This is a genomic window from Paenibacillus doosanensis (genome assembly GCF_025060755.1).
Taxonomy (GTDB): Bacteria; Bacillota; Bacilli; order Paenibacillales; family NBRC-103111; genus Paenibacillus_S; species Paenibacillus_S doosanensis.
Genome location: NZ_JANYUY010000020.1, coordinates 56,838 through 114,508, shown reverse-complemented (window position 1 = coordinate 114,508; position 57,671 = coordinate 56,838). Strand labels below are relative to the sequence as shown.

Here is a 57,671-nt window from a genome sequence, read left to right as displayed (position 1 = left end):
AGCGGGGCTGAAGAACGGGGTCGTGCAGGATAAGCTGTTCCTCCCGGGTCTGCTTAAGCTGAAGCGTCTGGTCGATTCAGGCTTCTTCGGCCAAATTTTATCCGTCCGCATGGAATTCGGTTACTGGGTGTTCGAAGGCGACTGGCAGCAGGCGCAGCGTCCGTCCTGGAACTATCGCAAAGAAGACGGCGGCGGCATTATCGTCGATATGTTCGCTCATTGGAGATATGTGCTCGACAACCTGTTCGGCGAAGTCCGGTCGGTTTCTTGCCTTGGCGTTACGCATATTCCTGAACGTGTGGACGAGCAGGGCAACGCGTATGAATGCACCGCCGACGATGCGGCATACGCCACCTTCGAATTGGAGGGCGGCATTATCGTCCAAGCGAACTCTTCCTGGGCGGTCAGAGTGAACCGGGACGATTTGCTTACGATTCAGGTGGACGGCACGGAAGGCAGCGCGGTAGCGGGCCTGCGCGATTGTAAAGCTCAGCATCGCATCAATACGCCGAAGCCGGTATGGAATCCGGATATACCGAATCCGTTCCGGTTCATGGAGCAGTGGCAGGAAGTGCCGGATAACCAGCTGTTCGACAACGGCTTTAAAATACAGTGGGAATTGTTCCTGAAGCATATCGTCACCGATTCGCCGTTTCCTTGGGACCTGCTTGAAGGGGCGAAGGGTACGCAGCTTGCGGAGCTTGGCTTGCGTTCGTGGGATGAGCGCCGCTGGCTGGACGTTCCGGAGCTGAAGCTGCCTGAAGTATCCGGGCAACCTATCGCTTCGGCCAAAGGATAAGGAGGGAGCGCGATGAGCCAGGAATTGAAGCTGCCCCGCGCCGGAGGCGCTTTGTACTCCTACACCCCGGGGCAATCCGCGGTGATCGAGCTGCCGGATAAGCCTCTGCAAAGCCGGATCGCCTTCTCGGCGGCCCATGTCGTATGCGACCCGTTTGCCGACGCGGACCCGCTGAATCACGCGCAGATCGATTGGGACGGTACGCTTGCTTACCGCCGTCATTTATGGTCGCTCGGGCTGGGCGTCGCCGAAGCGATGGATACCGCCCAGCGCGGAATGGGGCTTGATTGGGCGAGAGCCAAGGAGCTGATCAGCCGCTCGATTACCGAAGCCAAATCGGTCGGCGGGCGGATTGCCAGCGGGGCGGGAACGGATCACTTGGCTCCGGGTCCGCAGGTGACGCTGGAACAGGTGGAGCAGGCTTATGAAGAACAGGTCGGCTTTGTGGAAGGCCAAGGCGGCCAGGTTATTCTTATGGCCAGCCGGGCATTGGCTGCATGCGCCCAAAGTCCGGAAGACTACGAGCGCGTATACGGTCGCATCTTGAGCCAGGTGAAGCAGCCGGTCATTCTGCATTGGCTCGGGGATATGTTCGACCCTGCGCTCGCCGGTTATTGGGGCGAACGGGATGTCGATGCGGCGATGGACGTATGCCTGCGGGTCATTCGAGCCCATGCCGACAAAGTGGACGGGATCAAAATATCGCTGCTGGACGACGAGAAAGAAATTCGGATGCGCCGTCTTCTGCCGGAAAGCGTAAAGATGTATACCGGAGACGATTTCAATTATCCGGCGCTGATTCGCGGGGACGAGCAGGGCTTCAGCCATGCGCTGCTCGGCATATTCGATGCGATCGCTCCAGCGGCGGCCGCGGCGATCCATGCTCTCGACAACGGCGACGAGACGCGCTATAGCGCGCTTCTGGAGCCGACGGTCGCGCTGTCGCGGCATATATTCCAGAAGCCGACCTATGCGTATAAAACCGGGATCGTCTTTATGGCATATTTGAACGGCCATCAGAACCATTTCCGGATGATCGGCGGAGCGGAGGGAGCCCGATCGATCGTTCATTTGGCCGAATTGTTCGTATTGGCGGACAAAGCGGGGCTGCTGACCGATCCGGACCGCGCTGCGGAACGGATGCGTCATGTATTGAAGCTTGCCGGGCTGTAAGTATTCCATTATCTGGTAGGAGGGGCCGACCCCAAAAGCCAATGTTTCTATATAATATGTTCACGGGAGGGAATGACGGATGGCAGAGCATGCACAGCCATTGCAATCGATAGAACGATTAAGCTTAAACCAAATTACGACCGACCGCTGGAGCCTGCGCGAAGCGGTAGAAGGCTGCGCGCGGGCGGAGGTGCCCTGGATTGCCTTATGGCGTCACAAGGTAGCCGAAGCGGGGCTGGCGGAGAGCAAGCGGCTCGTGCAGGATGCCGGGCTGCGCGTGTCCAGCCTGTGCCGCGGCGGAATGTTTCCGGCGGCTACGGCGGCCGAACGCCAGGCGCGCATCGATGATAACCGCCGGGCTGTCGACGAAGCGGCCGAGCTGGGCGCCGACGTGCTTGTGCTCGTATGCGGGCCTGCGCCCGACAAGGATATCGCCGCCGCGCGGCGGATGGTCGAGGACGGCATCGAGCAGCTGATGCCTTATGCGGAGTCTTGCGGCGTCAAGCTGGGCATCGAGCCGCTGCACCCGATGTATGCGGCTGAGCGTTCCGTTATCAATACGTTGGCGCAGGCCAATACCATTGCGGAGCGGTATAAGCCCGATCAAGTCGGCGTAGTCGTAGACGTGTTCCATGTATGGTGGGACCCCGATTTATACGCGCAAATCGCCAGAGCAAGCGGCCGGATTCTCGGCTTCCACGTCTCCGACTGGCTCGTGCCGGTACCCGATTTGCTGATGGGACGGGGAATGATGGGCGATGGCGTAATCGACTTCCGGCGCATCCGCCAAGCCGTAGAGACGGCCGGTTATCTCGGCCCGATCGAGGTGGAGATTTTTAATCAGACCATATGGGATATGCCGGGCGACGAATCGTTGGCGCTTATGAAGCAGCGTTATTTGGAGCATGTCTGATTATAGGCAACCGGCTCGGCCGTCTGCCTGTCCCGCTTAAAGCAACAGTCCTCATGAAGAAGACGGCGAGTTCTCGAACAGTTATGATCTCTTCATTTTGAAGAAGGCGGTGTCGGCTTATGGATGCGGATTTCGTATGTCATTATTATTGGCCCGATGATAGCGCACAGGACGAGATGCGGGACGGCGGCATTGCGGAAAGCCGGAAGAAGGCTTCCGCATCAGTGAAACGCAAAATTTTCGGCTGGTGGGGGAGAAAGTCCGGCCCCCGCTTAAGAAGAGTGAAATAGGCTGCGGCATAGCGGATGGATCGGCCCCCGGATCTTCGGATTCGGGGGTTTGTCGTCTGCCGGGTTGTTGCGATAAGGGAAACAAGGTAAAATAGGGAAACAAACGGCAGCCGGGCGCGTGCCCGATTCAAGACCGTTTGAATACGCTCTCAAGGCGGTCCGGATTATGAATGGGATTCATCTCTACGAAAGCAAACATACGGAAAGCTACGAAGTGAAAATTCATCATCACGACAGCGTGCAAATTTTATATGCGATCGAAGGGCAGGGCAGCATATGGCTGGACGGACAGCAGCATGATTTTGCGCAGGACAACGCCGCTTTTATCGTACCTTATTCGGAGCATGCCGTCTCTTCCGATTCCCACTTGACGCTGCTGGTGCTGGCGTTCGACGATCCGGCGGGGCAGGACGGCTTATACGAGCGTTGGAAGCCGTATTTGTATTCGCGTTCGGAGCATCTGAAGCTGAATTCGTTCCAAGCCAGCGAGATGCGGCTGCTGCTGCGCAAGCTGCTGTTCGAGCAAAAGCAGGCCGACCCGCTCAGCGGTTGGGCTATGCATAACCTGCTTCAGGATATTTATCTGCTGCTGGTGCGGGCCAAGCAGTCCAGGCAGGTTCAGGACGCGAACGGCCTAAGGGCCGAGCGGATACGCAATTATATCGATTTGCATTATTATGATTCGATCACTTCCGAAGAGCTTTCCGGGAAGCTCGGAATCAGCATTCGCCAGATGAACAAAATTTTCAAAAAAGAATATCAAATGACCCCGATGCAGTACTTGACGGAAGTCAGGATGGCGCTGGCCAAAAAACTGCTTGCGGAATCGGACAAGGATATCGTGTCGATCTGTTTCGAGGTGGGCTATGAGTCGCTGCCGACGTTTTACCGGGCATTTAAGATGGCGATGAGCATGTCGCCGAATAAATACCGCCAGCAGCATCAGACGACGGCCGAATAACAGAATAATGTCGTTGTGAAACCGCTTTCCAAAAAAGTGGGGCATTCACGCCGGCTTCGCATAAAAGCGTCTGATAGGAGAACAATAACGATGCATAAAAGACAAAGGATGAGATCGTATTGAACCTTATCAGAATCCCGGTTATTGTCATCATGGCTCTGCTTCTCAGCTTGCCTCGGCCGAATCCGGCGTCCGCCGCTCCTTCCTCAATGCCGCTTGAGGCTTTGCAAGAGGAAGGGGTTTATATCGAAATCAACAAGCGCAGCAATTCGCTGATCGTATTCGTTAACGGGCGGGCGCAGTATTATTTTCCGGTAGCGACGGGCAGAAGAAAGGAGCTTACACCGGTCGGCGAATTTCATATTGTGACCAAAATTGTAAAGCCGTACTACGTGCGCAAACAGATTGCAGGCGGTCATCCGAACAATCCGCTCGGCACGCGCTGGCTCGGGTTAAGCGTTCCGGGAACCGGAGGATACATGTACGGAATCCATGGAACGAATCGGCCTTACTCGATCGGCAGCCATGCTTCCTCGGGATGCGTCAGAATGCATAACCGCGATATTGAATGGCTTTATCGCCATATTCCTCTTGGAACCAAAGTCATTGTCAAAGAAAAATAACGAACGGAACCCGCGTATAGAAGAACGGCAATCGGACATACTATTATCAGCGGTGAAAAGAGAGGTGTGGTTCCGTTGAACGTTTCAACGAAACAAACCGGGAATATTGTGATAGACTCCAGATAGAAGCGGAGGGATGTGCCAAAGACACGTTAGTGTAGTACACGTACTGCAATAAAGTGAATGAGGTAATCGCTAGCTTTTGGAAGGTATCGAGGCAAGATTCAAAATCAATTCACCGCGAAAAGAACCCTGCGAAGGGTTCTTTTTCTTTACCACGATTATTTCTCTGGCTCATCTTGCTCCGCAATAACGAGATCATGCGTCTCGACACGCGTTATGCCGTTTGCCCCGTCCACGAAAACAACCCGCGGCTGCAACCCGCTAATCTCCCGCTCGTCGAACAAGCCCAAACTCAAAATAATGACGATATCTCCCGGCTGAAACAGATGGGCCGGAGGGCCGTTCAAGCAAATTTTGCCCGACCCTTCGGGAGCGGCGATGGCATATGTTTTCCATCTCGTCGCGTTCCGCAGACTCGTGATTTGAACCATCTCATACGGATGGATATTCGCTTCCTTCATCAGCTTGGCATCGATGGTAATGCTGCCGACGTAATCGAGCCGAGCCTCGGTGACGGTCGCGCGGTGAATTTTTCCCTTGCACATCATTCTAAGCAACTGCGGTCAACTCCTGCCCCAAAAAGTCTATGCTCCCATTGTATGAAGCAGCCCGCGCCGATGTTCGCATTTTCCGCCTATCCGTTAGGTACCAGCCGTTCCCAAATGGAGATCCTTGTGTATCGTAATAGAGGGTCCATAGCAATTGCATCCCTTCAAGATAATACCGGTACGAATTTGAAAAAAAGCGGTGATGCATTCATGCAAAAAAGGCTGCTGGTCTGCTCACGCTGCGGGCGGGTGGAGCCGCTACAGCTGAAGGCGGTTTGCGATTGCGGAGGCACAATGCTCGTCAAGTACGATTTGGAGAGCATTGCCGCAACGGTAAAAAAGGCTGACTTGTTAACGAGAGGCAATTCGATGTGGCGGTATGCGGAATGGCTGCCGGTTTCCGATCCGGCGTCCGTCGTCAGCTTGGGCGAAGGCGGAACGCCGCTTTTGCGGATGGACGCTATGCAGCGGCGGTACGGCGTGCAAGGCGTCTATGTCAAACGGGAGGAGCAGAACCCTACCGGCAGCTTCAAAGCGAGAGGCTTTGCCGCCGCCGTGTCGCTGCTCAAGGAGAAGGGCGTTGCAAAAGCGGCCGTTCCGTCGAACGGCAATGCCGCTTCCGCGCTAGCGGCTTATGCTGCCAGAGCGGGAATGGAAGCGGTCGTCATCGTACCGGGCGACTGTCCGGGCATGATCGTCGAGGAATGTATACGCTATGGAGCCCATACGTATCAAGTTGACGGACTCATTCACGATGCGGGGCGCATCATTGAGGACGGCAAGCAAGAGCAAGGATGGTTTAACGCAGGAACGCTGCGGGAGCCGGGCCGCGTCGAAGGGAAGAAGACGATGGGCCTTGAGATCGCCGAGCAATTGGGCTGGAAGCTCCCCGACGTGATCATTTATCCGACCGGTGGGGGCTCAGGAATTATCGGGCTGTGGAAGGCGTTCCAGGAGCTTAGGGAAATGAACTGGATCGAAGGCGAGCTGCCGCGGCTGGTCAGCGTGCAAGAAGCCGGCTGCCAGCCGATCGTCGATGCCCTGCAGGCCGGATCGGCGGGCGAAGGGGCGGTCGCCAGCGAGAACGCCACATCCAGCCCGACGGGCCTTAGAGTGCCGAAGCCGCCGGACGGCAATCTGGTTGTGTCGATTATTAGGGAGACGGGCGGCACAGCCGTTGCCGTGAGCAAGGAAGATATCCGCAGAGCGCAGACGGAGCTGGGGCTCCAGGGGATTTCTTCATCCCCCGAAGGGGCAGCGGCCTGGGCCGGGTTTGCCCGGCTGAGGGAAGCGGGATGGATCAAACCGGCGGAAACCGCCGTCGTGTTCAATACTTCCCATGCGGATAAATATATCGATTGGATTCCGCGGGTCGCTCCTGCGGTGGTCAGGACTTACAACGATTTGAAGCCTTTGTATGAGAGCAGGCGGCGCGGGTAACGGGCGTCCTGCTCTTTTTTTTGATATTGAAGACGAAGGCTGACGGCAGTGAAACAAGCCAAGTTCGGATTTGTGGGGGTAGGATGGGGCGAATCGTGTCAAAATTCCGATTTATTTACACATTTTTCACATTTTTATCATAGTTTTATCATGAATGTAGGCTATGTTGATGTTATGTTGGTGCGCTGTAACATAAGCACCCCGATTCGATGGACCTTGAGCAACAAGGCATTTCTTCTTTGGGAGCGTTTCCCGCAGGAAGGAATACGGACAAGAATACATGGAGGTATGTAAATGATCAGGTGGATCCAGAACGTATCCAAGAAGTGGGTGTTCACTACCATCGCGGTGATTGCGATCATTGCCGTCGTAGGTGGAACGCTGACGAATTGGGGAGGTCCGAAGCAAGGACAATCTGCGGCGCCGGGCGGCGGGCAGAGAGGAGCAGCCAGACAATTTCCCGTAGAAACGCAAATCGTGAAAAAATCGGATGTCGGCGGAGGCCAAGTGTTTACCGGCTCGATCACTCCCCTTTATACTACGAACGTTTCTTCCCGTATTTCCGGCCGAGTGACGGAATTGATGGTTAAGCCGGGGGACCGTGTCAAAGAGGGAGATCCGCTTGCCAAAATCGATACGACGCAATTGGAGCAGCAGATCGCCCAATCCCAAAGCGCTTTAGCGGTGAGCGCAGCACAGCTGCAGCGTTCCACCAACGATCAGGCGAACAGCGCGGCGACGGCGGAGAAGCAGTTGGCGGTTCAGAAGGCCAATCTGGAGAAGGCGATTGCCGACCAGCAAAATGCGGTGGCGTCTGCCAAGCAGCAGGTCGCCATCTCTCAGGCCAACTATAATAAAGCGCTTAACGACCAGCAAAACTCGATCGCCACGGCGAAGCAGCAGGTCGCCATATCGCAGCAGAACTTGAACAATGCGATCACTACATACAATACGAACGTAGCGAATGCGCAGAACACGCTGAATGCGCAGCAGGACAGTCTCCAGACGTCTCAAGTCAACTCCAGCAATTCCGTCGAATCATTGCAGCTGAAGCTGCAGCAGGCGATTATCAATTACCAGAACGTGAAGGAATCGTCGGCGAACAAGCAGAGCGATCTGGATAACGCTCTGCAGAAACTGCAGCAGGCTCAACTGGATCTTGATCAGGCGCAGCAGACGACGCCGAGCGCTTTGACCAACGCCACCGCATCGCTGTTGAAAGCTCAAGGCGATCTGGCAGCGGCCGAAAACTCACAGACGGTTCAAGTCGCTCAGGAGCAGTTGAACCGGGACAGCATCTCTTTGGCGAACGCTCAAAATACGCTGGCCGTCATTTTGGAATCGAACCAGCAAACGCTGCAAAAGGATCAGCTCGCGCTGTCTAACGCCGAAACTTCGCAGGAGCTCAGCTTGAACGTCTCCAAAGCGCAGGTCGCACAGTCGGAGCAAGCGCTGCAAACGGCGCAATCGACGGATGCGATCACCGTCAGCAGCGCGCAGTACAGCCAGGCGGAAACAAATCTGCGCCTGCTCACCGAGCAGCTGCAGGACGGCGTGCTGCTGTCCCCCGTCGACGGAGTGGTCACGGCGATTAACACGCCCGTCGGCCAAAACGCCGGCAACAACGGCAATATCGTGTCCATTGCGGCGACGAACCCGACGCAGGCTTCCGTCAACGTTCCCGAATCCAGCATCGGCAAGCTTAAGGTCGGTATGGAAATGAAGGTGAACGTGCCGACGCTGAACAAATCGTTCGAAGGGGTTATCTCTGCGATTCGGCCGACGCTCGATTCGGTAACCAAGGCCTATGGCGTCGATATTCAAGTTAACGACCCGAAGGGCGAGCTGCTTCCCGGAATGTTCGCTTCCTCCAGCATGAAGAGCGAGGGACGCCAAGCGATTATGGTACCGGCCGACGCCGTGCTCAGCCAGCCTAACGGAAACGCCGTCTTCGTAGTCCAGGATGGGAAAGCGAAGAAAGTCACGGTCAAGATCGGTACGATGACCAGTGCCCAGTTCGAGGTGACAAGCGGTCTGAACGAAGGCGATCAAATCGTCGTGAAGGGGCAGGAGCTGTTGTCGGATAAAGCGTCCGTTCAAGTGGTGCAGCCCGGGCAGGAAGGTCAGCAAGGCGGCCAGAAGCAGGGCCAGGGCCAACAACAAGGAGGGCAAAAGGGCCAAGGACAGCAGGAGAAAACCCAGGGAGAGAAAGCCCAAGGCGAGAAACCGCAATCCGGCGGAGAGCAAGGGGAAAAGGCGAAAGCGCAGGGCGAGAGGGCTCAAGGTGAGCGGCCGCAGGGCAATCGTCAACCGAACTCGAACTCCGGATCGACCGGCCAAGCGGGAGCAGGTGGAGGACAGTGAATTTAGCGAATTTTTCCGTCAATCGTCCAGTCACGATTTTAATGATTATGATTGCGTTAACGATTTTGGGATCGATCGCTGCGCCGCTGCTGCCGGTTGATTTGTATCCTAACATGGAGATACCGACGGCGACCGTCTCGACCAGTTGGTCCGGAGCTTCTCCCGGCCAAGTGGAGAATCAGGTGACGAAGCGGATCGAGGCCTCCATGGCGACGATAGCCAACGTGTCGTCGGTTACGTCCGTGTCGCGGACGGGCAGCAGTAACGTCACCGTCCAGTTTAATTTCGGGACGGACATCAGCGAAGCGACGCTGACGATGCGCGACCGTCTCGACCGTGTACGCCGCCAGCTTCCGGCCGATGCGGAGGCGCCGGTCGTCTCCAAGGCGGACCCGAACAGCCAGCCGATCTTGAGTTTGTCGCTCTACGGCAAGGACGTGGACCTCATCACGCTGCGCGATCTTGCCGACAACGTAGTCAGCCCGGCGGTACAGCGCGTCGAGGGCGTCGCTTCGGTAGGCGTAAGCGGCGGGCGCGTGCGGCAAATTCAGCTGCTGCTGGATCAAGACAAGCTGACTCATTACGGAATTACGTTTAGCCAGGTTACCCAGGCGCTAGGCAACGACAATCAGTCGACGGATGCCGGACTTGTCTATAAAGGCGAGCAGCTCGTTCCTCTCCGGATCAGCGGGGAGTTCCAGTCCACCGCCGAGATTTCCAAGGTCAGGGTGTCGCTGGCCAGAGGTCAATCCATCGAGATCGGCGAGCTGGGACAAATTGTCGATTCGTTCCAGGACGTTACATACGATTCCCGTCGGAACGGAGAGCAGAGCGTAGGCATCTCCGTGCTGAAGCAATCCGACGGCAATACGGTCAAGGTAGCGGATAATATCCGCGAGGCGATGGACGAGATTCAAAGCAAGCTGCCGGACGGCGTGAAGCTTGCCGTGCTCAACGATTCGTCGAAATTCATTAAAAGCTCCATTAATACGGTGATCGAGCATACGCTGCTCGGAGCGATCTTTTCCGTCATCATTCTGATGCTGTTCTTAAACAGCATTCGCGCGACACTGATTATCGGCGTCGTCATCCCGATTTCGGTCATCAGTACGTTCAGCATGATGTACTTCTCCCATCAGACGATCAACACGATTACGCTGGGCGGTCTGGCTCTCGGTTTAGGTTCCCTCGTCGACTTCGCCGTCGTGGTGCTGGAGAGTATATACCGGAAAAAAGACGAGGGGTTGTCGCCCGCGGAAGCGGCCAAGCAGGGGACGGCCGAGGTTGGAACCGCCGTATTGGCGTCGGCTTTGGCGCAAATCGCCGTATTCGCGCCGACGCTATTCATTAACGGCATGATCAAAAATTTCTTCGTCCCGATGGCGCTGACGGTCAGCTTCTCGCACATTGCCGCACTGTTCGCGGCGATTACGCTCGTTCCGATGCTGGCGGCCAAAATTTTGACGAAGCATCATGACGAGTCGCTGCCGGAAGGGCGTTCCTATAATCCGGCCGTTTGGTTCGGACGCGGGATGAATCGTTTCACCCGCGCATATATCGGCTTGCTGCGCTGGTCGCTCGGCCACCGCTGGATCATTATTTTGGTTACGGTGGGCATGCTCGGGGGCAGCGTCTATCTGGCGAAATTCGTCGGCACCGAGATGATGCCGAGATCGGACGAAGGCCAGTTAAATATTAACATCAGCTTGGCGCAAGGGACCAAGTTTGAAATTACGAATGCGCTCACCTCCAAAATCGAGGAGCAGCTCAAAAGCATCCCGGATATCGACACGATCTTTACGACCGTCGGCAGCTCGGGAGGAGGAGCCTTCCAGAGCTCCGCGACCAACTCCGCCAACATCAGCGTAACGCTCAAGCCGCTGGATGAACGGAAGCTTAATACGGATCAGGTTGTGGAGCAAATCCGCAATATGACGCAGGGCAACCCGGGAGCGCAAATTAATGTCAACAGCCGTTCATCCGTCCGTCTGCCCGGACTCGGAGGAGGGGGAGGCGGCGCCGACATTACCGTCAATTTGAACGGTCCGGATACGGCCGTCCTGAGCAAGCTCGGGGACATGGTGGCCGACGAATTGCGCGATATTCCCACTTTGCGCAGCGTGCAGAATACGCTGGAACGCAGCATACCGGCCTACGATATGACGATCGACCGCGATGCGGCAGCGTATTATGGCATCTCCGTCCGCGAAGTAATGACGGCGGTGCGTACCGCCTATCAAGGTTCGGTCGCAACGAATTTCAAAACCGGCGATTCGCAAATTTCCGTATTGGTGAAGTATCCGACGGAATTTACGAACAATCTGGAAAACCTGAATCAAGTGGTGCTTACTACCTCCTCCGGAGCGCAAATTCCGCTCAGCGCGATCGCCAAAGTCGTACCCGGTTCAAGTCCGGCGCAAATTCGCCATACGAATCAACAGCGGCTTACTACGGTGCAGGCATCGGTATCGGGAGCGGCGATCGGAGATGTGGAGAAGGCGGTGCAGGAGAAGCTGGACACGATTCAGCCGCCGGACGGGTACACGATTTCGTTGACGTCCAAGAGCGAATCGAACAGCACGTTCAGCAGCTTGTACATGATGCTCGGCCTATCCGTCGTACTCGTTTATATGGTTATGGCGAGCCAGTTCGAGTCGCTCTACGGCCCGTTCATTATTATGTTCTCGCTGCCTCCGACGTTTATCGGAGCGATTCTCGGTCTATTCCTGACCCACCGTACGATTAATATGAACTCGGTGATGGGGATGATCATGCTGATGGGGATCGTCGTTAACAATGCGATCGTACTCGTCGACTATACGAATCAGCTTCGCAAGAGGGGCTATACGCTTTTCGACGCTCTTATGGAAGCGGGCCGGATTCGTCTGCGGCCGATTCTGATGACGACGGCAACGACCGTGCTGGCCATGCTGCCGCTGGTCATCGGCTTCGGGGAAGGCGCGGAAGCGCAGGCGTCGATGGCTACTGTCGTCGCGTTCGGGTTGACGCTGTCGACGATGGTTACCCTGCTTCTGGTGCCTGTTGTGTATACGCTCATGGACGGCATGATGGATTTCTTCCGCAGCAAATTGAAGCGCCAAGCCCCTCCAACCCTGCCTGCCGATCGTCCGAATGTCTGATCCGCATAGGGGATACGAGATATTCTATACATGGAGGAGAGAATGAAAAATGGTTAGGAACCATCGGAAAAATATACGCAGCCGAGCGCCCTTCTATATGCTGATCGCGGCCTTGCTGATGCAATTGTGGTTGGGTACGGGCATGGCCTTGGCGGAGGACACCTCCGCCGGCGAACCGGCTTCTCCGGCTGCAGAATCGTCCGCAGCGCAGGCGCAGACGGCGCTTCCGTCGCTCGGTATCGTTCAGGTTGCCGGGGGCTTAAGCCACTCGGTCGCTTTAAAAAGCGACGGCAGCGTGTGGACGTGGGGGGATAGCCTTCACGGCAAATTAGGTACGGGACCCAATGTATTTCGTTACGCGCCGAGCCAGGTAAAGGAATTGTTCGATATCAAGTCCATCTCCGCAGGGATGAACCATACGCTGGCATTGCGCAAGGACGGCACCGTATGGGCCTGGGGTCAAAACGATAAAGGGCAGCTCGGCGACGGAACGACGACCGATCGTCCTGAGCCTTTCGAAATTCCCTATTTGCGCGATGTCGTGGCGATATCCGCCGGAGGCAATTATTCGATGGCGCTTAAGAAGGACGGTACCCTCGTTACGTGGGGCGACAATTCCAAAGGTCAGCTCGGCCTCGGCGACAGCAGCTACACCGACAAGCTCGCGCCGAATCAGCTGGCTTATCCGACGAATGTGCTGGCTATCGCCGCAGGGAGCAGCCACGCGCTCGCGCTGCTCGACGATAACAGCGTGATCGCTTGGGGAGACAATACGTATGGCCAGCTCGGCAATGCGGTGACAGAGACGAAAACCGACCGCCCGACTCGGGTCAACTACACTTACGATACGAAAGCGATTGCCGCCGGCAGCAATTTCTCGATGCTTCTGAAGGAAAACGGCAAAGTATGGACATGGGGCTATAACAGCTCCGGTCAGCTCGGCAACGGCAATACGACGGACCGCAATTTCGCCGCCGACGTGCTGGGGATATCCGACGCCGTAGCCATCAGCGCAGGAAATTCGCATGCTCTCGTGCTTCATAAAGACGGCAAAGTCAGCGCTTGGGGGCTGAACAATTACGGTCAGCTCGGCACCGGCGATTACAAAGAGAGTACCATCAATCTGAATATCGACAGTCTGAAGGATGTCGTCTTGATTAGCGCAGGCGCATTTCATTCTTTCGCAGTCAAAGCCGACGGCACCGTATGGGCGTGGGGGAACAGCTCGCTCGGGCAGCTCGGCGACGGAGCGGCGACAAGCCGGATTTTACCGACGTTAATGCCCAGATTCTCCCTTCTGGTAAAACCGCCCGACCCTTCCATGGAAGGGAAATACCATTACGAGAACGAAGTGCGGCAGCGTGCGCTGGCCGCCGGTGACAGTTTTACGGCCGTCGTAAAGAACGACAAGCTGTGGACTTGGGGCGAGAACATATATGGGCAGCTCGCACAGAGCGGCAGCTCCGGTCACAATAAGCCGGGCGAAGCCGCGGACTTATCCGCAATCGCGGCGCTGGCCGCCGGCAGCGGGCATGCCGCCGCGTTGAAGAGCGACGGCACCGTATCGGGCTGGGGGCTTAATTTAAGCGGCCAGCTCGGCGAAGAAGCTTCGCTCGGCCGAGGTACGCCCGCGGCGCTGGCGCAGTGGCGCGATGTCACGGATGTCGCGGCCGGGAACGCGTTCACTTTGGCGCTCAAAAAGGACGGCAGCGTATGGGCCGTTGGCGACAATACGTTCGGTCAGCTGGGGGACGGCACGTCCGTGAGCCGCAGCGCCCCGGTGCAAATTCCCGGATTGATGCGGATTAAAGCGGTCGCCGCCGGGTTTAACTTCGGTCTGGCGCTGGCCGATGACGGCACGGTGTGGGCGTGGGGAGACAACAGCAATGGCCAGCTCGGCGACGGGACGACGATGATGCGGCGCAGCGTGCAGCAAATCATCGGTCTGGACGGAATAACCGCCATTGCCGCCGGCAAGAGCCACGCGATTGCGCTCAAGAGCGACGGCACGGTATGGTCGTGGGGCTATAATGCCTTCGGCCAGCTCGGCGACGATACGAATACGAACCGGATGCATCCGGTGCAGACGTCGGGCATGAACAAGGTCACCGCTATCGCCGGAGGCGCGTTCCATACGCTGGCCATCCGTGCGGACGGCATGGTATGGTCGTGGGGCTATAACGCCTTCGGCCAGCTGGGCGATAATACGACGACGAACCGCAATCATGCGGTTCAGGTTCAAGGCCTCGGCGGCGCTGTGGAAGTCGCCGCCGGCAGCGCACATTCCGCCGCGATTACGGCGGACGGCACGGTGTGGACATGGGGCGGCAACATGTCCGGGCAGCTCGGCGACGGTACGTACAAGAACCGTACCGTGCCCGCGGCGGTGACCGGCTTCGTGCGCGCGCTAAGCGATACGGCCGGTCACTGGGCGGAGGCGGCGATTGCCTCCGCGCTGGAGAAAGGCTATGCCGACGGGTATCCCGACGGCACGTTCCGGCCCGACGGCGCGATGACGCGCGCCGAGTTCGCCAAGATGGCCGCCGCCGCCGCGGCCGTGAAGACGGCTCCGGCAGCGGACGGGGAGCCATGGTACAAGCCGTATGCCGCCGCTTTGACTGGGGCTGGCTACTATACCGAAGATGAGGCGGCTCAAGCCGCTTGGAACGAGCCGATCACGCGCGGAGAGATTGCGGCGATTGCGGTCCGGGCGACGAACGCCGATTTGCGCAAGGACCACACGGTCGTGACCGAGGATTTCGCCATGCAGGAGGCGGTGCATCAAGGTTTGCTCCAAGGCTTGGATAACGGCCGTCTGGCCCCGGAAGAAACGACCACTCGGGCCCAGGCGGTGACGATCATCGAGCGCATCCTGGCCGCGAACGCCGGAGTCAAGCGGTAGAGGAACGTGTCCTTCCCAAGTTCGGAAAGGCTTGGATTATACCGCTATGTGTGCGGCAGTTCAATATATAATGACGAAGAAGCAGAGAGCCGAGGTCGGTCTCTGCTTTCTTTGTGTTTACGGGATGCTGCAGTTTGAAAAATAATCGTTGACAGAACGGAAACTGCGCCATAAAATAAACAAAAAACCACAAAAATTATCAAGAAACAACATTTTGATAAGGAGTAGATTCCGATGAAGCATCCGTTATCGTTTCGCCCGGACGGCACGTTTACTATTGTTCAATTTACCGATGTACATATGAAAGCGGGCGGTGAAGCCGATCTCGCGACGGCCGCATTGATGGAGTCGATTTTGGAGGCCGAGAAGCCGGATCTTGTCGTGTTTACCGGCGACGTGGTCGAAGCTAACGCTTGCGACGATCCCGTAGCCCGTTTTACCGGAGCGGTATCGGTCGTGGAACGGGCGTCGACGCCGTGGGCGATCGTATTTGGCAACCATGACACGGAATCCCGCACTACCCGCCGGCAGCTTATGGATAAGGCGGTTTCTTTCCATTGGTCGGTGGCGGAGCATGGTCCTGACTCGGCGAGCGGGGAAGGCAATTACGCGCTGACGGTTACGGGAGCGGACGATCGCCCGGCCGCCGTTTTGTATTTCCTTGATTCGGGCAGCGTATCCCCGAATCCCCGGGTGAAAGGCTACGGATGGGTTCACCGCGATCAGATCGACTGGTACGAACATGACTCCCGCCGCAAAACCGCGGATAACGGAGGAACGCCGCTGCCGGCGCTGGGCTTCTTTCATATTCCGCTGCCGGAATATGATGAAGTATGGGACAGCGAGGTATGTTACGGGCATAAATATGAACGGGTATGCTGTCCGAAAGTAAATACCGGGTTGTTCGCCGCCATGGTGGAGATGGGGGATGTGATAGGCACGTTCGCCGGTCACGATCATACGAACGACTACTGGGGCAATTTGCACGGAATCCGTCTCTGCTACGGACGGGCGACCGGATATAACACTTACGGGCGAGAGGGGTTCCCGAGAGGAGCGCGGGTAATCCGCTTGCGCGAAGGCGAGCGAAGCTTCGAATCCTGGCTGCGTCTGGACGACGGGACCGTAATAGCGAATCAGCCCGAGCACCGGCCGGATGAGCCGGCAGAGCGGAGATAGCATACGAGCGGCTCTCAAGCCGTCGATACCCTATTTGGGCGCGCTGAGCGGCGTAGGTCCGACCGGCGCCGCCGTTCAGCACTGGGGGCGCGCACTTGGGATTCGCGCGACGGCCGTTTCTTATCCAGCGGCCATGTCGTACCGTCTGTTGCACATGATTGACCTCCTGTTTGTGAACCTTGTCACAAGCCGCTTTAACGAGGCGCTTCGCTATATGGGCGATTTGCGGACGGCTCCCCTTGAAATATGGCCCGGAAGTCCCTGTGCCGCGGTCTGGAAACAAGAACGAGCATTGACAATCTCTGCAAAATATTATAGGTTTATTATCAATGATGAGCTATTTCGTTCAACAATATTGCGAAGAGGTTATTACTATGAGCAAGCCGTCGGATACTACCTATACGTTTATAAAAACGAGAATTTTGGACGGAACCTATCGTCCCTCCCAGAAGCTGACGGAGGTTCAGCTGTCTGAAGAAATCGGGGTCAGCCGCAATACGGTAATTAAAGCGCTGCTCAAGCTGGAGCAGGAAAATTTGATCACGATCGAAAAAAACAAAGGGGCTACGATCAAATCGTTCTCTTTGCAGGAAGTCGTGAACTATTTGGAAATCCGCGAGGCGCTTGAAGGGCTTGCGATCCGTTCGGCGGTCAGCCGCATTACGGAGCGCGATTTGGGCTTGCTGGAGCAAATCCTGCGCGATATGAAAGACATGCTGGAGAACGGCAGATTTGACGAGTATTCCAAGCTGAATAAAAGCTTTCACGAAATGATTTATGCGGCGTCGGTAAACCGGCAGGCCGTAGAGATGATCGATACGATTAAGACGCAGCTGAACCGCTTCCACTTCAAAACGATTCTGGTGCCGGGAAGAAATCATGAATCGTATATGGAGCATACGCGGATTTTTGACGCGCTGCGCTCGCGCGACGAAGACGGGGCGGAGAAACGGGTCAAGGAGCATGTCGCCAATGTAAGACGGACGATTAAGGATAACTACCGGTATTTGCTGTAAAACCGTCCAATCCATGAAACGAAAAAGCTGTCCCAGCCGTTACGGGCATAAAGGGGACGATATGAGGAAGGGCAAAAAACCGCCGCAAGGGGCGGTTTTTTGCCTTTTTGTCGTTAAACGGCGTTTAAAACACGGAATTTTATGGATTGACAATCAAGTTCAGGGATAAGTATAATCAAATACGTAATACAAGATTGTTCAACAATATTGTATAATTTTAATAAAGGAGACTGGACACAATGGATGCGATCGAGCTGCTGCAAGGGGCATACGATCTTCACGTTCATTCGGGACCCGATATTTTGGACCGTAAAGTGGACGATTTGGAGATGGCCGAACGTCTGGCCACACTAGGCATGAAAGGTTATGGCATCAAATCGCATTATTTTTGCACGGCGGAGCGGGCAAAAATCATCAACAAGCTGCATCCCGGATTTCATGCCGTCGGGGCGGTCGCATTGAATCATTCGATTGGCGGCTTAAACCCGCTGGCCGTAGAAATGGCGGCCCGCGGTGGAGCGAAAATCGTCTGGATGCCGACTTTTGACGCAGCCAACGAGCAGGAGCATTTTCACAAAAACAAGCCGGAAAAGCTGCCGCATTGGGCTAAGCTGCAAATGGAGCTGATCGCGCAGGGGAAAACGCAATCAAGCATATCGGTACTGGAGAACGGCAAGCTGAAGGCGGTTGTGCACGATATTTTGGATGCGATTGCACAGCATGACCTGGTGCTGGCAACGGGGCATTTGGGCATCGGGGAGATTTATGCCGTAGTCAAGGCGGCCAAACAGCATAAGGTCCGGAAAATCGTCATCACACACCCGAATTTCCCTTCCATCCGTTTGTCCAAGGAGCAGCAGAAGGAATTGACGGGGCTGGGCGCTAGGATGGAGTTTTGCTTTACGACGCCGCATTCGGGGAAAACGACCTGGGACGAAGTGTACGAGCAAATCCGTTATGTAGATCCGGCAAATTGCATCATTTCCACCGATCTCGGACAACCGAACGGACCGTATCCCGATGAAGGGCTGCGCATCTTTGTCGCCAATTTGCTTGCCAACGGTTTTACTGTGCCGGAAATTAAACAAATGACCGCCGTCAATACCGCTTTTTTGGTTGAAAGCTAGGCTAAATTTGATTAATACTGCTGGAGGGAATTATGGATATGATCGATTCCAATGTGAATGTGCTTGTTGTCAGCGCTCATGCCGCCGATTTTGTCTGGAGAGCCGGGGGTGCGATCGCCAAATATGTAAAGCACGGAGCCAACGTGTCTTTGGTCGTTTTGAGTTACGGAGTAAGAGGGGAATCCAACGATTTATGGAACGTTCCGGGGCAGACCGCAGACAATGTAAAAGCGGTCCGCCGCAGCGAGTTGGAACAAGCGGCCCGGCATTTGGGCGTAAAAGATATCGAGCTATGGGATTTTGAAGATTACCATATGCAAATTACGGAAGAACGCATGGAACGGCTTACCAAAAAAATCCGGGAAGTAAGGCCGCATCATATTATTAGCCACGGACCGAAAGACGCCTTTAATCCGGATCACGAGACGGTTTCCGACTACGTGTTCAGAGCCAGCGTGCTTTCTACGTCCAACGGCGTGCAGCTGGAAGGCTATCCGACAGCGAAGCAGGCGCGGTTGTTCGGTTTCGAGCCGCATCAATCGGAAATCAGCGATTTCAAACCGGACGTTATTCTGGACATTACGGAAGTGTACGCTCAGAAGGAAGCGGCGATGAACTGCTTTAAAGCCCAGCAGCATCTGATCGACTATTACGGGGCCAAAGCGAAGCTGCGCGGAAATCATGCACGCCGCTGCTCGGGCAATAACGAATACAAATACGCCGAGGCGTTCAGCCGGTTTTTCCCGTATGTCGGAGGTGAGCTGGTCTGATGCAAAAATATGTCGTTCGCAACATCGACCGGCCGGCGCAAGACATTGTGGACCAATACGCCGAGCTTGACACTTCGACTCTGTACGAAGCTCAGGGCAAGATCGGCTTGATGAGCTCGTCGCTGAAGCCGATTCAGCAAAACCGCAAAATATGCGGCCCGGCGGTAACCGTCATTTGCCCTGCCGGGGATAATCTGATGATCCACGCGGCCATCGAGGTATGCAAGCCTGGCGATGTGCTTGTGATTACAACATTGGGCGACAGCGAACACGGCATGATCGGCGAGCTGATCGTCAGAGCGCTGATGAAGCGGGGAGTTCAAGGCGTCGTCATGGCTGCCGGCATCCGCGACGCGGCGCAGCTGCGAGAACTGTGCTTCCCGGTATGGACCCAAGCGGTTCATTCGCAAGGAACGACGAAAAACCGGGGAGGCTGGGTCAACGCTCCCGCCGTTTGCGGAGGCGCTCTGGTAGCGCCTGGCGACCTGATCATGGCCGATGACGACGGCGTCGTTGTGGTCAAGAAAGGGGATTTACTGTCCTCTCTGGAGGCATCCAGGCTGCGTCTGCAAAAAGAAGAAGGCACGAAGGAGAAAATTGCCCGGGGCGAGCTGAGCCTCGATTTCTACGGCTTAAGAGAAACGCTCGCGCGCGAGCACGTCGTCTACTACGAGAACGAATCCGAGCTGCCCGGATAGCGGCTTCGAGCTTGTTCATCCTAAGCTGCCGGCTGCGAAATGCATGGCGGTTAGCCCTAATCGGGCTTCATAACCAAAGCGCTTATCGGCGCAGCCGTTGACCCTGCCTGCGTCCACTTTACAATAGTCCAACTTGAGCGGAACTTTCTCCATTCACAACAAAATGCTTTCCCTAGTATAGTTAGGTTAAACGTCGTAGCGTATTCAATACGTATACGAGGCCGGATTTGCCGGCGCAATAACTAGGAGGGGGATTTACCGATGTTGTTTAAGAAAGGGCTTACAGCAGGAGTCAGCGCATTGCTTGCCGTTAGCTTGGCTGCTTGCGGAGGAAGCGACGGCGGGCATAAAGAAGCCGCAAAAGGAGATGCGGTTAATAACGCATCCAAAGAAAAAGTTACACTGCGTTTCGCTTATTGGGGCGGGGAGCTGCGCAACAAGAAGTATACGCAGACGATCGCCGACTTCGAGAAAAAGTATCCGAACATCAAAATCGAGCAGGAGTTTGCCGACAGCAATCCGTATTACGACAAGCTGGCTGTGCAGGCGGCCGGGGGCAATATGCCGGACGTCATGAGCTTGCAGGTGACAAGGTATATGGATTACGCCAATCGCAACCAGCTGCTGCCGCTCGACGATTACATTCAGTCGAAGACGATCGACGTGTCTGATTTTACCCAGAAAATGATCGACGCCGGTAAAGCGGACGGCAAAATTGTGATGGTTGCCAACGGCAACACCTCAAAAAGCTTGTTTTACAATGCCGATTTGCTAAAAAAATATAACGTGCAGCCGCCGAAATTCGATATTTCATGGGAAGAATTTGCGGCCAAAGGAGCCGAATACAAAAAAGCGGTGAACAACCCGGATCTTTATTTTGTCGAAGACCCTTCCGGGATTGATGCGGGCAAAGAAATTTTCGGTTACTTCCTGCGGCAAAAAGGCAAGGACGTGTATTCCAAGGACGGTAAGCTGGGCTTTGAAAAGCAGGATATGATCGAATGGTTCCAATATTGGGACAAGCTGCGCAAGGAAGGCATCATTCCTCCGGCAGCTTTGACGGCCGAATATAAGGGCAAATCGCATCAGGAATCGATGATTGTCAAGGGCATGGTAGCGGCGACGTTGTCCGCGGGAGGCAGCAGCAATCTGCCGATCTACCAGACGTATATGAAGGATCAGCTGGAATTCGGCAGGGTGCCCACGAATCCGGGCGGCAAAAACGGGGAAGACATCGGCGGCTTGTTCCTGGCGATCGGCGCCAAATCGAAATATCCGAAGGAAGCGGCGTTGTTTGTCAACTATTTGATCAATGATGTGGACGGCGCCAAGCTGTTTAAAATCGATGTCGGCCCAAGCCCTTCCAAAAAAATCAACGAAGCGGTCAAACAGGTGCTTGAGCCGGCCGGCGTCAAAATGATCGAATTCCAGCAAAAAGCGAACGAATATTTCAGCGTTCCGAATACTCCGCCGGCAGGCAACAATGAGATTTTCAAGCAGGTAACGGTCACAAGCGAAGCGATTGCGTTCGGCAAAAAAACAATTGAGAAAGCCGTCGATGATTTCTTCAACGAGGCGAACAAAATATTAAAGTAACGGACCGATCAGACAGAATGGGCGGCTGCGCGTTCTGTCAGTTTTAAAACAGGAGTGGACGAGATGCGCATAAGCAGCTTTTTGAAAAAAGACGGGATCGGGTACTTGTTTTTGAGCCCTTGGATCATCGGCATGTTGGCTTTTACTTTTATTCCCATCGTATTTTCGCTTTATTTTTCCTTCACGGATTACGAAATGTTCAATTCGCCGAAGTGGGTCGGCCTGGACAATTACAAGAACATATTTACTAACGACGAGCAGTTTCTGGAAGCGTTAAGCGTCACATTCCGCTACGTGCTGATCGCGGTTCCGCTGGAGCTTGCCTTTGCGTTATCCATCGCGCTGATGCTGAATAAAGGGCTGGCAGGCTTACGGATTTACCGTGCGGTTTATTACATCCCTTCGCTGTTTGGAGGAAGTGTGGCGATTGCGCTGCTCTGGCGGCAGGTGTTTGGGGCGAAGGGCTTGTTTAACGTGGTGCTCGGATATTTTGGCCTTGACGGGGTCAGCTGGATCGCAACGCCGGAGTACGCCTTGTATACATTAATCGCGCTGAAAATATGGCAGTTCGGTTCGCCGATGATCATTTTCCTCGCAGGCCTGCAGCAAATTCCGACCGAGCTGTACGAAGCGGCGGCGATCGACGGCGCCGGCAAGCGGTCGCAGTTTTTCCGGGTGACGATTCCGATGCTGACGCCGATCATATTTTTTAATTTGGTCATGCAGATCATTCACGCTTTCCAGGCGTTTACACCGGCATACGTCGTCAGTGGCGGCACTGGCGGACCGCTGAACTCCACGTTGTTTTATACGCTGTATTTGTATCAAAAAGGGTTTGTCAGCTTCCAGATGGGATATGCGTCGGCATTGGCCTGGATATTGCTGGTCATCATCGCCATTTTCACCTGCTTGACGTTCCTGTCGTCGAAAAAGTGGGTGCATTATGAATAATATGCCGAATCAGCTCGTACGCCATGTCGTCAACATCGCGGTTTCCGCGATCATGCTGTATCCGCTCATCTGGATGCTGAGCAGCTCGTTTAAGCTGCCGGAGCATATTTTTACCGATAAAGGGCTATGGCCGGAGCATTTTACGCTGAACAATTACATCGCGGGCTGGAAAGGTCTCGGCTCGCAAACGTTCGGTCTGTTTTTCAGCAATTCGCTGATCGTAAGCGGCTTGTCGATTGCCGGGAACGTGGTATCGTGCTCGCTTGCTGCTTATGCCTTTGCCCGGCTGGAATTCCGCTTCAAGACTCCTTTGTTCGCTTTGATGCTGATGACGATGATGCTGCCGCACCATGTGACGATTATTCCGCAATATGTCATCTTCAACAAGCTCGATTGGATCAATACGTTTTTGCCGCTTGTCGTGCCGAAATTTACGGCTGCGGAAGGATTTTTCGTCTTCCTGATGGTGCAGTTCATCCGTAACATTCCCCGCGAGCTCGATAAAGCGGCGATCGTCGACGGCTGCGGCCCGATTCAAATCTATTGGCGGCTCATCCTGCCGCTTGCGCTTCCGGCGCTCGTTACGACGGCGATCTTCACGTTTATATGGACGTGGAACGACTTTTTCAGCCAAATCATTTATTTGAGCAAAACACAAAAGTTTACCGTTTCGCTCGGGCTTCGCGTCTTCCTGGATTCAAGCGGCGAATCGAGCTTCGGCTCGCTGTTTGCAATGTCGGTGCTGTCACTTGTGCCGGTGTTTACGATCTTTGTGTTTTTCCAGCGTTTTCTGATCGAAGGACTTACTTCGGGCGGAGTTAAGGGATAGGGTTATCCGATGAAGTGCGAGAATACTTGTTCCATGACAAAATGAACATGATCAACGAAAACAATAGGGGTGACCTTGCAATGCAACTTGGATTTATCGGTTTTGGAGAGGCGGCTTTTTCGATCTCGTGCGGGCTGAAGGAGCAGGGCATCGGCGATCTCGTAGCTTACGATCCGGTGTGGGACCACCCGACGTACGGCGCGCAGGTGCAGGGCCGGGCGGAAACCGCGCAGGTGGAGCTGGCGAAGACGCCGGAGGAGGTGCTGCGGCGCGCGAACGTGCTGATCGTGGCCGTTCCGGCGGATAAGGCGCTCGGCGTAAGCGAGACGGTGAAGCCGCATTTGAAAGCCGGCGATTTGTATATCGACGTGTCGGCGGCCAGCCCAAAAGTAAAAAAGGCGATCTGGGAGACGATCGGGGAAACGGGAGCGGCTTTGGTCGATGCGGCGATGGTCGGCGCTTTGCTTGTCGATAAGCACAAGGTGCCGATCTTGGCCAGCGGCAGCGGAACGGACCGGTTCATGGAGCTGATGACGCCGCTTGGCATGAATATTACGAAGGTCAGCGAAACTCCCGGCGACGCCAGCGCGATTAAGCTGATCCGCAGTATTTTTATGAAAGGCTTTGCCGCGCTTGGCATCGAGCTGCTGGAAGCCGCACATCATTTTAATGTGGAGCAGCTTGTCATCAGCGGCATCAGCGATTCGCTGGACGGCAAAAGCTTCGAATGGTCGCTCAACCGGATGGTTACGGGCACAGCCATTCATGCGCAAAGAAGAATCGTCGAGCTGGAAGGCTCGATCGAGATGCTGCGGGAATCGGACATCGACTCGGTTATGTCCGAAGCGGTCAAGGCGAAGCTGAAGCGGGTTGCGTCTCACCAATTAAAGGAGAAATTCCAAGGCGTCATACCCGGCAGCTGGCTTGAGGTCATCGAAGCCATACGGCATTAAATCGGTCTGTCCATGCGCCATGTGACCACTGCGGCTGCAGCGCTGCTGCCTGTTCGGCAGGCAAATCGGCAATTTTCATTGTGCTTTTACGGCAACTTTTAGTATGATAGGATTAACGAGGCGGTGCTTGGTGCAAACGGGTACGCCTCTTGTCTTTTTTGTGAAAAAATGAAAGCGGCAACAATCCTGAAAAAAGGCGGTTGCATACGTACATGAGGCAGTGGAGATTAAAGCCGTTTTTATTTTGCTCGCTGGTGCTGTCGAATATATTATTTCTGATCGTCATTACGGTGGCGATTTATTTCAGTGTCAGCTATTATTTTACGAAGCAAATCAGCGAAGCCCGTCTGCAAGGGCTGCACAGCAATCAATTGCAGCTGATCGAAAGGCTGAAGGACATTGAAGGAACTGCCTTGACGATATCCACCCATCAGACGATGAAAGCGGTGCTGGAGGAAAACGGCGGCATCGATTTATACGAATACATAGTAATACAGCGCAATGTCAACGAGTGGCTGAGCACTTTCACTTTTATCAAACCGTTTATCAGCAGCGTACAGATTTTTACCGATCAATATGTGCAGTATCAGAGAATCGGCCCCGCCGGCAAAAATACGATCCTGCCTTTGGCCAAGCTGCCTGTGACCTTGTCTTTATTCGATAAAGTCGATGCGATCTGGATTCCCGCTCACCGGGACGGCATGCTGGAAAACAACGAAAATCCGGTCCTGACATACATTCTGAAAATATATAACAGGAAAGGCGGGACGGCCGGATTTGTGGCGATCAATCTCGATGAAAGTTCGCTCACCCGCTTGCTGTTCAGCGAAAATACGCTATCTTCCCCGACCAACCGCTCGCTGCTGCTGCTGGATGCCGGCAATCAAGTCATGTCCCGCATGTCTGCGCAGGTCAATTCGCAGCGGATGGATTCGTTCCAAGCTTATACGGCGGCCTTGGCGAGCGATGCCGGATTTAAGCCCGTCGAGCTGGACGGGAACAAATATTTGATGATCTTCACGAGCCAAAGCCAGGAGAAGTGGCGGATCGCGGAATTTCTGGAAAGCGACGAGCTGTACCGGGACGTCAATACGATCCGCAATATCGTGCTGCTGATCGGGGGAATCGTGCTGCTCTGCGTGCTTCCGGTAGCCTCCTATTTGGCCAGCCGCATGATTCGGCCTGTCCCGCTGCTGCTGAAAGGGTTCCAAAAAATCGAAAATGGCAATTTTGACGCGAATGTGGAGCAGTATTTTATCGTCGAATTTAATAAGCTCATTACCGGCTTCAACTATATGACCGGCCGGCTAAAAACGATGCTTGAAGAGCTGGAGCAGAAAAACCGGCTGAAGCACGATTTGGAGCTGATGGTGCTGCAAAGCCAGATCAATCCGCATTTTCTTTACAATACGCTGGATATGATCAATTGGGCGGCAGCGGTGAAAGGCAATACCGAAGTCAGCTTTATGGCCGCCCGGCTTGCCAAACTGTTCCGCATCAGCTTGAGCGGCGGCAGCACGTTTATCCCGCTCAAGGACGAGCTTGAGCATGCCCGGCTGTATGCGCAAATTCAGCAAACCCGGCTGGCGGATCGCTTTGTTTACAACGAACATATAGATTCTTCTTTTAAACAATATTATGTCCCGAAAATTATTTTGCAGCCGTTTATCGAAAATGCGATCATCCACGGTTTTTCCGGATTGCAGGAGGGACAAAAGGCCGAGGTCTCCGTATCCGCGGAGCGCATCGATGAGAATCGCTTCCAAATCGTCATTGCCGACAATGGGGTCGGGCTGAAGCAGTCCAGAGACGAAAGCGAAAGGCGCAAGACGAGCTCGCTTTATGTATCCGGCTCGGGGGGATACGGAATTAAAAACGTAAGAGAACGTCTCGAATTGTATTTGGGGGCGCAATACGGGCTCAGAATCGAAAACCGCGACGGCGGAGGGGTCAATATTGTGATGACGCTGCCTTATTTGGACTCATTCGAAAAGGCGAACCAGTTCAATAAATCGATATGAGATGTCAGAGCGATAATGCGAGAGGTGAAGCGCAATGAAGGTATTGCTGGTCGATGACGACGCATTTGTTGTGAACGGTCTAAAAAGCATGATCGGCTGGGAACGGTACGGTATCGACGAAATCGCGACGGCGTACGACGGAGAGGACGCCTGGCAGCAGTTTCAGCAGGGCAAGCCCGATCTGCTTATCACCGATGTGTATATGCCGAGAATGAACGGGCTTGAGCTGATCAAGCAAATAAGAACGGTGGATGCGGAGCTGCCGGTCGTCATTTTGAGCGGATACGGGGAATTCGACTACGCCAAGGAAGCGATCCATCTCGACGTGGCGCAGTACATTCTGAAGCCGGCGGTTTTTACGGAAATCGAGAACATCTTAAACGACGTGTTAAGCGAGAAAGCGCTCGCCGACAGGAAAAAGCAATATTTCAACGGCTTGCTTCAACAGCTTGAGCAAAGCGTTCCGATTTTGCGTGAACAGTTTTTATTCGATATGATCACCATCGGGATGAAGCGCAAAGATGCGGCGGACAGCAAAATTCAGTTTCTGCAGCTGGAGGAGAGCGTATTTCACGGCGGGCTCGTCATGAGCTTGCTGCTTCACCGCGAACGGAAGCGGAAAACCGAGCTGGAAAAAGATTGGCAGCTGTATAAGTTCGCCGTATACAATGTAGCGCAGGAGATCGTGGCAAAGGCGGGGCAAGGTTATGTGCTGCGTTATATGGAAGACCGGCTCTCCATCGTCATGTTCGGGGAGCGGGAAGAGACGCTGTCGAGAGCTCAACGGGTCGCGGAAGAGCTGATCGGGAGCATCGGCACTTATTTGGAGTTGAACGCAAATGTAGGCATCGGGCACTGGTACGGGGAGATGAGCTCGTATCCGTTGTCCTGCAAGGAATCGCGGGAGCTGCTGACGATGTCGGAATACGAGGGCTACCAGCAAATATTCGACGCCCGCCATGCCGGAGAATATCCCGGAGAAGCTTGGCCGGCGTACCCGCTTGAGCAGATTCGCCAGCTGTCCGAAGCGCTGCTGCGCAGCGATTTGCCTTACGTCATGCAGCGGTGGGCGAAAATCGAAGCGGCGCTGCTTCACGAACAGCGGTATTCGCTGAAATACGTCAAAACCGTATGCATCACGATGATCAACGCGCTTGTGTTGTCCTTCATGGAGGAGGGCACGGCCAAGCCGGAGTTGGGGCAGCTCGCCGGTTTTCTGCAAACGCTGCAATCGGCCCAGGACGAGCAATCGCTGATGAACCATATTTCGGACATGCTGAAGCAGCTGCACGGGCTGCTGGATCAAAAAAACGATGCCGGCAAGCAGCACACTTATGTGCAGTATGTAAAAAAGGCTGTCTCCGAGCAATATATGCACAATATTTCGTTCAGCCAACTGGCCGACGAGCTGCATTTGACAAGGAATTATTTGAGCGGCATCTTTAAAGCCGTGACCGGCGACAGCTTTTCCAATTATTTGTCGTTGTATAGAATTGAGCGGGCCAAAGAATTGATGAAAACGCAGCGGTACATGATCTACGAGATCAGCGAGATGGTCGGTTATTCCGACCCGGCTTACTTCAGCAGAATGTTTAAAAACGTGACGGGCATCAGCCCGACCGATTATACGCTTGGAAAATGAGGGGGAGGATCGCAATAGGGCGACCCTCTTTTTTTATTAGAAGTTGCTGCGGCGTTAACTTAACGAAACGTATCGTAACGAAACACCGGCGAAGAAGCACCGATCTTAGCGATTCAAAGCCGGGTCGGGCTTGCCAAGGAATTTCCAGAATGTTCCACCTAGCAGATCCTCGACATCGCGACGAATCTCTTCCTCTTCCAGGCGCCAGCCGGCAGCTAGCAGATCGCTGTATTTGTCGCAAAGCACTTTGGCGATAATTTCGCGCGAATGATCCCATTTATACAGCAGCTGATCGAGAATGCGGCAATCCGAATGCTGCGGAATAATGCTGCCGCCGAGCAGTTCAAGGCGCATACGGGTAATTTCTTCAATCAGACTCGGATTGTTCAGGAACCACCAGCAGCCGAAAATAAGCAGATTGCGGTTTTTGCGTGCGGTTACGGCGAGCTCGTGCTGGTTTTCGCGGGAAAGCATCGTCACGAGGAATTTGACGTCCTGATATTTGCTGACAATCCGCTCGACGGCTCCGATATCGCTCTTGCCGAGGCTGTCTCCGGCATCTTTCAACGAAGGGTTTACTTTGCGCTTAACCCCGATCATCATAGCGAACGGAATACTGGCTTCCCGAGCCACCGGAATGATGCACTCGTCGATGATGCGCACGCGCACGGAATTCTCGGGATAAGCAAAGTCGTTCGGCAGCGAAACGGCCATATACAGCGGGTTCATACGGGCGATCCAATCGCTGAGAAAGCGGCGGATTTCGGCCATCGTATCGCCGGACAAATCCGATGAAACGGCGTAGCCCTGCTCGGCCAGCTTGCTCCAGCTCGAATCCCACAGGTTCAGCAGCGGATCGATCCGGAGGGCCGCCAGAAAGCGCGGGTCGGTATTGCCGTTCTCCGCCCATTTGGAACGCTCGTAAGCATCGAACGGGTCGTTGGTCATGACGACGGTTTTCACTTTGGCCAGCTCCAAAATCCGGTCGATGTAGTCGGAAGCGCTGACCGATTCGAAATATTCGCGGTAGGCGTTCAAGTCGCGCGTCTTCAGGTCGAAGCCAAGACGATTCAGTACGGTCACGACGCCGCGGCATGCTTCGCTGTAAGGCGAATGCTCGATAAACAGCGTTTGCCAGATCAGATCGGCCTGCTCCCGCTTGCTCATGCTCCAGAAGGAGTCGTAGGACAACTCCGGACGGAAGCGGAACGTCTCCGCGATCAAATAATGATAGGTCAAGAGCTCGTCGACGCCCCAGAGCAGCAGATCGCCGAACGATTCGGCAAACAAATGCGTATGTATGTCCGTTACTTGCGTGCTGCGTACGGTTTCCTTGATGAAGGAAACGAGCTGATCTTCGGTATGAATCGTCATAATAAAGTGAACCTCCCGCAAAATAAGTTTATGTTAACGTGAACAATGAACTTATTATAACATTATTTTGCGATTAGGCATATACACATTCCATGTCAATCGGCCGGAATATCCTAGTTATGTATGAATCCAACAGGATAGGAGCCGATCCGATGGATAAGCCGACATCCATAGTCGTCATTCTCGTGCTCTTCGTATTGCTGGCGATGCTGCTGACGTTATTTTTGTAGCCGGTTTGCCGGATTCCCCGGCCAGCCTAAGGAAACCGCCCTCGCGCCGTTTCCTTCCCAGCAATGAAAACAGCCCTGCGCACCCGGCAGGGCGACAGGGCTGTTTTGGTTTAGACGGTCGCATTAGAAGCCTTTATATTGTGGTTCTTCGTTTTCCAGCTGTTGGATACGTCCGCTTACTTGATCTACGACGGATTGAGTCGTTTTGGCTGCTTGTTCGAACATCTTTTTAGCCTCTTGGTTTTGCGTGCTCAGAGCGAAAGTTTCCAGGCTCGCTTGAGCGCTTTTTAGAGAAGCCAGTGTCGTTTTTACGTTGGATGCTACGGTCATCTGTTTCACCTCCTCATGAATAAGTCAGATACTAATGTGCGCATTCCGCTGTCATCTAATAGCTGGGAGTAGCTGGTAAATTGTTTGGTAAAAATGGAAGCTGTCTCCTTTTATAACAATCGTCGTTTTAACAAATAATTTAATCGACAAGTAATCCGTTTTGGAAAAAAGGAGACATTAGGATGGATTGGTTACACATTGCACTCAGATCGCTTGGCGCCATCGCCGTGCTGTTTCTTATTACGCGCTTGCTGGGGAAGAAACAAATATCGCAGCTCACCTTTTTCGAATATATAACGGGAATTACTTTGGGAGAGCTTGCGGGGTTCATTTCAACGGATATCGAAAGCCACTACACCCTTGGCCTGACGGCCCTGCTGGTCTGGTTTATCGTCCCGTTTACCATCGAGCTTGTCACTTTAAAAAGCGTGACGCTGCGCAAATGGCTTGAAGGCAACGGAACGGTCATGATCAAGGACGGCAAAGTGATGGGGAAAAATCTGAAGAAGGAACGTTATTCGGCGGACGAGCTGCTGGAGCAGCTCCGCAAGAAAAGCGTATTTAACGTGGCGGACGTCGAATTTGCCGTTCTCGAATCGAGCGGAGAGCTGAACGTGCTGCTCAAAAAAGAAAACCAGCCGCTTACCCCCAAACATTTGGGAATCAAAGTCGGTCCCGAGAAGGAGCCTCAGACGGTGATTATCGACGGCAACATTATGGACGAGCCGCTCGCTACCGCGGGATTCAGCCGTGCATGGTTAAACGCCGAGTTGGAGAAAATAGGCGTTACCAAAGATAATGTGTTTCTCGGACAAGTGGATTCCTACGGCGCTTTGTTCGTCGATTTGTACGACGATATGCTGCAGGTTCCGGCCAATAACGAAAAGCTGCTGCTGCTGGCCAATCTCAAGAAGTGCGAGGCCGATCTGACGCTGTACGCTCTTGCAACCCAAAGCAAGGACGCCAAGGCGACGTACGAACAGTGCGTCAAGCAGCTGCGCGAACAAATTACCGTGCTGGTTCCTTTATTAAAACGTTGAGAAAGGAAGAAGAGCTATGGCTACGAAAGCGAAGCAAAAATTAACGTGGACGCAGCAAGAATATCAGGCGCTGGCCAAACGGAAGGAACCGGCAAGACCCGTCGTCAAAAACTGCTTGAGAGCTTTTTTGGTCGGGGGATTGATTTGCCTGATCGGACAAGGCTTCATGGAATTGTTCATGCGCGTCTTTGGCTTTACGGAGAAAACCGCCGGCAATCCGACCGTGGCGGTTCTTATTTTCATATCGGTGGTGCTGACCTGCTTTGGGGTGTACGACAAAATAGCCCAATGGGCCGGAGCCGGCTCGGCCGTTCCCGTTACCGGCTTCGCCAACTCGATGTGCTCGGCCGCGCTGGAACATAAGAGCGAGGGTATCGTGCTCGGCGTCGGCGCGAATATGTTCAAGCTGGCCGGCTCGGTCATCGTCTTCGGCACCGTAGCCGCGTTCGTTATCGGCATCATCCATCTGCTGTTTGGAATGGGGAGGTAACGAGTATGCTGCAGGGACATCAAAGCTGGATATTTCGCAACAAGCCGGTCATTCAGGCGACGGCAACGGTAGTGGGACCGGATGAAAGCGAAGGTCCGCTCGTCAACGATTTCGACATCGTGCACGGCGATCTGACGCTCGGACAAGATAGCTGGGAGAAAGCGGAGCGGCGGCTGATGGAGGAGGCCGGCAAGCTGGCGGTGGAAAATGCCGGGCTTACGAAGGAGCAGGTTCAGTTCTATGTCGGCGGCGACCTGATGAACCAAATTATTAGCAATACGTTCGCGGCGAGAACGATGAGCATCCCTTATATCGGCATCTTCGGCGCCTGCTCGACATCGATGGAAGGGCTGGCGGTCGCCTCGATGATCGTCGATTCGGGCTCCGCCAAATATGCGATGACCGGAACCTGCAGCCACAATTGCACGTCGGAGAAGCAGTTCCGTTACCCGACGGAATACGGCTCGCAGAAGCCGCCGACGGCCCAGTATACGGTGACCGGAGCCGGGGCGGCGGTGCTTGCCAGACATGGCGACGGACCGGTTGTCACTGGAGCGACCATCGGCAAGGTGGTGGATATGGGGATCAAGGACCCGTTCAATATGGGCGCCGCGATGGCTCCCGCCGCCGTCGACACGCTGCAGGCGCATTTTCGCGATTTTCACCGCGAGCCGGGCTATTACGATCTCATTGTCACGGGCGACTTGGCCAAGGTCGGATACGACATAGCCAACGAGCTGCTGGACAAGCATAAAGTGCCGATGAACCAAACGACATACAAAGACTGCGGGCTGATGGTTTACGATGTCGACAAGCAGGCGGTCATGGCCGGAGGCAGCGGCTGCGGCTGCTCGGCCGTCGTTACGTACGGACATATTATGAAGAAGCTGCGCAAAGGCGAGCTGAAGAAGGTGCTGGTCGTAGCGACGGGGGCCCTGCTATCCCCGCTGTCGTTCCAGCAAGGGGAGAGCATCCCATGTATCGCCCACGCCGTAGCTATAGAAAGCGGGGAGTGACCATGGATACGTTTATGCATTTTGTGTGGGCTTTTGTCATCGGCGGCGCGATCTGCGTCATCGGCCAGCTGCTGATGGATGTGGGCAAGCTGACGCCGGCCCATACGATGAGTACGCTGGTCGTAGCCGGAGCGGTGCTCGACGGCGTAGGCCTGTACGAACCGTTCATCAAGTTCGCGGGAGCCGGGGCGACCGTGCCGATTACGAGCTTCGGCAATTCGCTCGTTCACGGGGCGATGCAGGAGCTTAAAACCCACGGGCCCATCGGGATCATTACGGGAATTTTCGAGGTAACCAGCGCGGGAATTTCGGCGGCGATCATCTTCTCGTTTCTTGCAGCCTTGGTGTGCAGGCCGAAGGGCTGAGCCTTGGCCTTCCCGGGAAGCTGCCGCTGCAACCTTCTGAAGAATGTCGCGTATAAAATAATAAGTTTGTCTATCCAAGCCTCAAGGAGACGATCCTTGGGGCTTTTTGCTATGGCAGCGAGAATATGACAGATAATATGCCAAAATGTGTAATTTTACAAATAAATTTAGCATTTTTGCATGTATACGCCCAAATTTGAATCTTGTAAAATAGAATAAGGGCTTTCCAACTGCTGCTATAGAAAAGTTAAAACTACCCCGAGGAGGATCAGGATCATGGAGCCTACCGTAAGAGAAGATATACAGATTATTAAACGCATTCAAGCGAATTTGGAATCTTGCATCCTTGGCAAAACGGATGAAATCAAGCTTCTGTTAACGGCCATGCTGGCCGGAGGCCATGTTCTTCTTGAGGACGTTCCCGGAACGGGAAAAACGGTTCTGATCAAATCGCTTGCCAAATCGATCCGCGGGCAGTTCCGCCGTATCCAGTGCAATCCTGATTTACTCCCGACCGATATTACGGGGGTTTCCATATATCATCCGAGAGACGAGGTATTTATTTTCCGGCCGGGCCCGATTATGACGAATATTTTGCTTGCCGACGAGATCAACCGGGCGACGACCAAGACGCAATCCGCGCTGCTGGAAGCTATGGAAGAAGGCCATATTACGGTAGACGGCAATACTTATGAGCTGCCTCAGCCGTTTCTCATGCTGGCGACCCAGAATCCGATCGACTTTGAAGGCACTTACATGCTGCCGGAGGCGCAGCTCGACCGCTTCATGATGAAATTCAGCCTCGGCTATCCGGACGAAGCTACGGAAACGAAGATGATTATGTCGCAGAGCGTCGTTCACCCGATCGAGCAGCTCCAGCCTGTTGCGGGCGTCGAAGAAATAGGAGCTATCCAGCAGCGGGCCAGACTGGTTCATATGGATGATGCCGTAGCCTCCTATCTCGTGTCGATCATAAGGCAGACGAGAGAGCATCCGGCGATATTCCTGGGCGCCAGTCCGCGGGCTACGCTGGCGCTGGTACAGGCGTCCAAGGCGTACGCGCTGCTTCAGGAGCGGGATTATGTCATCCCCGACGATATTAAATATTTGGCGCCTTTTGTACTGGGACACCGGATTTTGCTGCATGCCGAGGCGCGTATGGACGGGGCGTCGGTGCATTCCGTCCTGCAATCGGTGTTTCAACAGGTGCGAGTGCCGATCCGATTGGAGAAATGAGCATGATGAGAGAATCATTCGTGCAAAAATGGACGGAACGCCCGCGGTTCAGCAAGCAGTTTTGGGCCGTGCTGATCAGCTTCTTCGGCAGTCTCGGGTTCTTGCTGTTTCAAGGCGGCAAGCTGGCCCTGATGCTCTTTGTGATCATGAGCGTGCTGAGTCTGTATTTGCTGCTCGGCCAATGGAGCGGCATCAAGCGCACGCAAGGGGCGCGGACGCTCGGCAGCATCGACCACGGAGGCGCGCTGGAAGCGGGCAGCACGCTCGGCGTAACGATTCACTTGCAAATTCCCGGCTTTTGGCCGATGCCGTATATTTTCGTCAAAGATCGGCTGTATCACCGCAACGGCAGCGAGCTTGAATTCGAAGCCACGATCGTGCCCGACTGGCGCCGCCGCGGCGAATGGGAATACCGGACGCCCGCTCTTCGGAGGGGCTCCTATACGTTCGGGGTGACGGAATGCGTGACGGAGGACGTATTCGGTTTGTTCGAGCATAGCGGCACTTTGAACTTGCCGTATAACATCGTCGTACTGCCGAAGACGGTAGCGATCCGCGAATGGCAGCAATTTCATCAGATGATGAAAGGCACCAATCATCATTCCACGACGACGCGCGCCGTCCGCGAGACGACGCAGATCAACGGCGTCCGCGAATACATTTACGGCGACAGGCTGTCCAGGATTCACTGGAATGCGACGGCCAAGACCGGCACGTGGAAATCGAAGGAGTTCGAGCGGGAATCGCTGCCCAAAACTTTTCTCGTGCTCGACCGGGAGCGCAAGGCGTACGGCGATCCCGAAACGTTCGAGCTGGCGGTATCGGTGGCGGCGTCGCTTTTTCAATACGGCGCAGCCCGCAGTCTGGCTCTCGGCCTTCTGTCGACCGGAGCGGATGACATTTACTTTGAGCCCAAGTCGGGCGGCAACCAGCAGAAGGCGGTGCAGCAGCATTTTATTCATGTCGAAGCGGACGGCGTCCACGCGTTGAAGCAGGTGCTCCGGGAGAAAGCGCAGAACCTCGTTCCGGGCAGCTTTGTCGCTCTTATCACGCCGGCGTACGGCGAATCGATGCTGCAAATCTGCAACTGGCTTAAGCAGCTTCAGCTCAATCCATGCCATCTTTGGCTCTGTTCGGAGCCGGATAAGAAGGAGCGGTGGCTTAAGCAGCTGCAATCCCGGGGAATCGCCGGTTACGCGATTCAATCGCTGCATGAGCTGTCCTCTTTGTTAGGAGGTCGAAGCGGATGAACGAATCGATGTCTTGGTGGCGGCGCGCGCTGTGGAGCAATTGGCCTCATCGGTTAACCGTATTGTTAGTCGGGTTGTTTATGCTGCAGTTTGTGTTCTGGTTTGCCAAAGAAGATCATTTATGGCTTCCGGAAACCGTTGTCGTCGTTGAACTGGTACTATTGATCATTTGTGTTGTCGAGCATGTGACCCGTCTTCATTGGGCGATTCGCGGCCTGATTCAGCTTATCGCGGTTATTGCGGTTCACGTTCAGGTGCTGCATGAATACGGCGTTATCGAGAAAATGAAACTGTCGAGCTTCTTCTCATCGAAATTATTTCTTAATTTATACAATTTGACTCCGTATTTATGGTTCGGCTTGGCGGCGTGGGCGGCTTACTTAACGCTAATCTGGTGGGTTGCGGCTAAATGGCGGGTCTATGTGCTGCTGGTCGCCAGCGTCGTCGCCATGTGTATCCGGGATTCGTTCTCCAGCGTCTACTTATGGCCGCAGGTGGCGATGACGGTCGGATGCGGCTTGTTTCTGCTGATCTTATGCCATTTCCAGTCGATGCGCCAAAAAGATCCGACCGCTTGGAGCTACTTGGCCGATTATCCGGCATCGATTGCCGTTCCGGTCATCCTGCTCATTAGTATGACGGTAGTCGTCGGCGCCATTATGCCCGAGGTAGGCCCGATGGTTACGGACCCGTATACGGCATGGCGCGCATACCGGGGCGAAGCGGTCAATTTCACGACGGGGAAGGGCGTGGAGGTAGCCGTCTCCGCGAGCGATACGTCTTCGGGCTACAGCCGCAGCGATGCAGCGCTCGGAAGCGGCTTCCAGTTCGATTACACCCCTGTTATGACGGTCGATACGACGCATCGCAGTTATTGGCGGGGGGAGACTCGCTCCTTGTATACCGGCAAGGGCTGGGAGCCCGGTGATTCCGATAGACGGTCGCTGACGACTTCCGTGCGGGCGGACAACACGCTGAGTCCCGATCCGCGCAAAGCCGGAAGCAAGCTAAAGACGATTGAAGTGAAGCAGGTCGTCAGTATTTTATCCGAGGATAAATATCCCGTGCTGTTCGGGGCGTTCGACATTCAGAAGGTCGAGGAAATGAACGGCGGCAAGACGGGTTTCGAATCTCTCTTATGGGCTCCTTCCCAGTCGGAGATTAGAATCAATCAACAGATGAGCCAGGCTTATCCCAAAACCTATACCGTCGTCTCTCAGATGCCGGTTATTGATGAGGAAGGCTTACGGCAGGCTCCCGAGGCCGCGAACCGGACGGATTTGGCGGAATATTTGCAGCTTCCCGATCATTTGCCGGCCCGCGTTCGCCAGTTGGCGGCGGATATTACGAAGGATGCGGCCGATCCGTACGATAAGGCGAAGGCGATCGAGCAGTATTTGCGCACTACTTATCCTTATACGAACAAGCCGGACTTGACCAAAGGAAAAAGCCGCGATTTCGTCGATCGCTTTTTGTTCGAGATTAAAGAAGGGTACTGCGATTATTACTCTTCGGCGATGGCCGTTCTCTCCCGTTCCGTCGGTCTGCCGACCCGTTGGGTGAAAGGCTACGCGTCAGGGCAATCGGCCTCCTATGACGAAATGTTCGGCATGTTCGGGGAACCGGAGATGACGGACCCCGACGCGGCCGGTGTGTACACCGTGCGCAATGCCGATGCGCATTCGTGGGTCGAGGTCTACTTTAGCGGCTGGGGCTGGATTCCGTTCGAGCCGACAAGCGGTTTCCTGCTTCCGCGCGCCGTGCCTCAAGAAGAGATTACCTTCGATACCTCTGCGGTTCCCGAGGCTGCGCCTGCCGCTCCCGAACCGACGGTGCTGGAGCGGCACGGTCTGAAAGCCGTGATCTCCGGTATTGTGCTGCTGGCCGCGGCGGCCGCCGCCTTCGTGCTGAAAAAGCTGCAAGTCGCCGAGCTGCTGCATGAGAAGCTGGAGCGACGCCGGGCGTCATTGCTGAAGCAAAAAGTAATTATAGAATGCGAAAGGCTGATTCGAATATGCAAGCGCAACGGCTACGTCCGTCATGAGCATGAAACGCTGCGCGAAGCGATCGGACGCTGGTCGCAGCAAAGCAAATGGATGAAGGCGGACCTTGAGCAGGTGTTAGGCACATTCGAGAAAGCCAAGTACAGCAACGCGGAAATAACCGAGCAAGATTGGCAGAGCACGGCAGCTATCGTCGAGAAGCTGCGCTCGCAATTTTAATATCCTTTTCAATCAAAAGAGACTTATGCCTTTTGCGGCATAGGTCTCTTTCTCTTATGCCGAAGAAAGAGAAAAGGAAGACTTCAAACCCGCTCCGCAGGATGAGGATGGATGGCATAGGTACAATCCTGGGGCGCATACATTTCCTGTAGAAGAAATGAGCAGCGGACATTACGGCGGGAGAAGGGATGCTGGTGAAAATCAATGCGGTGTTCGAAGGCGGCGGGGTGAAGGGCATTGCTTTGGCCGGGGCCGTTCAATCTGCGGAGCAAAGGGGGTTGACCTTCCATCAGGTGGCGGGGACGTCGTCGGGTGCCATCGTAGCTTCTCTGGTCGCTGCGGGCTATACGGCCGAGGAAATGAAGAAGGTTATTATCGCCACTCCGTTCAGCGCTTTTATGCAGCGTGCGCCCATATTCAATACGAAAGTGATCGGGCCGCTGGCCCGATTGTTTCTCAAGAAAGGGCTCTACTCCGGAGAAGCGCTTGAGCATTGGATTCATCAGCTGCTTCTTGCCAAAGGAATCAGGACGTTCGGGGATCTTAAGTGGAACCAGCTGCGTATTATCGCTTCCGATATATCCGACCGAAGGCTGCTGGTGCTGCCTGACGACATCGCTCAATACGGCATCGACCCTAAGCAGCTTCTCGTCTCCAAAGCGGTCAGAATGAGCACGAGCATCCCGTATTTCTTCGATCCGGTCATTATCCGCAAAGCTCCCGACAAGCGCAGGAAGAAAGAGGCTTTCGCCGACCAATTCGCTTATATCGTCGACGGCGGGCTGCTCAGCAATTTTCCGCTTTGGATATTCGATCAAGAGAACAGCTCGGCCATCGAGCAGCTTGTTCCGACGATCGGATTTCAACTGGTCGGCAGAGGGAGCGGGCAGCCGAACACGATCGTCGGACCGCTGACGATGTTCAAGGCACTGTTCTCCACGATGATGGAGGCGCACGACGAACGATATATCGAAGACGCGAATCGGTTCAGAACGATTAAAATACCGACGCTTGGCGTCAGTGTGACCGATTTCGATATCAGCAACGAAAAAAGTCTGGAGCTCTATGAAGCCGGCAAGCGGGCGGGCGATCATTTCTTCAATAAGTGGAAATTGAACGATTACAAGCAAGGCTACATGGAGCATGTGCTGCGCAAGCCGCAGAGCTGATCCGGCGCGCAAGAAAAAACCGGCGATCTGTCGCCGGTTTTTTGCCGTCTAATGATATTTGGGCGGTTCGTCCGAACTCCCTTTGTTGCCGTCGATGACGCGGAAGGTAGCATTGCGGGTGCGCCGGTCCTTGCTGCGTCCGCCCGCTCCTCCTTTGCCGGTGAATGCGGGTTTGCGCCAACGGCTTGGCGGATATTTATACAACAGGAAGATAACGCCGAATACCAGAATCGGTATGATGAGCGTCAACGCTTTAGAGGCGACCCCGATCAAGGCTAACCCTAAGATAACATAGGTGGCAATGGAATATCGCTGTTTCATCGCTGCTCCTCCTTTTGATCCATATTATGCTCTTGCTTGTTCGTCTAATTCCCTCATCCGGTTAAAAGAAGCGATCGATACTTCCACCATCGAGTTATCCGGCTGCTTGGTCGTCAGCATCTGAAGCCACAGCCCCGGGTATCCAAGATAACGGAGCACGGGCACTTCGCGCAGGCTGTTCGTGAAACGCAGCAGCTCGTAGGAAACTCCGATGACGACAGGGAGCAGAATGATGCGCTGTACGATCCGCTCCAGAAAGGAGTCGTAGGTGAACAAGGAATAGATGATGACGCCGACCAGCACCGTAAAGACGATAAAGCTGCTGCCGCAGCGGTAATGCAGCGTGCTGAACTTCTGCACGTTTTCCACCGTAAGCTCCACGCCCGCTTCGTAGGCGCTGATGACTTTATGCTCCGCTCCGTGATATTGAAACAATCGTTTGATCATCGGCGTGAGCGAAATGAAGTAAATGTAGCCGACCAGCAAAATAATTTTGATAAGGCCTTCCAGCAGGTTGTGTCCGATCTGATTTTGGAACGCTTTGGCGAACAACAGCTGCTCGATAGCCGGGGGAACGAGCGTAAACACGAATTTGCCGAACAAGAAGGACAAAATCCCGACGACGGCGACGCCGAGAATCATGGAAATGCGGCCTGCTACGGATTCCTTCTTCTCTTCCTTGGGCGCCGCGCCTTCGCCTTCCTCCTCGGCAAAAGCTTCCGCCGAAAAGTTCAGATGCTGCGCTCCTTTGGCGCTCGCTTCGACAATGCCGACGATGCCGCGGACAAACGGAATTTTTTTAAGCGTTCTTACCCAGCCGATCTCGGTTTTGGGCACTTCAAAAAAGTCAATCGAATTATCTTTTCGGCGGACGGCCGTAACGTTCACGCTTTGGCCACCAAACATGACCCCTTCGATCACGGCTTGACCGCCGTAAATTGCGCATGGCTGTTCTTTTGGTTGCGACAACGAGTACACCTTCTTCTGCTAAGGATAAAATGGATTCTTACATTATTGTATCGGATTCAAGGAGAGAATGCCACCGTTTAGGGGACAAATATTTGCATATACTAACGGTATGCGGCCGATAAGATGCGGAAAATTGTCGGCTTAACGCTTCTCAGGGCATCTAGGCGCTTATTCGCAAACTGATTTTAGGAGGAACCAGTATGGACAATAATGGTGAACGCCGTACGAACCGATGGTCGTTTGCAGTATATATCGGATTGTTTGCGGGTCTTATTTGGGGAGCGGTGAAAATGCTCGAACATTATTTGCATTTTACAAGCCTGCCTCCGGGATTTTTAGTGGAGCCTTTTTTCAAACGGTCGTTTTTGCTCAGTTTTCAGGGCTATCTGCTGGGCTGGCTCATTTTCATTTTGTTCTCGATCTTCGCCTCGCTGGTGTATACGCTGCTTTTGGCCAAAGCGAACGGCCCGTGGGCCGGAGTCGCGTACGGAGCGATATGGTGGATGCTTATTTTTCTGCTGATCGGCCCCGTTACGGGGATGATGAACTGGATCGCCTATCTGGATTGGAACACGATTATTACCGATTTCTGCCTGTTTATCGTATGGGGGTTGTTCATCGGCTACAGCATCTCTTTGGAATTTACAAGCGAGCATAAGAGAGAGCCTGTCGCCGGCGGGAACGCCGATCCTGCGCCGGAGTAACCGATTCCTGCAAAAAACAGTTCTCAAACAGAAGAAAGTTATGGTAAAATAATCGGGTGCGTTCTTTGGCACAGCATGTAAACTGGTGATGGAGGGACCGTCTTGAAACAAATATTGGTATTGAACGGTCCGAATTTGAACATGCTCGGCATCCGCGAACCCGGGGTTTACGGCTCCGTATCGCTGCACTCGATTGAACAACGATTGTTCAAGCTGGCCGGTGAGCTGGGTGTGGAGCTGGAATGCTACCAATCGAATCATGAAGGCGCTCTGATCGACAAGATCCATGAAGCCTATTCGGTCAAAGACGGCATTGTGATGAATCCGGGCGCGTTTACGCATTACAGCTACGCGATTCGCGATGCGATCAGCACCGTTCAGATTCCGACTATTGAAGTACATATATCGAACATTCACAAGAGAGAAGCGTTTCGCCATGTTTCGGTGATCGCTCCCGTAGCTGTAGGGCAAATCGCCGGCCTGGGCGTTGAGAGCTATGAACTGGGCCTGCGCGCCATAGTAAGCCATCTGAATGCTTTGGAGGGATGATCATGCAGCAAGCACGGATTGAACGGCTGCGCGCGCTGTTGCAGCAGCAAGGACTGCAGGCGCTGCTCATTACGAATGCGACGAACCGTATGTATATGACGGGCTTCACAGGCTCTTCCGGCGTCGTGCTGATCTCGGAGGCCAAAGCGTATTTGCTCACCGATTTCCGCTATATGACGCAGGCTCCGGCGCAGGCAGCGGGCTATGAAGTCGTAGAGCATGCCCCGAATCCGATGGATACCGTCAAGGAGCTGCTAACCAAGCAAGGAATCGGCAAAGTCGGCTTTGAGCAAAACGATATGACCTATGGGGCTTATCTCGGCACCGCCAAGGCGCTCGCCGGCATCGAGCTGGCGGCGACGGAAGGTTTGGTCGAGCAGCTGAGAATGATCAAGGACGAAGCGGAAATTGCCGTTATGCAGGAGGCGGCTGATCTGGCCGACCGCACGTTTACGCATATTTTGGGCTATTTGAAGCCGGGAGCCAAGGAAGCCGATATTGCGCTCGAAATCGAAATGTTCGTCCGCAGGAACGGGGCCGCTTCGACTTCGTTTGAGACGATCGTAGCTTCGGGAGAACGGTCCGCGCTGCCGCATGGCAAAGCAAGCGACCGCATCCTTCAGACGAATGAATTTGTCAAATTGGACTACGGCGCTTATTATAATAGGTATTGCTCCGATATTACGAGAACCGTCGTATTGGGAAAACCGACAGATAAACATAAGGAAATTTACAACATCGTGCTGGAAGCCCAACTGGAAACTCTGGATAAAATCAAGCCGGGGATGACAGGAAAGGAAGCCGATGCGATCGCCAGAGACATCATCGCCCGCTATGGATACGGCGACCACTTCGGACATGGCACCGGCCATGGGCTCGGGATGGAGATCCATGAAGCGCCGCGGCTGTCCAAGCAAGGGAATACGGTTTTAACGCCCGGCATGACTGTAACGGTAGAGCCCGGTATTTACTTGCCAGGCTTTGGCGGGGTTCGGATCGAGGACGACATCGTCATTACAGACACCGGAATTAAAATATTAACGAAATCAAGCAAAGACTTCATTGTCCTTGATTAACAACAACTGCTCACATTTTTAGGGAGGTTTTTTTACGTGGTATCAGTAAACGATTTTAAGACAGGCTTAACTATCGAAGTGGACGGCGACTTGTTCACTGTAATCGATTTCCAACACGTCAAACCGGGTAAAGGCGCCGCTTTCGTACGCTCCAAGCTGAAAAACTTGCGTAACGGCAACACTGTTGAACGTACGTTCCGCGCAGGCGAAAACGTAGGCCGCGCACATATCGAAAACCGTGAAATGCAATATTTGTATGCCAGCGGTCAAGACCATACGTTCATGGATACCGAAACTTACGATCAATTCAGCTTGCCTGCCAAACAATTGGAATGGGAGCTGAACTTCCTCAAAGAAAACATGATGATCCACATCATGAGCTACCAAGGCGAAATTCTCGGCATCAACCTGCCTAACAGCATCGAGCTGAAGGTCGTGGAAACCGAGCCAGGCATCAAAGGCAACACGGCTACCGGCGCAACGAAGAACGCGAAGCTGGAAACCGGCTTGAACGTTCAAGTTCCTTTGTTCATCAACGAAGGCGATATGCTCCTGATCGATTCGCGCGAGGGTAAATATATCTCCCGCGCCTAAGCCAATGCGGTACAAGCTCCTGCTAAGCCATAAAGACAGACGATCCGTTTTGTCCGGCGGCCCCGTGCAGGGGCTTTTTTTGTTGTTTAGGAAATGATGCGCAGCCATATCCTGTGGATATCCGTGGGCTCCCCCGAAAGTTAATGTCTACCCATAGAACGATCCCAGAGGAATGGTTAGACGCCGATCCAGCTGAGGCTGGCTGCGGACGGAATAAGCTTCAGAGCATCACGTCACTTTTGGGGGATTTGTTCGTTCTTCATTTAAACGTTTACAAGGCAACTTGCAAAATGTTATATTTGGAAAATATAGGTTTTTAAGAGAGGGTAATCCCTATAATGGAAAAGAAGACGACGATGTACTTAACGAGACATGGGGAGACGGAGTGGAACGTAGAGAAGCGAATGCAAGGGCACAGCGATTCTCCGTTAACGCCCCTCGGCGTGTTTCAAGCGGCCTGTCTCGGCGATGCGCTGCGGACGGTTCCTTTTGATGCCATCTATTCCAGCTCCAGTAAAAGGACAGTTGCGACGGCGGAAGTCATCCGCGGCAGCAGGCAGACTGCCATTATTGCGCAGGATGCGCTGAGAGAGATTCGCCTGGGAGAATGGGAAGGGAAGACCGGAAGCTATATCCGCGAGAAAGACCCCGAAGCGTACCGGATGTTTTGGAACGAACCGCATTTATATCAGCCTGCGAATCAAGGGGAATCGTTCTATGAGCTTTATGATAGAGTGATTCCGTGGATCAAGGAGGCGGCCGCTTCTCATCTGGGCGAGCAAATTCTAATCGTTACCCACGCGATTACCTTGAAGCTGCTGATGGCCTACTTCGAAGGAAGGCCGCTAGCCGAGCTATGGAGCCCTCCGATATTGGAGCCGACCGCATTATGCAAAGTCGTGATTCAAGACGGCAAAGAATGCATCGAGCTTCACGGGGATACGTCGCATTACCGGGAGCTTAAGCTATGATCGGACTGGCGGCAGGCGAGAAGACGGCGCATCGGTCCTGCGGCGATAAGATCGTCGGCATCCGCTTCTTTCCTGCGGAGGAGGGAGCTTCGTGAATACATATCGGCCAAGGCAGCTTGTCCGGGCGGCGGCTTGGGTTATTTTCTCAAGCTATACGCTGTTTATCATTTATCTGTTGTTCTTCGGATTTTCCCGCTCGGGCCGAACGGAACGCTCGTACAATATCGTTCCGTTCAAAACCGTATGGAGCTATTTCGTCTATTTCCGGCATTATGATTTGGATATTTGGATCATCAATGTGTTCGGCAACGTGGCGGCTTTCGTGCCGTTCGGATTTTTCATCCCCTGGCTGTTCCCTTCGTTTAACCGCTGGCTGGCTGTCGCCAAGCTGCTGTTCTGGCTGCTTCTTGCGGTCGAAACGCTGCAGTTCGTCTTTAAAGTCGGCAGCTTCGATGTCGACGATATTTTGCTCAATGTGCTCGGGGGCTTGCTTGGATTTGCATTGTTTGTCGCGGCGATGGGATGTAAGACGGGCCGCAGAAGCATACAATGATATACAACAACAAGATGCGAGGTGGCGGAAGATGGACATTGTGTTCGTTCGTCATGGTCAGGGGGAGCATACGCAGAACATCCCGCAAAGCTATCAGGTGAATGATCCGGGATTGACGGAATCGGGCCGGAGGCAGGCTGCGGAACTGAGGGAGCGGCTGCCGCTTACTATTGACGACGCGGTCATTGCAAGCCCGACAAGGAGGACGCTGCAAACCGCCGCAATTTGGTGCGGGGATTCGTCGGCAAGCCGCTTTGCGCATCCGTCCGTAGGGCCGAGACAATTTCCTCTCAAATACGATTTTCAGACGCTCGTCTGCGACAGGACGATGGATCGCGAACGGATCGCTGCGGAATTTGCGGATTTCCTGCTGCCTCCCGATGTTCCCGATTATATTTGGCTGCAGGGCGTCAATACGCTGCCGATCGTCTTGTTCGAGACTTGGGCTCAGCAGTTTTTGATATGGTGCAAGCGTCTCGGCAAAGAAAAGGTGTACGTCGTCTCCCACGACGGGACGATAGCTTCTTATATGCAGTATATTACCGGTCGTACCCTTACTCGAATCGATATGCTGAGCGAGGCGGAGTGGTTTCCCGTATCGGTATGATTCGACATTTTTCTACTTCAATGATAGACATTCTTATGGTATAATGATACATTGTTATGCAAAAGTTTCGGTAGGGAGTGAACAGCTTTGTCTCTTATTGTGATGAAATTCGGCGGCAGTTCCGTTGGTGACGCGGAACGGATGAAGCGCGTAGCCAATCGGGTAGTAGAGAGACAGCGGGAAGGCAATAAGTGTGTCGTTGTCGTTTCTGCCATGGGAGATACTACGGATGATTTGATAGACTTGTCTAAGCAAATTTGTACGATTACACCGCCAGCGCGCGAGATGGATATGCTGCTTTCCACCGGCGAACAAGTATCCGTAGCTTTATTGTCGATGGCGATCCAAAGCCTGGGACAACCTGCGGTATCCTTTACCGGCTGGCAGGCCGGGATGTATACGGAGGCGGTTCACGGCAAAGCGAGAATTTCCGATATTCAGCCTGACCGCATACTCAAGGCGCTGGAGCAAGGAAATGTCGTTATCGTTGCCGGGTTCCAAGGGATGACGGAGGAAGGCGAGATTACGACGCTCGGCCGCGGAGGCTCCGATACGACTGCCGTTGCTTTGGCTGCAGCCGTTCAAGCGGACGTATGCGAAATTTTTACCGACGTCGACGGTATTTATTCGACCGATCCGCGCATTGTCAAATGTGCGCGTAAGCTCCCTGAGATCACTTATGACGAAATGCTGGAATTGGCTAATCTGGGCGCCGCCGTGCTCCACCCGAGAGCCGTCGAATACGCCAAAAATTATAATGTGCCGCTGGTCGTAAGATCCAGCTTTAACCATAATGAAGGTACGAATGTGAAGGAGGAAGCGGCGATGGAGCAAGGAATCGTAGTTCGCGGCATTGCAAGCGATAAAAATGTGGCAAGAATCAGTATCCTCGGAGTCGAGGAAAAAGTGGGCCAACTGGCCAAAGTATTTACGGCTCTGGCCAAAGAGCAAATTGATGTGGATATTATCGTCCAAAGCGGCGTCATGAACGGGCTGGCCGATTTCTCCTTCACCGTTTCATTGAGCGATAAAGAAAGAGCGCTTGAAGTTATTCAAGGCATCCGCGACGAAGTCGGCTTCCGCGAAGTATCGTCGCAGGAAAATCTGGTCAAAGTATCCATCGTCGGTGCAGGGATGGTCAGCACTCCGGGAGTAGCCGCCAAAATGTTCGAAGCCATCTCCGACCTCGGATTGAGCATCAACATGGTGAGCACGTCCGAAATTAAAACGTCCTGCGTCATCGATAACAGCCGTTTGAACGAAGTGATTCAAGCGCTGCATACGGCTTACGGCTTGGACACCGATTCGCAGGCATTCGTCGGCGGCCCTGCGGAAAGACGCTAATCGTCGTTCCCTGCTTCCGAGCGTCATATAAACCGTTCTTATTTCAGCTTATCGAACACAAGCGTAAACAGCTTAAACAAAAAGGCTGTAATTCCCGCGGCCATCAGAGGGCCGACAGGAATTCCTTTCAGGAAGATAATCCCAAAGATAGAACCGATGACAAGACCCACAATTAATTGTGGGTCTATTTTTAATAGCTCGAGGCCTTTACCGTTCATGTAGGTTGCAATAGCTCCGCCCAGCAGCGCAAGAATGCCGGGCCAGGTCGTAAACATGCTGGTGACGTCCTTGAACGTGATCCGTTCGCTGGCGAAAGGGACAAGTACGCCCATCGTCAAAAACAAAAGCCCCAGCTCCAAGCCTCTGCGCTCGATCGTAGGCAAATAGCGGTCAAGATGGATCAGCTTCACAATAAGCAGGACGCAGGCGGCGGTCGTAATAATATGCGAGCGTCCGAGCAAGCCGATAATGATGAGGACTACCAGAAGGATGTCACCGTTCATCGTAGGACTCCTTGTCTCATAGATTTCTTTTTTTAGTGTATGAGTAGGAGCCGAATTTAGAACCCGGCTTTGCCGCCTTCGCCTTGCATTAGGAGAGCCGGGAGAGAGAAGTCGCGAGCAATTTGCCTTCGCGTACGACCGGCACGAGCGAAATCGTGTTGGCCTGCGAGCAGTAGACGACATCTTCCCGGAAGCCGAGCTTGCTCAGCCTTCTGCCGTTGGAGCAATGAAGCAAAGCCTGCGTCAGGTCGGATTGCACTTGTTTATAAGCATATTGCATGCTAAGCCCGAAATCGCATATATCGCATTCGATGCCGGAAGAGCCGGCCATTCGGGCGAGCTCCTCTACGATCAGGCCGGCGCAGACGCCGTCCTCCAAAGCGAATACATCCTGCGTGCCCGAGCAAAGGATGACAATGTCCTTGTTGAGCGCGGCGGCTTCCGCGGCGCAGGCTTTGCCGTTCAGCAGCGAGCCGGCGAGGATCGCCGACGCCTTATGCGCTTTCTGGATGGCGCGGGTGCCGTTGGTCGTCGTCATGACGATCGTCTGGCCCGCAATCCGCGCATCCGTATATTCGAGAGGCGAGTTGCCGAGATCGAATCCGGGGATTTTCCGGCAAGCGCGTTCTCCGCCCAGCAGCCAGCCGGACTGATGCAGATGCTTAGCTTGGAGGACCGTCTCTACCGGGTAAATGGCTGCGCAGCCATGGGTCAACGCCGTCAGCATCGTGCTTGTCGCCCGAAGGACGTCGATGACGATGACGGTTTTGTTCACCAGGTCATCGGCTCTTGCCTCGTTGACGCTGGGTATGACTAATATTTCCACTTGGATGCCTCCTAAGGTTTTTTTTGCGCCAGCAACCGTTTAAATTTCCCAGTTGCCGCTGCCGTCATCGCGGGTATTGGTTTGCCCGAGATGGAACGTATCCGAGCGCAGACCTCTCCTCAGCGCCTCTAATGAGATAATATCCGCAGGTAAAATATTGCCCAGATTAATATCTGTGCCAAGGGAATTCAGCAGATGCACCTGCTGGTCTTTATTCGGAGCTTCCCACAGCAGCAAGTGCTTGCTCGGAACCTGCTTTAGCACCTGCTCAATTTCCTTGTCCTTGCAATCTCCGTTCTCGTCGTAAATTCCGACGCCTTTTCCCGATTCCCTTCCCTCAATCGTAATCAGGCTGGCTCCCATCTGTGCATCGATCACAACCGTTTCGATCAGTTCATCAATCTCGATCGACGATCCCCAGCATTTTTTTCCATACTCCGTAATGACGGTGTAGCCGGATTGACAAGCCCGGTCAATCAGTTCGCTGCGCAAGCTCCGATCGACTTCGATCGTTCCGTCGGATATTTCCAGTCCGTTGAATCCCAAAAAAGCGGCCATGTCGAAAAAATCGTCAACCGCGCCTTGCCGTATGGCGATTTCGAGGAACGTACCTCCGGGATAAACCAGGATATCGTGTTCTTTGGCCAACTCAATTTTTTGTCTGAGCAGCTTTGTCGTATAGAGCGGTGAAGTGCCGAAACCGAATTTCAACATATCTACATAAGCTCCGGCAGTTTGAAGCATATCATCTAGCGCGTAAATGCCCATGCCTTTGTCAATGATCATCGTTTTGCCGCAGATTCTCGGTTTTTCGGTTCGTTTGCCTGTCGGATCGCTGAGCAGGGGATGCCACTTGAGATGTGACGTTACCTCCATGTCCTATCGCCTCGCTGTTAACAATTTTTGGTTTCCATTACTAGGTCATCATATGCAATTTAATTTAGGGGTGTGCCCATGATGCCTAAAATGAGACGAGCTTGCATAGATTGATAGAGAAGCTGAGCGTGAACTAGCGCCGGCGACTATATTCGGAGGAAACTGGGGGAGAACGATGATCAACAAAATTGTGCTAAGTATGGCGAGTCTGCGGCTGCTTTCGGGAAGCATCGAGATTATAGCGGCGCTGATCATGCTTCGGCTGAATCAAATTGACAAAGCGCTGCTGGTCAATACGGGATTGGCCATGGTCGGTCCGTTCGTTCTGTTGACGACGACGACGCTCGGGCTGATAGGGATGGCGGAGAAGCTGTCCTACGGCAAAATGCTGTGGGTGCTGGTCGGCGTCAGCTGCATTTTTATAGGAATATTGAAGAAGTAAACAGTCATATTTAAGTCGGCCAAGCATACACATAATTATTAAAGATGGACAGCTTGGGGGGATGAAAGGTATGCATTCGCTTCTCCGGCTTTTTTCTGTCCCTCTGCGCCAAAGACTAGCAACTCTACCAAATCAGGTGATACAGCAAATACAAGAGATCCGGGTTCGCGAAGCGCGGCCGCTGGAAATTGTATGGGGACAGCATTACAGCTTTGTCGCTGAGGCTTCGGGGTTATGCGTCGATCCGGATCTCGCTTACAAGCCGACCCGGGAAGATTGCGCTACCCTGCTTGAGATGCTCACGCAGCATTCGCTCTATACCTTCGACGAAGAACTGCGCCGCGGCTACATTACAGTACAAGGCGGCCACCGGATCGGACTGGCCGGCAGGGCGGTGCTTGAGCAAGGAAAGGTCAAGCATCTGAAGGAAGTCAGCAGCTTCAATATCCGCGTTGCGAGCGAAAGGAAAGGAGCCGCGGAAAAGACGCTTCCTTATTTGGTCGACCGGACTGGCCGAAGCGTCCACCATACGCTGGTCGTATCGCCTCCGCAGAAGGGCAAGACGACGCTGATTCGGGATCTTGCCAGAATGATCAGCAGCGGACCTTCAGACCCTTCGAACCGCTGGCTGGAGCGGGGGTTCAAGGTAGGCATCGTCGATGAACGCTCCGAAATCGCCGCTTGCGACAAAGGCGTTCCCCGATTCGAGCTGGGACCGCGTACCGATGTGCTGGACGCATGCCCGAAGGCGGAAGGGATGATGATGATGATCCGTTCGATGTCGCCGGAAATTTTGATTGTCGATGAGATCGGGCGGGCGGAGGACGCAGCGGCCATCCACGAAGCGATTCATGCCGGCATTCGCGTGATCGCGACGGCGCACGGTCTTCACCTTGCCGATGTTCGGAAGCGTCCCGTGCTTAAGGAGCTGCTGCAGGAAGAGGTGTTTACCCGCATCGTCGTGCTGGCGAGATCCGGGGAACCGGGAACGCTGGAGGGCGTCTATGACGCCTCTGGAGCGAAGCTGACTCATCCGGAATCCGTTCGCAGCGGCGCCGGCGGGAGGGAGAAAACCGGCAGCGGGCCGGCGCCCGGCAAGGAGGCGCCCCTCGATTGGACGAGGAACGGCAGCTTGTACGTGCAGAGTCCGTCCATGAAAGGGAGGGAGGGAACATCATGCTGAAGCTGCTTGGGGCGATGATGATTTTGCTGGCGGGAACGCTGTTCGGATTTTATCAGGCGCAGCAGTATTCCCGGAGGCCGAAGCAAATCGCCGATATGATCCGTTCCCTGCAGCGGCTGGAGACCGAGATCGTCTACGGCCATACGCCTTTGGAAGAGGCGCTAAGGAAGGTCGAGGCGACTTGCCCGCAGCCTGTGAACGCCGTCTTCCGCAGCGCCGCCGAGGAGCTGGCTCAGGCGAACGGCCGGTCGGTTCAGCATATATGGCAGCATGCGATCGCCGAGCATTGGAGGAATACGTCCATGAAAGGCGGCGAGCAGGAGATCGTCCGCCAACTGGGATTTACGCTCGGTTTGTCGGATAGCGGGGATCAGGTGAAGCATCTCCGGCTTGCGCTGCAGCAGCTTCAAGGGGAGCTGGAAGGCGCTCAGGAGGAACGCAAGCGTTACGAGAGCATGTGGAGGAGTCTGGGGCTGTTAATGGGCGCTTTGATCGTTATTTTGATGTATTAGTCTGCAAGAAGCAGTTTCAGGCTAGGGGTGAGGTGCCACGAATGAACGTAGATGTAAACGCGATATTTCAGATTGCCGGAATCGGAATAATTATCGCGATGATTCACACCGTCCTCAAACAAATGGGGAAAGAAGATATGGCGCATTGGGTTACAGTCATCGGTTTTGTCGTCGTTCTGTTTATGGTAGTCAGCCTTCTCGACAGTCTCTTTAAGGAAATCAAGACCATCTTCTTATTCCAGTAGGCGCAGGTGAAGCAAACCGTGGAGATTATACAAATCGTCGGACTGGGCCTCATCGCTACCGTGCTGATTCTCATCATCAAAGAGCAAAAGCCGATGTTCGCCTTTCTGCTGGCCGCATTTACCGGAATCGTCATCTTCTTGTTTCTGATCGGAAAGATCGCCTCCGTTATTAAAGTGCTGGAGGATTTGGCGAACAATGCGCACATCAACATGATCTTTCTGAAAACGATATTGAAGATCATCGGTATCGCCTATATAGCCGAGTTCGGAGCGCAAATCGTCCGCGATGCCGGACAGGAATCGATCGCTTCCAAGATTGAATTATCCGGAAAAATATTGATTATGGTCATGGCCATACCGATCGTATCCGTCATCATTGAGACCGTAGTCAAGCTGTTGCCCGCTTAAAGTATACGTGCCAGGAGATGAAGCCTAATGATGCAGCGACAATGGACTTCCGTCAGCAGAGGGCACGGCAGGGGAGCCTTCCGTATCATTTTGATGATCCTGCTGCTTTCAAGCTTAACGTGCGCTTTGGCTTCGGCCAAAGAGAGCTCGGCGGCAAGCGCAAGCTCCACGCCGGTGCAGCAGATTGTCAAGGAGCAGGCGGAGCGGCTGAATACGGATCAAGTGGAACAGTACTGGAATCAACTGATGAAGCAATACGGCGGATATTTCCCCGACAACAAGACGCCAACGTTTATGGAGCTCTTGACGGGCGGTAAGGATATCGGCATCGGCTCGATTTTTTCCGGCATCTTCCGCTACTTCTTTCACGAGCTGCTGTATAACGGCAAGCTGCTGGCCGCCATAGTCGTCCTGACGATCTTCAGCATGCTGCTCGAAACGTTGCAGAGCTCCTTTGAAAAAAATACGGTCAGCAAGGTAGCCTACGCTATCTGCTTCATGGTCCTGATGATCATGGCCGTCAACAGCTTCAGCGTCGCCATCGGCTATGCGAACAATGCCATCTCGGAGATGATTCATTTTATGGTGGCGGTGATTCCGATTTTACTGACGCTGCTCGCTTCGATGGGGAATGTCGTATCCGTATCGGTGCTCCATCCGCTCATCGTGTTCATGGTTCATGCTGTAGGGACCGCAATATATTTGGTCGTGTTCCCGCTGTTGTTCTTCTCAAGCGTGCTTCACATCGTCAGCTCGTTATCGGACAAATATAAAGTGACACAGCTTGCCAATCTGTTAAGAACGATCAGCCTGGGGTGTCTCGGAATGTTCGTCACGGTATTCTTGGGGGTCATCTCCGTCAGGGGCGCAGGCAGCGCCGTAGCCGACGGGGTGACCATCCGAACGGCCAAATATATTGCGGGCAATTTTGTCCCTGTAGTGGGACGGATGTTCTCCGATGCATCGGAGACGGTAATCGGCGCTTCGCTGCTCGTCAAGAATGCGATCGGACTGGCGGGCGTCGTCATCATCCTGATGCTCTGCGCGTTCCCGGCGTTGAAAATAATGGCTCTCGCCTTGATATACAACCTGTCCGCCGCGGTGCTGCAGCCGCTTGGAGACAATCCGATGATCGCATGTCTGGAAACGATCGGCAAAAGCTTGATCTACGTATTCGCCGCCTTGGCGGTCGTAGGGCTGATGTTTTTTCTGGCGATCACGATTTTGATCACGGCGGGCAATTTATCGGTCATGATGCGCTGAATCGTTAATGAAGCCAGAGAGGGGCGTTGATCTTGGAATGGTTAGGCGGCTTGCTCAAATCCATTATCGTCGTTATCTTGCTTGCCACGTTCGTGGACATCCTGCTGCCCACCCAGTCGATGCAGCGCTACGTCAAGACGGTCATGAGTCTGTTCATTCTGTTGATGCTGCTGCAGCCGCTGTTTTCCATCGTGCAAAAAAATGCTTCGGTCGACCAGCTGCTGGCCGACGCGATGAATTCAATGACCTCCCGGAGCGGGAGTCTCCTGGCATCGGGACCGGTGCAAGGCGGGACGCAGCAGATGGCGTCTCTTGGAACGATCCAGCAGCAAGCCGAGGATTTGAAAAATCGGCAGGAAGAGCAGTCGCAGCGGATTATGGAGCAGCAGATCGAAGATTTGATGAAGAAGTCCATCGAGCGGACGACAGGAGAGGTCACCGTACAAAGCATCAAAGTCGAGACGGGCAAAGACAGCTCGGGCCAACTCCAAATCATGAGCGTCAGCGTAAACGCAGTCCCTGCGGACAAGGAAGCGGCGCAGCGGCAAGCCTCTTCCGCGGGGACGTCGAAAGAGCCGGTGAAACCGGTGCAGATTGAGCCGGTAAAGCCTGTAACGATCCAGATCGGACCCGGAAGCCCGGCTGCGGCGAGCGATACCCCCGCAAGCTCTGACGGGAGCGAGGATTACGAGCAGCAGCGGACGCAAATTCGAATGGCGCTAAATAAAGAATGGCAGGTGCCGCTTGACCGCATTGCCGTCGAAGTGGCTGCAAATAAAACGAAATCGTGAAATACCGGTTTGCAATAAGGAGGTGAGCCGATTGGGCAGTTTTATGAAATGGATGGAAAAATGGCTGGGCGGAGGACCTAACGGGACGAAGCGGGTCAAGACCTTCCGCTGGCTGCTGTTGATGGGACTTGCGGGTGCGGCGTTTATGATACTCAATACTTATATTACCGTGAAGGATGTCGATCCCATTAATGAGGGGAGGGCGTCGCCGCAACCGCAGTCGCAGCCGGCGTTCGCCTCCGGGAGCAGCAAGGAACGCACCGCGTTTCGGGAATACGAGGATGCGTATGAATCGCAGTTAAAAGAGATTTTATCCAAAATCGTCGGGGTAGGCGACGTGGAAGTACTAATTACGATCGATTCGACGGAGGAGGTCGCAGTCGAACGGAATACGAAAGAATCGCAGCAGGTGACCGACGAGAAAGATCAGCACGGCGCCACGCGCCATGTCACCGATGTAACGCGAAGCGGCGAGGTTGTTCTCTACGAAGTGTCTAACGGCAAGCAGCCGCTCGTGCTCAAATATATTAAGCCCAAAATAAGGGGTGTCTTGGTCGTCGCCAGAGGCGCGGAAAATTTGACGGTGAAAAAAATGATCACGGAAGCGGTCGAACGAGGCCTTGACGTTCCTGCCAACAAAATATCGATTTTGCCTCGCAAACAATAATTATCCAAATATAAACCAAATCAAGGAGGATTTACAATGAATACGAAAAGACAAACAATTTGGTTAGTATCCATGCTCAGCCTGATGGTCGTATTATCTGCCTACTATTTGTTCACAGAGGATGTCAACAAGCTTGATTTTGCCGCAGAAAGCACTGTAACCGATCCTTCGGCCAAAGAAATCGTCGTCAATACGAATGATTTGAACGGCAAACAGCCTGCCGCAGACGCCAAATCCGGCGCTCAAACAGATGTCAAGACCGATGCGGCGGCTCCGGCCGGCAAGCAGCAAACGACGGATTCGACGAAGACGGATGCAAAAGCAAGCGGCGCCAAAGCCGAAACGTCCACCGATGCCAAAACGAATGCGGATACCGGTGCCAAGCAGGACGCCAAAGCCGACCCGCAGGCGACAAGCAAAGCTAACGAAGAGCAAGTGAGCGCGGCCGACGCCAAAGTTTTGCAGCAGGTTCAAACGCAAGCCAAATCCGGAACCGATTATTTCATTAGTCTGGGGCTGAAGCGCGACGAAGATTTGGCGAAACAGTCCGAGAAATGGGTAACGATTTTGTCCGATACGAAGCAAACGGCGGAAGCGGCGGCCAATGCGGCTACAGAGCTGAAAAAAATCGAAGAAAACTCGGCTAAAGTCAGCGATCTTGAAGAAAGCTTGATGAAGGACTTCCCGCAAGCGGTCATCACCGAAGAAGGCTCCAAATGGAAAGTGACCGTACAAAGCACGAAGCTGGAAAAAAGTCAAGCCGTCAGCATCGTCGACAAAGTCATGCAGGAAATGAACGTCGGCCCCGACAAAGTCGTCGTGCAATATATCCCGTAAGCGGGCAAAAGAACCGAAATAAGCAGGTTGCGAGAGTCCGGCCAGGCGCCGGGCTCTTGCTGTTGTGTCAATTGATTCGCGCCTCCTCCGGGTGAATCTCCTGAAGAGTAAGATCGGATTGCTAACGGCGGATGGGAAGCGGCCTCAAGCTTGTCGATAAAAGTCGCATCCAGGCGATGTTCCAAGAAACTCTTTCCTTGGACAAACTTTATGATATAATAACAACGTCGTTGTTTCACCAATGTCTGAAGGAGTGAATCTTGTGTTTAAACTAAGCGAAATCAAGGAATTGATCAAACTTATCGATCAAACCTCTTTACAAGAGTTAGAAATTGAAAGCGAAGGCTCCCGCCTTTTGATTCGTAAACCAAATAAAACGGAATCGGTTGTTGTAGCTGCAGCTCCGGTTCAATCTGCTTACGCTCCGGTTATCGGACAAGCGTCCGTACAACAGCCGGCGGTACAAGCCCCTGCTGCGGAAGCGGCTACGGCCCCTGCTGCCGGAAAAGCGGCCAATGTAGACGCTGGCTTACATACGATCGTTTCTCCGATGGTCGGTACGTTCTACGAAGCCCCGTCTCCAGGCGCGTCGGCCTTCGTATCCAAAGGCAGCGCGGTGAAAGAGAAAACGGTCGTTTGCATTATCGAAGCGATGAAGCTGATGAACGAGATCGAAGCCGAAATCAAAGGCGAAATCGTAGAAGTGCTGGTTGAGAACGGGCAGCTTGTGGAGTACGGCCAGCCGTTATTCCTGGTGAAGCCGGAATAATGCACTAAGCAAAACTCAAAAGCGAGTGCTTACGAAGAAAGCTTTGCTCATGCAAAGCTCAGCAAATGCTTACGAAGCCAGTTTTGCTTTCAGCAAAACTCAAAAGCGAGTGCTTACGAAGAAAGCTTTGCTAACGCAAAGCTCTCAGGAGGAGAACCCATTGAAGTTTCAAAAAATATTAGTAGCCAACCGCGGTGAAATCGCCGTACGGATCATCCGGGCTTGTCAAGAGCTCGGCATTTCCACCGTCGCGGTTTATTCCGAAGCGGATCGTGAAGCGCTGCATGTTCGCCTCGCGGACGAGGCATACTGCATCGGACCGACTTTGTCCAAGGACAGCTATTTGAATTTGACCAATATTTTGAGCGTAGCGACTCTGACCGAGACCGACGCCATTCATCCGGGGTATGGATTTTTGGCGGAGAACGCCGACTTTGCGGACATTTGCGAGAGCTGCAATATTACCTTTATCGGACCATCGGCCGACGCGATCAGCCGCATGGGCGACAAATCGGTAGCCAAACAGACGATGAAGGAAGCGAACGTACCGGTCATCCCAGGCTCCGACGGGCTTGTGGAGGACATGGAGGATGCGATTCGTCTCGGACGCGAGATCGGTTATCCCGTGATCATCAAAGCGACGGCCGGAGGCGGCGGCAAGGGAATCCGAATCGCCGACAACGAAGAAATGCTGATCCAGCAAATTACGACGGCTCAGCAGGAAGCCCAGAAGGCTTTCGGCAACGCTGGTGTCTATTTGGAAAAATATTTGACCGGCATGAAGCACGTGGAAATTCAAATTATTGCCGATAAGCACGGCAACGTCGTGCATTTGGGCGAGCGCGACTGCTCCGTGCAGCGCAGACGCCAGAAGCTGGTAGAGGAAGCTCCTTGTCCGGTCTTAACGCCGGAAACCCGCGCTGCGATGGGCGAAGCGGCGGTACGCGCGGCCAAAGCCGTGCAATATTCGGGAGCGGGAACGCTTGAATTTTTGCTCGGCCCGGACGGGCAGTTTTATTTCATGGAAATGAATACGCGCATCCAGGTAGAGCATCCGGTTACCGAGCTGATTACCGGAATCGATATTATTAAAGAGATGATCCACGTAGCCGAAGGTGAGCCGCTGTCCTTTACTCAGGACGAGGTCAAAATCGACGGCTGGGCGATCGAATGCAGAATTAACGCCGAAGACTCGACGCGCAATTTTATGCCGTCCGCTGGACAAATCCAGTTTTATTTGCCGCCGGGCGGATTCGGCGTCCGCGTCGACAGCGCCGCGTATCCGGGATACACGATATCGCCGCATTACGACTCGATGATCGCGAAGCTCATCGTTTGGGGCAAAGATCGCGGGGAAGCGATTCAGCGGATGAAACGGGCGCTTTCGGAATTTACGATCGAAGGGATTCATTCTACGATTCCGTTTCATTTGAAGCTGCTTGAGCATAAGAAATTTATAGCGGGCGACTTCGACATCAAGTTCCTCGAAGAGCATGATGTGAACGATCCGAATTCTTAAAACCGTTATTTGTCATATTTTTTGGATAATGGTATAGTTACGATAAGACAAGTTTTGTGAAATGACGCATATGCATTAAGTAAGCGCCGATTGATTGATGAACTAGCCGGGAGAGTCGGATACTTATCCGGTCATCGGTTTGCCGGCGTTTGCGGAGCATGGTTTGCAACCGCAAAACTTCCAAGGAGGTTCCTTTTATGACAATGATTGCTGCCGATTATGAAAAGACTGATATGGGCACGATTCAAATTGCCCCCGAGGTCATCGAAATTATTGCCGGAATGGCAACGATCGAGGTTCCGGGCGTGGCGGGGATGAGCGGCGGATTCGCAGGCGGCATCGCCGAGCTGCTGGGCCGCAAA

At 53.9% G+C, this 57,671-nt stretch carries 55 protein-coding genes and 1 pseudogene (2 of these 56 cut by a window edge); 48 read left to right on the top strand and 8 right to left on the bottom strand.

Features of this window, described 5'->3' with window-relative positions:
- From N0M98_RS16090 to N0M98_RS16070, 5 genes are all read left to right on the top strand, one after another.
- Window positions 1-799: the 3' portion of a Gfo/Idh/MocA family protein gene (locus N0M98_RS16090; protein WP_249864298.1), read on the top strand. 392 nt of this gene lie to the left of the window's left edge; the window shows 799 of its 1,191 coding nt (coding positions 393-1,191); its start codon lies off the left edge, out of view; its stop codon occupies window positions 797-799.
- 12 nt (window positions 800-811) lie between these two features.
- Complete coding sequence (locus tag N0M98_RS16085) at window positions 812-1,972, top strand: dihydrodipicolinate synthase family protein (protein WP_249864297.1); 1,161 nt, start codon at window positions 812-814, stop codon at window positions 1,970-1,972.
- A gap of 79 nt (window positions 1,973-2,051) precedes the next feature.
- Complete coding sequence (locus tag N0M98_RS16080; protein WP_259618531.1) at window positions 2,052-2,885, top strand: sugar phosphate isomerase/epimerase family protein; 834 nt, start codon at window positions 2,052-2,054, stop codon at window positions 2,883-2,885.
- Window positions 2,886-3,341: 456 nt separating this feature from the next.
- A complete protein-coding gene (locus N0M98_RS16075) occupies window positions 3,342-4,136 on the top strand; it encodes an AraC family transcriptional regulator (RefSeq protein WP_259618530.1) in 795 nt (264 codons plus the stop codon).
- A gap of 209 nt (window positions 4,137-4,345) precedes the next feature.
- Entirely contained in the window at window positions 4,346-4,759 is a 414-nt protein-coding gene (locus N0M98_RS16070) for a L,D-transpeptidase (protein ID WP_375295494.1), read from the top strand.
- 281 nt (window positions 4,760-5,040) lie between these two features.
- Here N0M98_RS16070 and panD read toward each other — a convergent pair whose 3' ends face one another.
- Window positions 5,041-5,439: an aspartate 1-decarboxylase gene (gene panD / locus N0M98_RS16065; protein ID WP_249864293.1), complete on the bottom strand. Its 399-nt coding sequence runs from the start codon at window positions 5,437-5,439 to the stop codon at window positions 5,041-5,043.
- A gap of 201 nt (window positions 5,440-5,640) precedes the next feature.
- On the opposite strand from panD, the gene N0M98_RS16060 reads away from it, so the two are divergent.
- From N0M98_RS16060 to N0M98_RS15990, 15 genes are all read left to right on the top strand, one after another.
- A complete protein-coding gene (locus N0M98_RS16060; RefSeq protein ID WP_259618529.1) occupies window positions 5,641-6,870 on the top strand; it encodes a threonine synthase in 1,230 nt (409 codons plus the stop codon).
- Window positions 6,871-7,164: 294 nt separating this feature from the next.
- Window positions 7,165-9,234 (top strand): efflux RND transporter periplasmic adaptor subunit, encoded by a 2,070-nt coding sequence (locus N0M98_RS16055; protein ID WP_249864291.1) that lies wholly within the window; start codon window positions 7,165-7,167, stop codon window positions 9,232-9,234.
- On the top strand, window positions 9,231-12,374 hold the full coding sequence (locus N0M98_RS16050; RefSeq protein WP_249864290.1) for an efflux RND transporter permease subunit: 3,144 nt from the start codon (window positions 9,231-9,233) through the stop codon (window positions 12,372-12,374). The genes N0M98_RS16055 and N0M98_RS16050 overlap by 4 nt, the downstream gene beginning before the upstream one ends.
- Before the next feature lie 49 nt (window positions 12,375-12,423).
- Window positions 12,424-15,276, top strand: coding sequence for an RCC1 domain-containing protein (locus N0M98_RS16045; RefSeq protein ID WP_259618528.1), 2,853 nt, complete (start codon window positions 12,424-12,426; stop codon window positions 15,274-15,276).
- 234 nt (window positions 15,277-15,510) lie between these two features.
- Window positions 15,511-16,455, top strand: coding sequence for a metallophosphoesterase family protein (locus N0M98_RS16040; RefSeq protein WP_259618527.1), 945 nt, complete (start codon window positions 15,511-15,513; stop codon window positions 16,453-16,455).
- A 374-nt stretch (window positions 16,456-16,829) separates the two neighbouring features.
- Window positions 16,830-17,471, top strand: a complete 642-nt coding sequence (locus N0M98_RS16035; protein WP_259618526.1) for a GntR family transcriptional regulator — start codon at window positions 16,830-16,832, stop codon at window positions 17,469-17,471.
- Between the two features lie 239 nt (window positions 17,472-17,710).
- A complete protein-coding gene (locus N0M98_RS16030) occupies window positions 17,711-18,598 on the top strand; it encodes a DUF6282 family protein (RefSeq protein WP_259618525.1) in 888 nt (295 codons plus the stop codon).
- Between the two features lie 32 nt (window positions 18,599-18,630).
- On the top strand, window positions 18,631-19,368 hold the full coding sequence (locus N0M98_RS16025; protein WP_249864285.1) for a PIG-L deacetylase family protein: 738 nt from the start codon (window positions 18,631-18,633) through the stop codon (window positions 19,366-19,368).
- Window positions 19,368-20,066, top strand: a complete 699-nt coding sequence (locus N0M98_RS16020) for a 4-carboxy-4-hydroxy-2-oxoadipate aldolase/oxaloacetate decarboxylase (RefSeq protein ID WP_259618524.1) — start codon at window positions 19,368-19,370, stop codon at window positions 20,064-20,066. The genes N0M98_RS16025 and N0M98_RS16020 overlap by 1 nt, the downstream gene beginning before the upstream one ends.
- Window positions 20,067-20,327: 261 nt before the next feature.
- Complete coding sequence (locus tag N0M98_RS16015; RefSeq protein WP_249864283.1) at window positions 20,328-21,662, top strand: ABC transporter substrate-binding protein; 1,335 nt, start codon at window positions 20,328-20,330, stop codon at window positions 21,660-21,662.
- 63 nt (window positions 21,663-21,725) lie between these two features.
- Complete coding sequence (locus tag N0M98_RS16010; RefSeq protein ID WP_249864282.1) at window positions 21,726-22,613, top strand: carbohydrate ABC transporter permease; 888 nt, start codon at window positions 21,726-21,728, stop codon at window positions 22,611-22,613.
- A complete protein-coding gene (locus N0M98_RS16005; RefSeq protein ID WP_249864281.1) occupies window positions 22,606-23,442 on the top strand; it encodes a carbohydrate ABC transporter permease in 837 nt (278 codons plus the stop codon). The genes N0M98_RS16010 and N0M98_RS16005 overlap by 8 nt, the downstream gene beginning before the upstream one ends.
- 80 nt (window positions 23,443-23,522) lie before the next feature.
- Window positions 23,523-24,395: a DUF1932 domain-containing protein gene (locus tag N0M98_RS16000; RefSeq protein ID WP_259618523.1), complete on the top strand. Its 873-nt coding sequence runs from the start codon at window positions 23,523-23,525 to the stop codon at window positions 24,393-24,395.
- Window positions 24,396-24,607: 212 nt separating this feature from the next.
- The gene (locus N0M98_RS15995; RefSeq protein ID WP_259618522.1) at window positions 24,608-26,416 is read left to right on the top strand and encodes a cache domain-containing sensor histidine kinase; all 1,809 of its coding nucleotides are present in this window, start codon (window positions 24,608-24,610) and stop codon (window positions 26,414-26,416) included.
- A 34-nt stretch (window positions 26,417-26,450) separates the two neighbouring features.
- On the top strand, window positions 26,451-28,058 hold the full coding sequence (locus N0M98_RS15990) for a response regulator transcription factor (protein ID WP_259618521.1): 1,608 nt from the start codon (window positions 26,451-26,453) through the stop codon (window positions 28,056-28,058).
- Window positions 28,059-28,163: 105 nt separating this feature from the next.
- On the opposite strand, the gene N0M98_RS15985 is transcribed toward N0M98_RS15990, so the two are convergent.
- Together N0M98_RS15985 and N0M98_RS15980 are read right to left on the bottom strand one after the other, a co-directional pair.
- A complete protein-coding gene (locus tag N0M98_RS15985) occupies window positions 28,164-29,432 on the bottom strand; it encodes a glucuronate isomerase (RefSeq protein ID WP_259618520.1) in 1,269 nt (422 codons plus the stop codon).
- Between the two features lie 353 nt (window positions 29,433-29,785).
- Window positions 29,786-29,992, bottom strand: coding sequence for a DUF1657 domain-containing protein (locus N0M98_RS15980; RefSeq protein ID WP_249864276.1), 207 nt, complete (start codon window positions 29,990-29,992; stop codon window positions 29,786-29,788).
- 182 nt (window positions 29,993-30,174) lie between these two features.
- On the opposite strand from N0M98_RS15980, the gene N0M98_RS15975 reads away from it, so the two are divergent.
- The 8 genes and pseudogenes from N0M98_RS15975 (at window position 30,175) to N0M98_RS15940 (ending at window position 38,780) form a co-directional block, all read left to right on the top strand.
- Window positions 30,175-31,032: a DUF421 domain-containing protein gene (locus N0M98_RS15975; protein WP_249864275.1), complete on the top strand. Its 858-nt coding sequence runs from the start codon at window positions 30,175-30,177 to the stop codon at window positions 31,030-31,032.
- A gap of 16 nt (window positions 31,033-31,048) precedes the next feature.
- On the top strand, window positions 31,049-31,522 hold the full coding sequence (gene spoVAC, locus N0M98_RS15970) for a stage V sporulation protein AC (protein WP_259618519.1): 474 nt from the start codon (window positions 31,049-31,051) through the stop codon (window positions 31,520-31,522).
- Window positions 31,523-31,527: 5 nt separating this feature from the next.
- Window positions 31,528-32,538: a stage V sporulation protein AD gene (spoVAD, locus tag N0M98_RS15965; RefSeq protein ID WP_249864273.1), complete on the top strand. Its 1,011-nt coding sequence runs from the start codon at window positions 31,528-31,530 to the stop codon at window positions 32,536-32,538.
- 14 nt (window positions 32,539-32,552) lie between these two features.
- On the top strand, window positions 32,553-32,903 hold the full coding sequence (gene spoVAE, locus N0M98_RS15960; RefSeq protein ID WP_249866198.1) for a stage V sporulation protein AE: 351 nt from the start codon (window positions 32,553-32,555) through the stop codon (window positions 32,901-32,903).
- A 255-nt stretch (window positions 32,904-33,158) separates the two neighbouring features.
- A pseudogene (locus N0M98_RS15955) lies at window positions 33,159-34,139 on the top strand (AAA family ATPase); the annotation flags it as partial.
- Between the two features lie 2 nt (window positions 34,140-34,141).
- A complete protein-coding gene (locus N0M98_RS15950; RefSeq protein ID WP_249864271.1) occupies window positions 34,142-35,389 on the top strand; it encodes a DUF58 domain-containing protein in 1,248 nt (415 codons plus the stop codon).
- Window positions 35,386-37,611, top strand: coding sequence for a transglutaminase TgpA family protein (locus N0M98_RS15945; RefSeq protein ID WP_249864270.1), 2,226 nt, complete (start codon window positions 35,386-35,388; stop codon window positions 37,609-37,611). The genes N0M98_RS15950 and N0M98_RS15945 overlap by 4 nt, the downstream gene beginning before the upstream one ends.
- 194 nt (window positions 37,612-37,805) lie before the next feature.
- Window positions 37,806-38,780: a patatin-like phospholipase family protein gene (locus N0M98_RS15940; RefSeq protein ID WP_259618518.1), complete on the top strand. Its 975-nt coding sequence runs from the start codon at window positions 37,806-37,808 to the stop codon at window positions 38,778-38,780.
- Between the two features lie 48 nt (window positions 38,781-38,828).
- Here N0M98_RS15940 and N0M98_RS15935 read toward each other — a convergent pair whose 3' ends face one another.
- Window positions 38,829-39,101: a hypothetical protein gene (locus tag N0M98_RS15935; protein WP_259618517.1), complete on the bottom strand. Its 273-nt coding sequence runs from the start codon at window positions 39,099-39,101 to the stop codon at window positions 38,829-38,831.
- A 24-nt stretch (window positions 39,102-39,125) separates the two neighbouring features.
- Window positions 39,126-40,007, bottom strand: coding sequence for a DUF1385 domain-containing protein (locus N0M98_RS15930; protein ID WP_259618534.1), 882 nt, complete (start codon window positions 40,005-40,007; stop codon window positions 39,126-39,128).
- Between the two features lie 263 nt (window positions 40,008-40,270).
- Between N0M98_RS15930 and N0M98_RS15925 the strand changes: the two genes are divergently transcribed.
- From N0M98_RS15925 to N0M98_RS15890, 8 genes are all read left to right on the top strand, one after another.
- Entirely contained in the window at window positions 40,271-40,774 is a 504-nt protein-coding gene (locus N0M98_RS15925; RefSeq protein ID WP_249864267.1) for a YqhR family membrane protein, read from the top strand.
- 102 nt (window positions 40,775-40,876) lie between these two features.
- A complete protein-coding gene (aroQ, locus tag N0M98_RS15920) occupies window positions 40,877-41,323 on the top strand; it encodes a type II 3-dehydroquinate dehydratase (protein ID WP_249864266.1) in 447 nt (148 codons plus the stop codon).
- Window positions 41,324-41,325: 2 nt separating this feature from the next.
- Window positions 41,326-42,399: a M24 family metallopeptidase gene (locus tag N0M98_RS15915; protein ID WP_249864265.1), complete on the top strand. Its 1,074-nt coding sequence runs from the start codon at window positions 41,326-41,328 to the stop codon at window positions 42,397-42,399.
- A 36-nt stretch (window positions 42,400-42,435) separates the two neighbouring features.
- Entirely contained in the window at window positions 42,436-42,993 is a 558-nt protein-coding gene (gene efp, locus N0M98_RS15910; RefSeq protein WP_249864264.1) for an elongation factor P, read from the top strand.
- 338 nt (window positions 42,994-43,331) lie between these two features.
- Complete coding sequence (locus N0M98_RS15905) at window positions 43,332-43,964, top strand: histidine phosphatase family protein (protein ID WP_249864263.1); 633 nt, start codon at window positions 43,332-43,334, stop codon at window positions 43,962-43,964.
- A gap of 91 nt (window positions 43,965-44,055) precedes the next feature.
- Complete coding sequence (locus N0M98_RS15900) at window positions 44,056-44,517, top strand: VanZ family protein (RefSeq protein WP_259618516.1); 462 nt, start codon at window positions 44,056-44,058, stop codon at window positions 44,515-44,517.
- 31 nt (window positions 44,518-44,548) lie between these two features.
- Window positions 44,549-45,124: a histidine phosphatase family protein gene (locus N0M98_RS15895; protein ID WP_249864261.1), complete on the top strand. Its 576-nt coding sequence runs from the start codon at window positions 44,549-44,551 to the stop codon at window positions 45,122-45,124.
- A gap of 87 nt (window positions 45,125-45,211) precedes the next feature.
- Window positions 45,212-46,468 (top strand): aspartate kinase, encoded by a 1,257-nt coding sequence (locus N0M98_RS15890; protein ID WP_249864260.1) that lies wholly within the window; start codon window positions 45,212-45,214, stop codon window positions 46,466-46,468.
- 38 nt (window positions 46,469-46,506) lie between these two features.
- Here N0M98_RS15890 and N0M98_RS15885 read toward each other — a convergent pair whose 3' ends face one another.
- The 3 genes from N0M98_RS15885 to comA form a co-directional block, all read right to left on the bottom strand.
- Window positions 46,507-46,971 (bottom strand): DUF441 domain-containing protein, encoded by a 465-nt coding sequence (locus N0M98_RS15885; protein ID WP_249864259.1) that lies wholly within the window; start codon window positions 46,969-46,971, stop codon window positions 46,507-46,509.
- 88 nt (window positions 46,972-47,059) lie between these two features.
- Window positions 47,060-47,797 carry a 2-phosphosulfolactate phosphatase gene (locus N0M98_RS15880; protein WP_259618515.1) on the bottom strand — a complete coding sequence of 246 codons (738 nt, stop codon included), beginning with the start codon at window positions 47,795-47,797 and terminating at the stop codon, window positions 47,060-47,062.
- Window positions 47,798-47,836: 39 nt separating this feature from the next.
- Window positions 47,837-48,673, bottom strand: coding sequence for a phosphosulfolactate synthase (gene comA, locus N0M98_RS15875; protein WP_259618514.1), 837 nt, complete (start codon window positions 48,671-48,673; stop codon window positions 47,837-47,839).
- 175 nt (window positions 48,674-48,848) lie between these two features.
- On the opposite strand from comA, the gene N0M98_RS15870 reads away from it, so the two are divergent.
- The 12 genes from N0M98_RS15870 to N0M98_RS15815 form a co-directional block, all read left to right on the top strand.
- Complete coding sequence (locus N0M98_RS15870; RefSeq protein ID WP_249864256.1) at window positions 48,849-49,115, top strand: YqhV family protein; 267 nt, start codon at window positions 48,849-48,851, stop codon at window positions 49,113-49,115.
- Window positions 49,116-49,185: 70 nt separating this feature from the next.
- Entirely contained in the window at window positions 49,186-50,298 is a 1,113-nt protein-coding gene (spoIIIAA, locus tag N0M98_RS15865) for a stage III sporulation protein AA (RefSeq protein ID WP_249864255.1), read from the top strand.
- A complete protein-coding gene (gene spoIIIAB, locus N0M98_RS15860) occupies window positions 50,292-50,810 on the top strand; it encodes a stage III sporulation protein SpoIIIAB (protein ID WP_259618513.1) in 519 nt (172 codons plus the stop codon). The genes spoIIIAA and spoIIIAB overlap by 7 nt, the downstream gene beginning before the upstream one ends.
- Before the next feature lie 41 nt (window positions 50,811-50,851).
- Window positions 50,852-51,055 carry a stage III sporulation protein AC gene (gene spoIIIAC, locus N0M98_RS15855; protein WP_089199203.1) on the top strand — a complete coding sequence of 68 codons (204 nt, stop codon included), beginning with the start codon at window positions 50,852-50,854 and terminating at the stop codon, window positions 51,053-51,055.
- Between the two features lie 18 nt (window positions 51,056-51,073).
- Window positions 51,074-51,463, top strand: coding sequence for a stage III sporulation protein AD (gene spoIIIAD, locus N0M98_RS15850; protein WP_249866196.1), 390 nt, complete (start codon window positions 51,074-51,076; stop codon window positions 51,461-51,463).
- A gap of 30 nt (window positions 51,464-51,493) precedes the next feature.
- Complete coding sequence (gene spoIIIAE, locus N0M98_RS15845) at window positions 51,494-52,726, top strand: stage III sporulation protein AE (RefSeq protein ID WP_249866195.1); 1,233 nt, start codon at window positions 51,494-51,496, stop codon at window positions 52,724-52,726.
- 32 nt (window positions 52,727-52,758) lie between these two features.
- A complete protein-coding gene (locus N0M98_RS15840) occupies window positions 52,759-53,517 on the top strand; it encodes a stage III sporulation protein AF (protein ID WP_259618512.1) in 759 nt (252 codons plus the stop codon).
- Between the two features lie 22 nt (window positions 53,518-53,539).
- Window positions 53,540-54,184 carry a stage III sporulation protein AG gene (gene spoIIIAG, locus N0M98_RS15835; protein WP_310943820.1) on the top strand — a complete coding sequence of 215 codons (645 nt, stop codon included), beginning with the start codon at window positions 53,540-53,542 and terminating at the stop codon, window positions 54,182-54,184.
- Between the two features lie 36 nt (window positions 54,185-54,220).
- Entirely contained in the window at window positions 54,221-55,021 is an 801-nt protein-coding gene (locus N0M98_RS15830; RefSeq protein WP_249864251.1) for a SpoIIIAH-like family protein, read from the top strand.
- A 262-nt stretch (window positions 55,022-55,283) separates the two neighbouring features.
- Window positions 55,284-55,790 (top strand): acetyl-CoA carboxylase biotin carboxyl carrier protein, encoded by a 507-nt coding sequence (gene accB, locus N0M98_RS15825; protein ID WP_259618510.1) that lies wholly within the window; start codon window positions 55,284-55,286, stop codon window positions 55,788-55,790.
- Between the two features lie 160 nt (window positions 55,791-55,950).
- Window positions 55,951-57,309 carry an acetyl-CoA carboxylase biotin carboxylase subunit gene (accC, locus tag N0M98_RS15820; RefSeq protein WP_259618509.1) on the top strand — a complete coding sequence of 453 codons (1,359 nt, stop codon included), beginning with the start codon at window positions 55,951-55,953 and terminating at the stop codon, window positions 57,307-57,309.
- Between the two features lie 197 nt (window positions 57,310-57,506).
- A protein-coding gene (locus N0M98_RS15815; RefSeq protein ID WP_249864248.1) for an Asp23/Gls24 family envelope stress response protein crosses the window boundary here: on the top strand, window positions 57,507-57,671 show its start. It continues 246 nt past the right edge of the window; 165 of the gene's 411 nt are visible here — the first part of the coding sequence; it begins with the start codon at window positions 57,507-57,509; its stop codon lies off the right edge, out of view.

Excerpts from the sequence above, each read along its gene's own strand:
- N0M98_RS16015 (WP_249864283.1), top strand. The coding sequence starts at position 20,328 with ATGTTGTTTAAGAAAGGGCTTACAGCAGGAGTCAGCGCATTGCTTGCC.
- spoIIIAE (WP_249866195.1), top strand. The coding sequence starts at position 51,494 with ATGCAGCGACAATGGACTTCCGTCAGCAGAGGGCACGGCAGGGGAGCC.
- spoIIIAB (WP_259618513.1), top strand. The coding sequence starts at position 50,292 with ATGCTGAAGCTGCTTGGGGCGATGATGATTTTGCTGGCGGGAACGCTG.
- N0M98_RS16045 (WP_259618528.1), top strand. The coding sequence starts at position 12,424 with ATGGTTAGGAACCATCGGAAAAATATACGCAGCCGAGCGCCCTTCTAT.
- N0M98_RS15980 (WP_249864276.1), bottom strand. The coding sequence starts at position 29,992 with ATGACCGTAGCATCCAACGTAAAAACGACACTGGCTTCTCTAAAAAGC.
- N0M98_RS15915 (WP_249864265.1), top strand. The coding sequence starts at position 41,326 with ATGCAGCAAGCACGGATTGAACGGCTGCGCGCGCTGTTGCAGCAGCAA.
- N0M98_RS16040 (WP_259618527.1), top strand. The coding sequence starts at position 15,511 with ATGAAGCATCCGTTATCGTTTCGCCCGGACGGCACGTTTACTATTGTT.
- N0M98_RS15975 (WP_249864275.1), top strand. The coding sequence starts at position 30,175 with ATGGATTGGTTACACATTGCACTCAGATCGCTTGGCGCCATCGCCGTG.
- N0M98_RS15995 (WP_259618522.1), top strand. The coding sequence starts at position 24,608 with ATGAGGCAGTGGAGATTAAAGCCGTTTTTATTTTGCTCGCTGGTGCTG.
- N0M98_RS16020 (WP_259618524.1), top strand. The coding sequence starts at position 19,368 with ATGCAAAAATATGTCGTTCGCAACATCGACCGGCCGGCGCAAGACATT.
- N0M98_RS15935 (WP_259618517.1), bottom strand. The coding sequence starts at position 39,101 with ATGAAACAGCGATATTCCATTGCCACCTATGTTATCTTAGGGTTAGCC.
- N0M98_RS15930 (WP_259618534.1), bottom strand. The coding sequence starts at position 40,007 with ATGTTTGGTGGCCAAAGCGTGAACGTTACGGCCGTCCGCCGAAAAGAT.
- spoIIIAC (WP_089199203.1), top strand. The coding sequence starts at position 50,852 with ATGAACGTAGATGTAAACGCGATATTTCAGATTGCCGGAATCGGAATA.
- N0M98_RS15945 (WP_249864270.1), top strand. The coding sequence starts at position 35,386 with ATGAACGAATCGATGTCTTGGTGGCGGCGCGCGCTGTGGAGCAATTGG.
- N0M98_RS16035 (WP_259618526.1), top strand. The coding sequence starts at position 16,830 with ATGAGCAAGCCGTCGGATACTACCTATACGTTTATAAAAACGAGAATT.
- N0M98_RS15925 (WP_249864267.1), top strand. The coding sequence starts at position 40,271 with ATGGACAATAATGGTGAACGCCGTACGAACCGATGGTCGTTTGCAGTA.
- N0M98_RS15950 (WP_249864271.1), top strand. The coding sequence starts at position 34,142 with ATGATGAGAGAATCATTCGTGCAAAAATGGACGGAACGCCCGCGGTTC.
- N0M98_RS16055 (WP_249864291.1), top strand. The coding sequence starts at position 7,165 with ATGATCAGGTGGATCCAGAACGTATCCAAGAAGTGGGTGTTCACTACC.
- N0M98_RS16075 (WP_259618530.1), top strand. The coding sequence starts at position 3,342 with ATGAATGGGATTCATCTCTACGAAAGCAAACATACGGAAAGCTACGAA.
- spoVAE (WP_249866198.1), top strand. The coding sequence starts at position 32,553 with ATGCATTTTGTGTGGGCTTTTGTCATCGGCGGCGCGATCTGCGTCATC.
- N0M98_RS16070 (WP_375295494.1), top strand. The coding sequence starts at position 4,346 with ATGCCGCTTGAGGCTTTGCAAGAGGAAGGGGTTTATATCGAAATCAAC.
- spoVAC (WP_259618519.1), top strand. The coding sequence starts at position 31,049 with ATGGCTACGAAAGCGAAGCAAAAATTAACGTGGACGCAGCAAGAATAT.
- N0M98_RS16060 (WP_259618529.1), top strand. The coding sequence starts at position 5,641 with ATGCAAAAAAGGCTGCTGGTCTGCTCACGCTGCGGGCGGGTGGAGCCG.
- N0M98_RS15895 (WP_249864261.1), top strand. The coding sequence starts at position 44,549 with ATGGACATTGTGTTCGTTCGTCATGGTCAGGGGGAGCATACGCAGAAC.
- N0M98_RS16000 (WP_259618523.1), top strand. The coding sequence starts at position 23,523 with ATGCAACTTGGATTTATCGGTTTTGGAGAGGCGGCTTTTTCGATCTCG.
- N0M98_RS16005 (WP_249864281.1), top strand. The coding sequence starts at position 22,606 with ATGAATAATATGCCGAATCAGCTCGTACGCCATGTCGTCAACATCGCG.
- N0M98_RS15885 (WP_249864259.1), bottom strand. The coding sequence starts at position 46,971 with ATGAACGGTGACATCCTTCTGGTAGTCCTCATCATTATCGGCTTGCTC.
- spoIIIAA (WP_249864255.1), top strand. The coding sequence starts at position 49,186 with ATGCATTCGCTTCTCCGGCTTTTTTCTGTCCCTCTGCGCCAAAGACTA.
- N0M98_RS15985 (WP_259618520.1), bottom strand. The coding sequence starts at position 29,432 with ATGACGATTCATACCGAAGATCAGCTCGTTTCCTTCATCAAGGAAACC.
- comA (WP_259618514.1), bottom strand. The coding sequence starts at position 48,673 with ATGGAGGTAACGTCACATCTCAAGTGGCATCCCCTGCTCAGCGATCCG.
- N0M98_RS16010 (WP_249864282.1), top strand. The coding sequence starts at position 21,726 with ATGCGCATAAGCAGCTTTTTGAAAAAAGACGGGATCGGGTACTTGTTT.
- spoVAD (WP_249864273.1), top strand. The coding sequence starts at position 31,528 with ATGCTGCAGGGACATCAAAGCTGGATATTTCGCAACAAGCCGGTCATT.
- N0M98_RS15830 (WP_249864251.1), top strand. The coding sequence starts at position 54,221 with ATGAATACGAAAAGACAAACAATTTGGTTAGTATCCATGCTCAGCCTG.
- N0M98_RS15905 (WP_249864263.1), top strand. The coding sequence starts at position 43,332 with ATGGAAAAGAAGACGACGATGTACTTAACGAGACATGGGGAGACGGAG.
- N0M98_RS16030 (WP_259618525.1), top strand. The coding sequence starts at position 17,711 with ATGGATGCGATCGAGCTGCTGCAAGGGGCATACGATCTTCACGTTCAT.
- N0M98_RS15870 (WP_249864256.1), top strand. The coding sequence starts at position 48,849 with ATGATCAACAAAATTGTGCTAAGTATGGCGAGTCTGCGGCTGCTTTCG.
- N0M98_RS15990 (WP_259618521.1), top strand. The coding sequence starts at position 26,451 with ATGAAGGTATTGCTGGTCGATGACGACGCATTTGTTGTGAACGGTCTA.
- N0M98_RS16085 (WP_249864297.1), top strand. The coding sequence starts at position 812 with ATGAGCCAGGAATTGAAGCTGCCCCGCGCCGGAGGCGCTTTGTACTCC.
- N0M98_RS16025 (WP_249864285.1), top strand. The coding sequence starts at position 18,631 with ATGGATATGATCGATTCCAATGTGAATGTGCTTGTTGTCAGCGCTCAT.
- N0M98_RS16080 (WP_259618531.1), top strand. The coding sequence starts at position 2,052 with ATGGCAGAGCATGCACAGCCATTGCAATCGATAGAACGATTAAGCTTA.